Here is a 52,638-nt window from a genome sequence, read left to right as displayed (position 1 = left end):
TATGCCTGCTATAACCTTGAGCGAATCAACATCAACACCGCTGTCAGGCTCGTCAAGGATTAAGAGCTTAGGCTTCACGAGGTAAGCTTGAAGCATTTCAAGCTTCTTCCTCTCTCCACCAGAGAAGCCAACGTTAAGCTCCCTTGACAGTACTGAGCTGTCTAAGCCAAGCTCATCAACAGCATTGAAAATTATCTCATACGCCTCAACCTCATCTATGCCTCTCAGATTCTTCAGCATCCTCTGGAGGAACTGGATAACTTTAACACCCTCGACCTCTACCGGATGCTGGAAGCTGAGAAATATCCCCTTCTTTGCTCTCTCCTCTGGCTTCATCTCAGTTATATCCTCGCCTTCAAAGAGTATTCTACCTTTCACAACCTTGTATCTTGGATGGCCCGCTATAGTTAAAGCCAGCGTTGATTTTCCGCTTCCATTAGGTCCCATGACGACGTGAAGCTCGCCCTCACCAATGCTAAGCGTAATCCCTCTAAGTATTTCCTTATCCATAACTTTGACGTGTAAATCTTCCACTTTCATCATGTTCATCACCGTCCTCTATATACACGAAATTGGGTAGAAAAGTTCACTTTTAAAACCTTTCTTCACAAATATGTGTAATGAAAATGCAGAAATTAGTGGAGTCAAGTAAAGAAACCGAAAAGAGAAGAGTTAGTGGGAGTCTGTTAACACTTCCTTAGAGGTTTGAGCTGTCCATTTTTTCCAGCTCTTCAAGTATCCTCTGGAACTCCTCAGCCTTCCCTTGCGTTACAACCCTCTCAGGTCTGAAGGGGCAGTCGCAGTAGGGATATTCCAAAAAAGCTTGATACGTCCCGATTTCCCTCGCTATCTTAACTATCTCCTCCTTGTCCATTCCCAAAAGCGGTCTGTGTATTGGAAAGCGAACACTCATGGTCTCAAAGTAAAGGTTAGCCAACGTCTGCGAAGCCACTTGGCCAAGAGAATCACCAGTCACAATACCCAATGCACCTTTTTCTTTCGCTATCTCCGCTGCTCTCCTCAGCATTGCTATCTTACACACGACACACGTCCATTCTCTCATATTGAGTCTGTTTAATGCCACAACATATGGCTTCAAAACTTCAAAGTGGTTCTCCACGATGAGCTCAATGTCCCTTGGAGAGTAATCATTGAGTATTTCAACGGTCTTCTCAACAACTTTCCTCGCATTTTTTCCTTGGTCGAAGTGAACCGCTATAATCTCTGCTCCCCTTTTCATCATAAGAAATGCTGCCACTGGAGAATCAATGCCGCCGCTTAAAAGGGCAACAACTTTTCCTTGAGTGCTTACAGGAAGGCCACCAACACCTTTGATCTTTTCAAAGAAAACGTAGGCCTTCTTCTTTATAATTTCAATGCCTATTGTGAGCTCTGGATTTTCCAGATCAACTTTCCAGCCGAATTCTCTAACAATGAATGCACCGATTTCTCTGTTGACTTCAACAGAAGTCTTTAGGAAAGTCTTATCTAATCGCTGGGTTTCCACTTTGAAGCTTTTTGGATTCAGACCTTTCAAGGCTTCTCTTAAATAGTTTGGCACTTCCTCGTAGCTCATCTCCCTCGCTGGTGAAACCGAAACAACACCCGGAACTTTTGCAATGATTTTAGCCGCTTCATCGGGTGCATCAACCAAAATCCTTCCTCGAATTAGCTCTGCTTTTGCTTCAATCCCCTTTCTCCTTAAAGCAGCCAAGATATTCTCCAAGAGCTTCCTTTCAAATTCTCTCCTTCTCCCCCTCTTTACTGCTATCTCACCATAACGAACTAGTATCATCTCAACCACCTAAATAGCGTGCAAAGAAGTTTTTAGCTTCTTTTTCATCTTCTGCTCCTCTAACTACCATCCTTCCGCTCTTAAAGATTAGGATTTCGGCATAGTCATCCTCAAACTGGATGAACTGCGAAGTCTTGAGGTATTCTTTACCCAGAGCTTCAAGCCTCTTAGCCAGCTCATCAAGGTTTACAGACATCTTCTCAGGTGGGGTTACTTGGATTGAGCCGTCGCACATCCTCTCAATTCTCATCTGCTTTTCCAAGAACGTGAAGTTGTGCCTAACGCAGGCTTCACAGTCATCTCTTCTTGGGATCTCTATCTTCTCAAAATCCAAGGTCTTTGTATCAAAGAATATCATCTCGCTTTTCACTTCTTCTCCCAAGAGAATTTTCACAGCTAGAGCAACGGCTAGTGAAGCAGCCAGAGGAGGAACATAGCTCATTATTCCGGCAACGGCACAAGTGGGCATAGGCTTTGATGGCAATTTAGGCATCAGACAGCGGAAGCAGGCAGTCTTCCCCGGGATTATTGGCATTATATTGCCATAAGTGCTTAAGACTCCAACATAAATCCACGGTTTGCCGTTCTTAACGCAGTAGTCGTTTATGACTTGGCGCGTGTAGATGTTGTCTGTTCCGTCAATAATCAAGTCAGCTTCATCCAAGAGGCTTACAGTTGATGGATTTAAGTCCTCAAAATAACCCTTAACGCCGAATTTTTCCTTTAGAACTTCAACCTTTGGTTTTTCCACATCTTCTTCGTCATAGATAGTTCTCGGTAGGTCATTGTAATCCACAAAGTCCCTATCAACGACTATAATCTCACCAACGCCCACTTTTTTCAGAAAATAAACCTCCCAGCTCCCAAGAGCACCAGCACCTACTACTGCAACTTTAGATTTCATGAGCTTCTTTTGACCTTCTAAACCGATGATTGGGAAGTGCCTCGAAAATATCTCCATTCTTATCACCTGAACTCCACTCGTTTCTTTTATTTATGAAGTTATCCTCACAAATTTGTGTAATTAACTTAGATCTTAGATTCCACATTTTGGCAACTTTTATTTGAGTCAGCTTTTCAATTTATTAAAATAGGAATACTGTAATTTAGTCCATGCACAACTCATATAATCTATAAGATTAACCAAAAGAAAAGAAAAATTCAGCCTCCCACTTGAAGGAGAAGATTTGGAAGCTGCGGCTGTCTTTGGCCGAGCTCCTGGTCAAGCATGAAAAGCACTTGCGGACTGTCCTTTGCAAACTTGAGCTTATCAACAATCTTCTTGACGTTAGCCTCTTCTTCAACCTGTTCGTTTATGAACCACTCAAGGAATGCCCTCGTTGAGTAGTCCTTTTCCTCCTCTGCTAAAGCTGCTAACTCGTTTATGCACTTACTTATGAACTGCTCATGCTTGTATGCGGCCTCAAATGCTGCCAGCGGAGACTCCCACTCTTTTGGTGGCTGCTCTATTGCTTTCAGCTCTACCCTACCATTTCTGTCATAGATGTAGTTGTAGAATCTGAGTGCATGTCCGAGCTCTTCCTCAGCTTGCGCTTTCATCCAGTTAGCGAAGCCTTCTAAGTTAAGATCCTCAAAATAGGCTGCCATTGCAAAGTATAGGTATGCAGAATACAACTCCCTATTGAGCTGCTCATTTAGAGCTTTAAGCATTCTTTCGCTCAGCATTTTCATCACCATCTATAACTAAAATGCACCAAGTATTTAACATTATCCTCAACCAAGAAACAATATTGTTAATAGGAAGCTGTTAAGCATCAGTAAGAGTCTAATTTATAAGCCAAAGCACCCAAAACAATAACATGCATGAAATTGAAATCAACGGCAGAAAAATTAAATACGAGCTCATTTTGCGGCCTGTTCGCTATGTGAGAATTTATGTTCAGCCGGAGGGATACCTGCGGATAGTTTCTCCAACTCGGAATGTAAAGCCCATTCTAAAATCAAAGGAACAATGGATTTTAAAAAATCTTGAAAAAGTTGAGAAGGGTAAAATATTAGCATCTCGGGGATTTCCTCTTTTTGGAAAATTTTATGAAGTCTGGAGCTGCCCAAGAACTAAGATTTTTACTGATGTCATTTGTGTTTCAAACCTTGAAAGTCTGAAAAGAATTATCAAGAAGGAGCTTAAGAAAAAGGTCGAGGAAATAATTGGGAAAAGGGCAGAGCAGATTGGAAAGAGACCAAATAAAGTGTTTATTAGAGTCCAGCGAAATAAATGGGGTAGCTGTTCATCAAAAGGAAACCTAAGCTTGAACATAACACTTGCAGCCCTTCCAGAAGATCTTTTGGATTACGTCATAACCCATGAGCTTGCCCATCTAGTGGAGCTGAACCACTCCAAACGCTTCTGGAAGCTTGTAGCAAAAGCTCACCCCGATTATAAGAAGAAGAGGGAGGAGTTAAAGCTGTGGTGGGTAATCGTTAATAATAACGAGCTGTGGAAAAAGATTTTGGGTGAGTAAAATGAGGGTAATAATCCTGGGCTCTGGCTCATATAGTGGTACTCCCAAACCTCTATGCAACTGTGAAAACTGTGTTAGAGCAAGGAAATATCCTCAATACAAAAGGACCAGATTTTCAGTCTTCATTCCAGAGATAAAAGCGTTGATCGATCCCTCACCAGATTTGCACTATCACCTAGAGCATTTGAATATGGAAGTGAAGAAGGTTTTCATAACTCATGCCCACTTTGATCACATAGCTGGGCTTCCAGAACTGCAGATTTTCAAGGGGGTCAAGTTTTACTCCCATGAATACGCAGTAAACGTTGCAAAGCATCTGCAAGAGCTTTTCTTAGGTGAGAGAGACTGGAAGTACATACCCTTAGAATTCAACCGCTGGTATGACTTTGGATTCAACGTTTATCATTTCCCAACAGTGCACCACCCAATAGAGGTTGCTGGGGGATTTGTTATTGAAATTGGAAAGAAAAGGATTGCAATTACCGGAGACACAGGGCCAGAGATTCTAAGCGATGAGAATGCCATAGAAGTCATGAAAGGAGCGGATTTGCTCATAGCAGAGATGACCCATAAGCAATCAATTCCCAAGACACACTTGGGTGTTGAAGATGCAATAAAGCTGGCCCAAAAAGTTGAGGCTAAGAAGACAGTTTTTGCCCACATAAGCCACAGCAATTACACTCAAGAGAAGCTTGAAGATATGGTTAGAGATAATGGCTACATAATTGCAAGGGACTTTATGTATGTGGAGATTTAAGAGGAGAAAAAATCACTCCCCAATAGCTTGCAGAATTACTTTTCTCTTTCTTGGCCTTACATCAAGCTCAACGAAGAATATCTGCTGCCATATTCCTCTAACCAGCTTACCATCAATGATTGGTAGAACTAATGATGGTCCCAGCAGAGAAGCTCTCAGATGAGAGTGGGCATTGTTGTCAATCAGATCATGATTATATCCTTGTCCTCTTGGGACGAGTTCTCTCAATATTCTCTTGAAATCCTCAAGGAGTCCGCTTTCGTGTTCAATTGTGATAACTGCTCCTGTTGCTCCTGGGACAAATATTAAGACTTGCCCATTGGTTATTCCGCTTTCTTCAACGAACCTCTCAACCTCATGCGTTATGTCAACGAGGTCAATTTCTCCCCTTGTGGAAAAGTGAAGCTCCTTTCTTACCACTCTCATACCACCACCCCACAATAACTCCAACTCCAAAGCCTATTAGGTTTGCGACCATATCATAGTACGAAAAGCATCTTCCGGGGACAAAGAGCTGGAGGTATTCAAGGACAATAGGCAACGCGAGGAGAAAAGCCTTATCATACCCCAAAATTCCCAAAATAAGGAACTCCAAGAAGTGTGCAATTTTATCTCCTCCGCTTATTGGAACTGTCGGAACTCTGGGGGTTAAGTTAGCATAGAGGAGAAAAAGCAAGTATGCAAAGAGAAGCTTCTTTCTCATAGGAAACTCTCCAGCTTCTTAACCTTCTCAACAACTTCAATTGGATCTCTTCCGAAGATGTAAACACATGGCTCAATTCCAAAAGCCCCCTTGTCTATCACTGCATCTAAGGCACCTTTTTCTTTAAAAAGCTGAACTATTAACTCAACAGTTTTGTCCTCATCCCTCTTCTTTTCTTCTATGCCATCCACTTTGAATCCTGCTTTTCTGAGTGCATCTTCTATTTTTTCATCGAATTTTATATTAATGACACTTCTTATTTCTGGAGCAACCTTTGAGAGCTCAAGAAGAATCTTTGCTGTATGCCTGCTCACACCAAATTCTGGTGGCAAAGCAAAAGCCTTTCCCTTTACAACTGTTATCCTCCCCGGAACTGCTGCTACATCACTAAAATCTTTAGGCTCCGGTAAAGCGTAAGCTATGTTGCTCCTAATTTCGGGAATTAGCTGAAGGAACTTATCATCTTGCAAAAGCTCGCTCAAAGCCAAATTTAACCTTTCTAAAACTTCACTCCTTGAGGGTATCGTCATAAAAATTTCCCTGCAGATTGACTCCTCAATTCCAGCATACTCTGCATAATATTTGCAGAGAAATCCGCACTGGAAAAGCTCAAAAAACTTTCTCGCCGTGAATTTTATAATTTCCTCTTTTTTAGCACCATAAGTTATGAGCTTTGCAATTTCCTCTGCAATTTCTTCAATTTTTTCGTCTAACTCCCTCTCCAACTTTTTATATTTCCCAGCCAAATACTTGCTAACCATCGCTTGAGTTATTCCCAAGTAATCAGCTATCTTTGCTTGGGTAAATCCTTCCCTATAGAGCCTTTGAGCAACTTTAGCCCTTAAAGTGGGCATTATCTCTTCAACCCAAAAGACACATGGTGTTTTCATTTTTCCTCCCATTCTTGATTTTTAAAACTTGGTTATAAAATTATCTCCCTCACAATTATAGACAAATTTATGTCAAAAAAGCTTTAAATAGGTGTAAAAATTTACACGAGAAGGGCTTTTATGCAAGGATGGAAAGGTCGGGATGTTATTAGCATTAGGGATTTTTCTAGAGAGGATATTGAGTACGTTTTGAGCACTGCAGAAAGGCTTGAGAAGGAACTCAAGGAAAAAGGTTCTCTTGAGTACGCAAAGGGAAAAATTCTGGCAACGCTTTTCTTTGAGCCATCAACGAGGACGAGACTGAGCTTTGAGAGTGCAATGCACCGATTAGGAGGCTCAGTTATCGGATTCGCAGAGGCTTCGACGAGCAGCGTAAAGAAAGGAGAAAGCCTCAGAGATACAATCAAAACAGTTGAACAGTACAGCGATGTCATTGTGATAAGACATCCCAAGGAAGGAGCTGCAAGGCTTGCAGCAGAAGTAGCAGAGATTCCGGTTATCAATGCTGGTGATGGAAGCAATCAGCACCCAACACAAACCCTACTTGACCTCTACACAATAAAGCGTGAATTTGGGAAGATTGATGGACTCAAAATTGGTCTCCTCGGTGATCTAAAGTACGGAAGAACAGTGCACAGCTTGAGTGAAGCTCTAAGCCATTATGATGTAGAGCTCTACTTAATCTCTCCAGAGCTTTTAAGAATGCCAAGACACATAGTTGAAGAACTCAAGGAGAAAGGAGTGAAGGTTTACGAAACAAGCGACTTAGAGAGCGTAATTGGAGAGCTTGATGTTCTCTATGTAACAAGAATCCAGAAGGAGAGATTTCCAGACGAGCAAGAATATCTGAAGGTTAAAGGAAGTTATGTGATTGATTTGGAGATTCTAAAGAAAGCCAAGGAAACGCTGAAAATCATGCACCCACTTCCAAGGGTTGATGAAATACACCCAAGTGTCGACTCAACGAAGCATGCTATCTACTTTAGACAGGTCTTTTCTGGAATTCCCGTGAGAATGGCACTGCTTGGACTTACACTGGGGGTGATTGAATGAGCGAGCTTAAGGTTTCAGCAATTAAAGACGGGACCGTCATTGACCACATTCCAGCAGGAAAGGGGCTTAAAGTCATTGAGATTCTCAAGCTAAATGTATTAAACGGTGGAACGGTGCTTTTAGCTATGAACGTCCACAGCAAAAAGCTTGGGAGAAAAGATATTGTAAAAGTTGAAGGGAAGTACCTCAGCGAAGAAGAAGTTAACAAAATAGCCCTAATTGCTCCAACCGCTACTGTAAACATCATAAGAGATTATAGAGTTGCAGAGAAGTTTAACGTCGAAGTTCCAGAAAAGATAAGCGGAATTCTGAAATGTGCAAATCCGAACTGCATAAGCAACCATGAATACGTAGTCCCAAAGTTCTACGTTATATCGAAAGAACCTCTGAAGGTGAGATGCCACTACTGTGAAAGGATTATGGAAGAAGAGGAAATCTTGGCAAATCTTTGAATTTTTCAATTTTTCTCTGTGCTATGGAATTATTAGTGTACCAAAAGCTTTATATTGCCCTTAGCTCTTTTTCCTATGGGGAGTAGTATGAAACCGGCAAGGATTTTCATCATCTCGATAATTCTCATGCTGTCCCTAGGCTGCATCTCTGTCGAGACATCTTTTCATTCCCATAACCACAACTATCCAATCAAAGTTTTTGTTCAAATCGAAGAGGAAGATGCTATTTTTGAGTTTGCAAAATTTGAGCTGACAGTTGGTAATGTAACTATTGATAAGCTGAACACTCCAGTCTTTGTTGGGAGGGTAGGCGAAAATAATGGAGAAGTCCCAGTAATTTTTACTGTAAAAGGAAGCCTCACGAACTGGTATGGGAAGAAAATCAAGATAAAGGAGCTGCTCTCATCATCTTTCAAGGCAACGAGCAATGATAAAATTTTGATAACCTTAAAAATCTATAAGGAAGAGGGCACACTTAGGGTTAAAATTGATGAAAAGAAGTCCGGAATCATCGGAAGGGACGTTCCAGAAGAAGTATTCCTAAGCCCAGAGGAAGCTCTTCTGAAGAGAGCCAAAGGAACAAAGTTTTATGAAGAACTGATAAGAGAAATCGAGAAGAACAAAGTGATAAGAGATAAACTGCTAGAAGAATACGAAAGAACGGAAAATCTGACGTATTTAAAGAGCTACAGAGACTCTTTTTATGCCATCAGAGTTTTTGGGGAGCTCGCAAAGTGGAGAGAACTAAATGACATTGAATACAAAATCCTCTTGGCAGAGCTAAAGGCAAATAACGCTTACTATTCCTATTACACCTCCCCAACCAAAGATTTTTCTGCACTCGTTTTTTCTGATGACTCACCATATTATTCAACATTCAAGATCAAGGATTCATTCAATTCCTCCTTACCTTTTATATATTACACGGGCAGAGGCTTCAACCTCTACCCAGTAACAGCCATCCACTGGGCCGAAATGTACTTTCAAAGAGAACAGAATGAAAAAGCTCTCCAAATCTTAAAAGAGCTCAGCCAATATGCCCAGTACGGAGAATACAACGGAGAAGAATACGTGCTTTTCAAGAATTATTTCCACTTTGAAAATGCTTCAGTTCCATGGGTTTCTGGATATGCTCAAGGCATGGGTGCTGGGGTTTATGCAATAGCTTATAACTTAACAGGCAATGAAACCTACTTGAGAATAGCTAAGGGGTTGGTGAATTCCTTCGACTTGCCATTAAGCATGAATGGCTTTGTTTCACACACAAAATATGGAGACTGGTATCTTGAATACAACTACAACTCAAATGAGCTCGTTCTAAACGGACACATCATAGCTCTGCAGGGGCTTTACTATTACTGGCAGGTAACCCACGACGAAAAAGCTTGGCGGCTTTTCCAAAATGGAGTTCATGCTGTAAGAAATGCACTCCCAATATTTGATACCGGCTCGTGGTCGAAATATTCAAATATTCATGGAGATGCCAGCGAATTCTACCACCGTTTACATATTAGACTCTTGAAGTGGCTCTATGATGTTACTGGGGACAAATATTTCCTAGAATATGCAAGAAAATTAAATGATTACCTCACGATTAGAGGTCTAAAACCAGAAAAGATTCAGGTGAGCGGATGAGAGAGAAAGCTTTAATTTTGGTCTTTATGCTGCTGACTTCTTCTCTCTTTGCTATATATGAAAATGCAGAAAACCAAGTTTTAGCTCAAACCGAGGATCCAGAACTTATCACTCTTCTCCAAGGAAACGAGAATGTTGTGCTTGATAACTTCATAGCATTTCTCAGCACCATGAATCCTCTTTATCTAATCTCAAGCTTTGAGGCTTCTTATCCCCTTTTAGTGTTTTCAAAGGTAGAGCTAACCCCAGAGAGAAATAAAATCTTAAAAGCAACACTAAGAGCAAACAATGAATTCTATTCCCACTATTTATCACCACTTAAAAGCTTCTATGCAGTTTCATTTGCAAGCTCTGCACCATATAATAGCGTATTTCTTGCAAACTCAAGCTTTAAAAGTGCCTTGCCCTATGTACACTACAACTTTAGGGGATTAGTTCTTTATCCAGTTACAGCACTCCACTGGGCTGATGTTTATTTCCAGATAGGTAAAGAAGAGAAAGCTCTAGAAATATTAAGGGAACTCCGGCAGTACTTGGTCACAAAGAATTACCAAGGACTAGAATATGCAGTTTTTGAAAACTACTTCCACTTCGAGAACTCTTCAATCCCTTGGATTTCAGGCTATGCTCAGGGACTAGGTGCTGGCTTGTATGCAAGAGCTTACAACATTACAAAAAATGAGAGCTACCTAAAAACTGCCCAGCTCCTAATGAACTCATTCAGAGTTTCTTACAGCAAAGGAGGATTTGTTGTAAATTCAACTTATGGACTTTGGATTTTAGAGTATGCTTACAACTCAAACGAGCTTGTGCTGAATGGACATATAATAGCACTCCAAGGTGTTTATTACTATTGGGAAATTACAAACGATACCTATGCAAAATGGGTTTTTGATGAAGGTGTGAAAGCTGTTAAAAAAGCTCTCCCGGACTTCGATGAAAACGGATGGAGCTTGTACTCAAACATTCATGGCAGAGCGATGAAAAATTATCACAAACTCCATATCCAGCTTTTGGAATGGCTCTATGAAAAAACAAAAGATGAAAAATTCAAGGAATACGCAGAAAGATGGAGGAGATCACTCCAAAATGTGGGGTAGTGCCCTAATTACAGGCAGACTTATTAGGATTCCTCCGATTACATCCACGGCACTCTGAATTGCATTTGGAATTGCTATCACAAGCCAAAATGGAATGTGGAACCACTCCTCAATCTTTGGGATAACTTGCTCTCTTGGAATGCCGAGCCATATTGGAAGTGCATAATAATAGTTCAGTCCAACCATGAGAGGTATTCTAATCGCAATGCTAATCAGATAAGCAGAAACGATAAATGCAATGAGCTGCTTTTCTGTGTAGCTCTCTGGATTGAATTTTGTAAGTTTTTTTGCTATCTCAAGACCTAAGATTACGCTGAGCGTTGCAAAGAACTTCATGCTAGCACCAAGCCATGATGCTGGGGACACTATGCTGAGTCCAACGAAGAGCAACGCTAGAGATATCAAGGAACTTGTAAAGCCTAGTAAGATGTAAACAACAACTATTGGTATTGCAACTAAATCTATCGTCATCCCCCACTGAGTAGGCACCTTGAGTGGAGAAACATTTAACATTAAACTAAGAGCCAGCATTATTCCAATTAGAGCTATCTCCCTTGATTTCATTCACACCACCATTTCCAAGTTTGTTCCATAATTTATAAAATTTTGTTCCATAAATAGAACAATTGAATGGAACACATTTGAGAAGCAAATCCTTTATAGTTCCTTGAACGAGTTTTCATAGGTGGTTTGAAATGAGAATTCCAGAAGATGTTAGAAAGGACATCCCTCTTACACAAGAGGTCATTTACTTTGACAACACAGCTACAAGTTTAACCCCAATTCCAGTTGTTGAAGCCATGAACGAGTATTACCTCAAATACAGAGCAAACGTTCACAGAGGTGTTCACCGGTTATCCCAGATGGCGACACACAAATATGAGGAAGCAAGGAAAATTGTTGCAGATTTCATTGGTGCAAAGTTTGAGGAGATAGTTTTCACAAAAAACACAAGCGAGAGCTTAAACCTAGTTGCCCTTGGATTGGAGTGGAAGAAAGGCGACAAAATAGTAACAACACCTTATGAGCACCACTCTGATTTGCTCCCTTGGCAGAGGGTTGCAAAGAAGTATGGAGCAAAGCTTGAAATTATTGAAGGGGATGATGAGGGAAACCTTGATCTAGCAGATGCCGAGAAAAAGATTAAAGGTGCAAAGCTTGTTGCAGTTCAGCACGTTTCTAATGCTTTAGGAGTCATCCATGAGGTTGAAGAGATTGGAAAGATAGCAAAAGAAGAAGGAGCTATATTTGTCGTAGATGCAGCCCAAAGTGTAGGGCACATGGAAGTTGATGTGAGAAAGCTACACGCAGACTTTTTAGCTTTCTCTGGCCATAAAGGACCATTAGGACCAACAGGCATTGGAGTTCTGTATATTAATGAAGAGATGTTTGACATCTTTGAGCCCCCATTAATAGGCGGAGGAACCATTGAAGATGTTGATCTCTGCTGTTACAAGCTTACAGCTCCTCCAGAGAGATATGAAGCTGGTACTCCAAACATTGGTGGAGCAATAGGATTAGCGGCTGGAATTAAGTACATTGAAAAGATTGGGCTAGATAAAATCGAAAAGCAAGAGCATAAACTCGTCAAAAGAACAACTGAAGGTCTAACAGAGCTTGAAATTCCATGGTACGGACCGAGAAACTTGAAAAAACACGCTGGAGTTGTTAGCTTTAACGTTCCACCATTACACCCACATGATGTTGCTGCTATATTAGATGAGCACAACATAATGGTTCGCTCTGGACACCACTGTGCTCTGCCAGTGATGAAGCGCTTGGGAATTAACGGAACAGTAAGAGCTTCATTCCATGTCTACAACAGCATTGAAGAAGTCGAGACATTCTTGGGTGTCTTGGAGGAGCTCGTTAAAAGCTTGCGTTAGCTTTTTCTCTTTTAACATTAATTTGGGGAATTTAAAATGATAGAAGGAATTCCAGCACCAAGCGCTTACCTTTATAATTTCATGGTAAAGAAAAGGAGAAACTTCGACAAAAAGATAGCTGAAGGGGTAACCTCAAAAATAAAGGAAGGACGACTCTTGGACGTAGGGACTGGACCAGGAATTATTCCAATTGAAATAGCGAAAACAAACCCAAATTTGGAAGTGTGGGGAATAGATATCTCAAAAACAATGATAAAGCTTGCAAAAAAGAATGCAGAAAAAGCTGGCGTCAATAATGTGCGATTTGAAGTTATGAGCGTTTATAATTTGGAATTTCCAAACGAGCATTTTAATTTCATTATAAGTGTTGGAGCCCTTCATCATTTTAGCAACCCATTGAGAGCATTTAATGAAATGTACAGAGTTCTAAAATCGGGCGGAGAGGCATGGATTTATGACTTCATCACAGATGTTAGCAAGCAAGAACTCAGAGAGTTTTTGAAAAGCGTTAACTTCCCATACTTTCCTTGGGGAATTGGATTCAGACTTCATGGGTTGAAATACAAGGAATGGGTTGGAAGAATATTCCAAGCAGCCAAAAGAAGCAGCTTTGATGAATATGCACTGGAAAAACAAGGAGCTTTAATGAAGCTTATCCTAAAGAAAAGCTAGAGCATTTTGACATAAATCTTTTTATCGCTCCCCCCTAAATTTTATCGAGGTGATGCTCATGCTCATTGCAAAACCATGCACAAGTATGAAAGCCATAAACATAACTCCAGAGGAGAAATACAATGTTGATATGGAAGAACTCTGTGAGTGCTTAGCTGAGAAAGGATTTCAGATAAAGAGGGTTACACGATTCTTGGCTTTAGTTAAGAAAAAGTATGATATAAGTGTATTTCCAAGCGGGAAGATTATTGTAAAAGACACTGATGACAAAGATGAAGCATTAAAAATAGCAAAGGAGATTTATGAGTGCATGGAGCCATACAAGGTGGTTTAATGTTTACAAAAGAGTTCATTGCAGAAAAAATTAGGGAAATTCGAAAAAGGTATGGCTTTGAGGAGGTTCCCTTTTTTATTGATGAAGTTATCTATGACAGCGAAGGGGATAAGCTGTTCATCATAGCAAGAGATAGGAGCGACAAAAGTGCAATTATAGGCAACAGCTTTGTGATTGGAAAGCTTAGAGAAGAACTTGGAGTGAAACAAGTTACTGTATATTCCAAGCTTGACTTGCTGATTAAGAAAAAGAGGATTAAGGAAAACATTAGAAGAATTGAAAGCACGCATTTAGAGTTTCTAAAACCCATACTTGAAGCAGAGCTTAAATTTCCCCCAAGAAAATGGCCAGAGCTTAAGGATAATGGAGAAGCTTTAGTCTTCTTGAGCTTCAACGCTAAGGCCATGATTGGCTTTGCCGAAAAAGTTGGGTTAATTCCCGTGAAAGTTGGGATTAAATATGCCTTTCCGAAATGGGAGTACGAAACAATTGAAGGCTCACCAAAAGAAGTTCTATTTCCAGATGATGAAAAGTTGATAGAAATTGCAAAGGAAAAAGGTCTGAGGATTATAATTTCTGACTTTCCTTTTGATTTGAAGTTTAAAGAGGATATTGCACTTTTAAATCCTCTCCGATTTTTGCACATGGGGTTCTTTGAGGCGAAATATTTCTTTGGTTTTGAAAAGCCAGTAAATTTTGACAAAAATGCTTTAGTGAATTTTGTAATCAGCTATGTTTACGAAGGTCTTATGGAGTCAACTGATGGTGCGAACTTAATCTGGAGAGGCTGGAAAAGGTGAAATATCCAAACGGCAAAACTCTTTTAAGCCATTATTAATAAAGTTGTTAGGTGTTAAATAAATGATTGGTATATATGACGAGATAACGTTTGTCTCTGATGTCGTGAATTTCATATTCGTGCTGATAGTTTTTGTAGTCACATTTAGGTATCGACACGCTTTCGTGAACAAATTCCCATCCCTAAAGGGATTTTATTACACAATTCTAGTAAGCCTTGGGATAGCAGTCGTGGGTAATGTAATTGACGTTTTTGATAACTTAATAATCCAAGGACGTTATTTAGGGAGCCAATTTACAGATCAGCTAACAAGTTGGATATATGCAATAACAATAGCTTTCATAGGAATTGGTTGGATAAATGTTATAGTGAATATAGTAGAGAAATACAACCCGGTTCCAGTAGTCAGGGAGGATCTTGAAAAAACAGTGAAAGTTCATCTTGATTCAGGACTCTATATTTGCACCGATGAAAATAAATGCTATACCTATTTCAAGGCATTACTAGCTGAGCGTCCTGGGCTTGTAATTTCAAGAAATCCTCCAGAAATTGTCAGAAAAGCCTTGGGACTTAGAGAAACACCAATACTGTGGCTGACAAAGGTTGAAAGAAAAGACACTGTATACCCTACAAATCTCCCCTACCTAATGCAAACTCTTGTCAACTTTATGAAAAAAGAGGGAAAACCAAAGGTCATACTTCTAGAAGGTCTCGAATACCTTACTACTGAAAACGGCTTCAAAAGCATTTTTAAATTCCTAACGACTCTCAAAGATTACGCACTGGTAAACAACTCAATAATCATAATACCAATTGAAAGCAAAGCCTACGATGATAGAGATATCCATCTATTGCTAAGGGAATTCAAAGTTATAAGCTGAGGTGATAAAATGATTATCGGCGTCGTTGGAAAGATAGCAGCTGGAAAAACTACAATAGCAAAGTTTCTTGAAGAAAAAGGCTTTTGCAGAATTTCCTGCAGCGATCCCCTCATAGATTTGCTGACTCACAATGTTGATGCCTACTCCTGGATTCCCGAGTTGCCAGAAAAAGCCGAGCCGACGAGAGATAGGCTGATTGAATATGGGAGATATCTAAAGGAAACCTATGGAGAAGACATCTTAATCCGACTCGCTTTAGATAAGATGAGGCACTGCAGAAATGTTGTCATTGATGGAGTTCGTTCAAGGGGAGAGATTGAAGCTATAAAGCAGAGAGGAGGCGTTATTATTTACGTCGAAGCAAAGCCCAGGCTTAGATATGAAAGAGTAGTTAAAAGAAAAGCTAGAAAAGACAAAGCCATTAAGAGCTTTGAGGACTTTAAGAGAATGGACGACGAAGAGGAGAAGCTTTATCACACGAGCAAACTAAAAGATCTAGCAGATTTTGTGATTGTGAATGAAGGAACTTTGGAGGATTTAAGAAAGGAAGTTAAGAAGATTCTTGAATTTCTGAATACACTTATTGTTATTGCTCCCTGCCTCCTTAGTCCGTTCATCGTTTATAGGGGTCCAAAAGAAAAGGAATACAGGACAGCGTCAACTCTGATGGAGCTCTTTGGGAAGTATCATTATCTCAAGATTTTGGCTTATCCGTGTCCAGAGTTCTTACTGCTGGGCTTTCCAAGGGCACCTGCAAGCAAAGAGGTTTATGAAAAGCTCGGCATGAGAGAATACGCCAAGAGAGTTGCTGAGTTCATAGCTAAGAGCATCGAAGAAGAACAGCCCTCAAGGGTGATCTTTATCGGAGTCAAAGGTTCTCCAACATGCGGGGTATTTCACACAACTTCAAGCGACTCAGAAAAGTATCCCTATGAGAGAATAGAAGAGTTCAAAAAGCTCCCACGAGAGGAGAGGTTCAAAATTGCAGAGGAAATAGCTAAAGACTTCAAACTTGTTAAAGGCGATGGGATTTTGTTTGAGATTTTAAAAGCTAAAGTTGAGGGCATCTACTTGGAAATTGACAAAGATAATCTTGAAAAAAGTCTAAGCAAGCTGGACAATCTTCTCAAAAACCCATAGCCTTTCTTAAATTTTATAGTAAAGTTTAATATACCAAAAAACTCTATTTTTTTACATAATACTAACGCTGGTGAAAGATGTGAATATTGTTGTCATAAATGCCCTGTTTATAGTGGGGGCTATTTAGTTGCAGTTGCAATGTTCTTTTTTCTCAGAATGTATCTGAAGACTAAAAGGAAGTCGGTGCTTTTTATGGCCCTTGGGACGGCTCTCTGTGCTGTGAACATATACTTTGACTATACAGAGAATTGGGTTAGTGTTATTATCTTCAAAGCACTGTTCGTTTCTCTCTTTGCATATGGAGCTCTGAGGCTTGTTCAAGAGGAGAGCCTTCTTCCGGATTGTACTGTTCTGAAAATCCTTCCCGCTACACCCATAGCTGTTTCCCTATATTGGATAGCTTACCACCTATGGAGAGGTCTGCCTTTCACCCAGGATTCAATCTCAATCCCATATGCAATATCCGGCATCTTTCTCTTTTTAGCCAGCCTTTTCATGTATACAGCCAAAGAGATCTACCCCTCAGCCGCGCGAAAGCTGGCAATTATCATTGGAGGAATTGGCGTCAATGAGATAGTACATCCATTCATCAGAAGCTCAGACATAGGCAATCTGCTCCAATTTACAATTTTAATGTTAATCGCCCTCGGAGTTTACTACCTCAACAAACTCGGTAAAGAAGTTAGATTCAGAGGAATTCCCGAGGAAAAGCATCAAACTGAGATACTCATTGTGGACAGCAAAGAGTATTCTCAGCTGAAAAAGAGACTTGAAAATTCCGAAATTTTAATATTCACAAGAGAATACAAAGAGTTTCCGAAATTGTGGAAGAACTACTTTATATCCACGATAAACGGCGATAACGTAATCTCTCCTGTAAATCTGCCCAAGATTCTCGACCTATCAAAGAGGCATTTTGAAAATGCCCAAAAGAAAGGAGAAAGTGGAGTTGTGATAATTGACTGCATAGAATATCTCAACGAGTATAATGGCTTCAACACGGTTGTGAAGTTCCTAACGAGACTGAGAGATTTCTCTTTTCTGTATGGAGGGAATGTTTTCGTAAGCACGAGCAGAGATGTGTGGGAGAAAAAGGAATTTGCACTGCTTGAGACTCTGCTTAGATGAGAAGGCACAGCTTTTGCTTTTTCTCAAAATTGAAAAGACGAAACCTCAAACATATCTTTAAGCTTCCCTTATTGCTCTCTCCACAAGCTCTCTTGCTTTTCTCATTAGATCCTCTGCTTTCTCTTTTGTGCGAGCTTCAAGTGTAATCCTCATTATTGGCTCTGTTCCGCTCGGTCTAAAGAGGATCCACCAGTTAGAGTTTTCGATCCTCACTCCGTCTATGTCAATTAACTTTTCATATTCAAAGCTCTTCAGAGCTTCCCTTTCAATTATCTCCATAGCTTTTCTCTTTTTCTCGTTTGGACATGGTATCTTGGCTCTAAGCGTTACATATCTCGGCACATCTTTAGCCAATTCGCTCAAAGGCCCAAGCTTGTCAATCATCTCTAAGACCAAAGCCCCGGCAAAGATTCCATCTGGAGTGAGGTTCCATTGGGGCATTATCCAAGTCCCACTTGGCTCACCGCCAAAGACTGCATTTTCCCTAACTATGCCTTCCGCAACAGCAACGTCTCCAACTTTGACCCTAACGACTTCTCCCCCCAAGGGCTTAACGTAATCATCTAAAGCGAAGCCAGCATCAACCGTCGTAACTATCTTTCCTTTTCCAAACTTCCTCAGCATGTAGCCTGAGATTAAGCTCAGCATAATTTCATATTCAACAAAGTTGCCCTGATCATCAACGACGCCAATTCTGTCAGCATCTCCGTCATGAGCTATGCCCACATCAGCTTTCATGACTCTCACAGTTTTGGCAAGCCACTCAAGGCTTTTCGCATTCGGCTCCAGCTCACGGACAAAGTATCCGGAAGGATGAGCATTGAGGCTTATAACTTTGTTGCCGAGCTCCCTCTGAAGATACGGACTAACGAGAGAGCCTGCACCGTTTCCAGTATCAACAACAACAGTGTAGGAATTTTCAAGCTCAATTATATCCAAAATCCTTTTGATGTATTCCTCTTTTGGATCTGCATAGCTCAGCTTTCCAATTTCATTCCAAGCGACTTTCCTAAAGTTTTCACTCTCAAGGATTTTCTCAAGCTCATTCTCCATCTCACTCGTGTATGCCATTCCATTGGGCTGCCAGACCTTAATTCCATTGTATTCTGGGGGATTGTGTGAGGCCGTGATTGTTACTCCAGCATCAGCCTCATAGAGCTTTATCGCAAAGCCCGTTAAGGGAGTAGGAGAGAGACCAATATCAATAACATCAACACCAGTGCTTAGAAGACCAGAAATTAGAGCATTCTTGAGCATCTCTCCAGAAGTTCTGGTGTCCATACCAACAACAACTTTTCCTCCGCCGAGATAAGTTCCTAAAGCCTTTCCAACTTTTAAAGCAAGCTCTGGAGTCAGTTTTTCATTGACCACTTCTCTAATCCCGCTTGTTCCGAAGTATTTTCCCATCTCAATCACCCGATGAATGTAATTACAATTACAGAAAATCATAAAAGTTTATAAATAAAAAGGAGTGGAGTAGAATTACCAGTTTCTCAGCTCATTCGCAAGCTCCACTAGCTTCTTAGCCCTTCTCAGGTCAATATCATTCTTTGTTTTCCCATCTTTCTTAATCCATGTCCCTACTATGAAGCCATCAGCATATTTCCACAGCTTTGGAAGGTTGTCGTAGGTTGTCCCTGAGCCTACAATAACTGGAACTGGCGAAATTTCCTTTGCTTTTTTAAGTTTCTCCAAATTAACTTCACTACCCGTAGCCTTTCCGCTGATAATTACAGCGTCAGCCAAGCCTCTCTCAACTGTATCTCTCAATGCATCTTCAAATTCTCCGAAATGGTAGGCATGTTTAACATGAACATCTGCAAAAACCTTTATTTTACTTGGCAAGAGCTTCCTCAGCTTTGCCAGCTCATAGGCTATGCCTTCTATTATTCCCTGGTCAGTGTATGCAACCCCGCTTAAAACATTCACCCTTATGAAGTCCGCTTTCACAGCGTAGGCTATTGAGTAAGCTGCTATCCCATCGTTCCTCAAGACGTTTATGCCCAAAGGAAGAGAAACTTCCTCACGAATTGCTTTTGCAATGACACTCATCGCTGCTACCGTTATTTTTTCAACAGTCTTTGGAAAAGGCACATCATTGAAGTTCTCAACCATTACTGCATCAAAGCCCGCTTTTTCAAGCTTTTTAGCTTCATCAATTGCATGTTCCAATATTCCGTCAAAGTTTCCATCATAAAGATAAGAGCCTGGTAAAGGTTTGAGATGGACCATCCCAATGAGGACTTTTCGCTCGAAATTCATTATAATCACCGAAATTAGAAAGGGTTTAGGAGTAATTAAGCTTTACTAGATAAAGAAAAAAGGAAAAAGCACTAACATTTATCCATGAGCCTGTATATCCTAACAGAAACTGTGTAATCTTCGTTGGGATTTGGAGCATTGTACTGAGAGGCGCATCTTCAAGAATGAGGAAGCTTAAGAAGTTAAAAGAGCTCTACGATATGGGTGTTATAATCCAAGAGGAGTACGAAGAAAAGAGGACAAAGCTCTTAAGGAAGATTTAAGCTTTTCTTTTTAATCCAGAGTCATTTCTACTTTTTAGGCTTCTCAGCTATCACCATTATTTCGATATCGTCAAAATCTACTTTCCTCTTTCCCCATCTTCCAGCAGTGCCTCCCCAAATGGCTTTTACTTCAAACCCAACCATTTTGAACATTAAGTAAAGCTCTGTAGGGACGTAAACGCGTTCTCTAATCGGGATTTTTGTGCCATCAGGTGCCTCAATTTCTTCAAAGAACGTCATGGTGTTTGGGTCGAAAGTTCCTTTGGTTATGTCCTTGTTTGATGCCCCTTTAATTCTTGAAAGGGCACTTAGGGCAGTCAAAATAAATTTTCCACCAGGCTTTAGGGATTCATAAATATTCTTGAGTATCGCTAAGTCGTGCTCTATTGGGTCGTCACTTGAACCGATTAACGAAAAAGCACCTTCGCAGAGGCATATGGCAGCGTCAAATTCCTCCTCACGCTTAAACTTCGTAGCGTCTGCTTTTATGAACTCCACTTCAACACCTTCCTTTTGAGCTCGTTTTCTTGCTTCTTCAAGCATTCCTTGAGAAATATCTATTCCGGTTACTCTGTATCCTCTTTTTGCGAGTTCTATCGAATGCCTTCCGACACCGCAGCCAACATCCAATATTTTAGCTCCTTTTGGTAGCTGAAACTCATTTAATAAAAACTCCACTTCCTCTTTTGTGTATTTAGTAAACGGCTCTTTCAAGTAGTGACGTGCCTCTCTATCAAAAAAGTCTTCCCATTCATGTTTTTTCATTGTTATCACATCCGGAAGATTTCTTTTTTCGATAATTAAAAAGGTTTGTGGCATTTTAACATGGCCTGAAGCTTAATATACTTGTGAGGTCAAAGCAAAGATATGAACGAGAAACAGAAAAAGATCATTATCTTTCTAATGTTGTTCATCCTCACCGGGCCGTTCGCTTTTCTCTGGTTAGCAGCCCTTATGCATAAGGAAAAACCCAAAATTGAGATTGAACAACCCAAAGAAGAAACAAGAAAAGGGAAAGATCCATTTGAATGGAAGAGCATTTGGGACGAAGAATCAGCGCTTTTTGAAGAGGACTATTAGGGATAACATCAAAATTAAGCCCGTTCCACAGATGGATGTTGAGGGAGATTGAATTGTAGATCTTGTGATTGTTTGGGTGTAATTTGGAGTCGGTTCTGTCTTCGTTAGAATTATCGTTTTGTTGATTGATTTTCCGTAAAGAGTTACGTTTAAAGGCTCAAGCTTTTCCCAAGGTAAACCAGAGTATAAATCCACGCTAAAGCTTGTATTTACGGGAAGGCTGACAACTTGGAAATAATAGTCAGTTTTAGACCTCATCAGTGGAATTGGTTCGGCCAATTCGGAGATGTTGCCTTTAATCCATATCTGACCCGTCAAATTAGATGCATTTAAAACAAGCAAAAACGCTTCTTCGTTTCCACTTAAATATCGAAGCTTAACGCTGTTGCTTCTCTTTCCATTTGTTTCAACGTAAACATCAACCCAAGCTTTTTGAGTGTCCAGCTTGGGCATCCTAAAAACTATCATCTCATCGCTCCATTCAAGGACTTCTGCTCTTACTCCTTCAATAAACACCTTTCCACTTTTTCCAAATCCGGCTCCACCAAGAATAAGTTTCTGACCTGGTTGAGCGATATATGGAGTTATAGATCCAATTAAAGGTTTCTCTTGCTCACCCTCATAACTGAACACAAGCACTTTGTTTTTAGGGGCTGAAATTTCAGCTTTTCCATCTTTAACTTGCATCTTAACTCCATAAAGAACATCTCTGTAAATTCCGTCGCTCCAGTTTAAGCTGAGGGTTAAGTTTTTGCTGTCCACTTTGTTCACAACAACCAAAACCTTCTCGCTACCAAATTTTCTCTCAAAGATCCAAGTGTTGTAATCAGCATAAATCGTCTCAAAATCCCCATAAGCGAGAGCGTTGTTTTCTTTTCTGAGCTCTGCAAGAGTTCTGATTATTCTTGCAGCCTCTGTTTGGTTGTTAAATTCCATCATTGGCCTGTTATATGGATCACCCTTCCCCTCTTTGCTAACCAAGTAGCTTTCATCACCATAATAAATCACTGGAATTCCCGGCAACGTCATTACTAAGCTCAATGTCATGTGGTACCTATCGAGATTTTTACTTTCGCTTAGATATCTGGGCAAATCATGATTGTCGAGGAAGTTAACTGCCTTATTTGGATAAACGAAGTGAGAGTAATATTCCTCAAGCTCTCTTGCAAGAGTCTTAAGGCTTCCACCAAAGGCAAACGTCCTCACAATGTCGTTCCTTATTGGAATACTGAGCTGGGAAGAAACATTAGAATATTGATAAAAGTAGAACATGTCATCGTCTTTTTCAAAGTTAAGCTTGTAGTACTCACCAAAGATAAAGAGGGGCTCTTGCATGTACAAATGAGCATAGAACTGAGTCAACCAGCCTAAGTCAATGTGTTTGACTGCATCAATTCTAAATCCACAAACACCGCTCTGAACAAACAAACTCGCACCATCTTTGAGATACTCATCAACCCAAGGATTTAGCTGATTAAAGTCTGCCAGACCGAAAAGATTTCCATATTTAAGCTCAAATCCCTCCCACACCTTAATGTCACCATTGTGATGATAAACATCCTCTAGGCTTCCCGTATAGGGATTCAACGTTGCATTTTTGCCGTCATAATAGTAGTTTGTGATAAAAGTGCCATTGTCATAGAGGGAACCAAATTCACCATCAGTTGCTGGATTTGAATGATTCGGAACAAAATCAACGATTATGCAAATCCCTCTTTTCTCTGCTTCTTTAACTAGTGTTTTGAAAAGTTTCCAGTCTCCGAAATGCTCCTCTATTCTCTTATAATCTCTCGTCCAATAGCCGTGATAGGGAGCAGAGCCCGATGCCATACGATCTATATTGTCATTGATCGGGGATAACCATATCATTGACACTCCCAAGCTTTGGATGTAGTCAAGATTCTCAATTATTCCTTGTAAATCCCCACCCCAGTAAAGGCGATAATTCTTATGAGCTGGATCGTAAAAAGGCTGATTATTGCTCTTATTCCCATCGTAAAAGCGGTCAACCATTATCTGATAAATGACGCCTTTCTCTGGAATTCGATAGGCATAATTACTTGGCAATAGGAGAGCTAAGATTAACAAAATAATCAGCTTCCTCATTATATCACCAGAAGTGATAAGAAAAAAGAGCTTAAAAACTTTCACATCTTCTTAATCTCTTCAAAATCTATTGTCGCAATTTTCTCAAGAATGTCATTGTTTGCAGATTTGATAACCTTCAACTTATAGGTACTACCACTCCTTTCCCATTGCATAACCGATGTTGCAATCTCCTCAAATAGATAGAAAAGCTCTGGAAATTTGGCCTGCATTAGCTCTTTATTAACGAAATAAAATGCTATCCTAGTTTTGTTTCCAACGTATTTTGAGATGTTTTTGAGTAGCCTGATACCTCCCCCATATTCCTTTATTGAGTTTATCAAAAAGAGCTTGTAAATTCCCAATACAGGGTTATAGATCATCTTAGAGGGATGAACTTTTTCATAAACGTTTTCATAAACAGAGTTATAGTACTGAAAGTCTAAAGAATACCTTTCAATATCTATCTTTCCAATGATATTCCCCTCATTTCTATGGCCCCCTATCTTTATAATAGGAATGTCACTAAACTCGTCTATGGGGAGCCCTATAAGCTCTAACCGAGTCAGAAATTCTGGTAATGTATCAGCCGCATCATCAATAATCATTGGAATATCATTTTGTCTGCAATACTTCTCCATCACATATAGCAAGATTTCGGGGGATGATACGGAGGTATATTCAACAAGCACAGTCTCGCCAGCCCTCATTTTAGAAAAGATGAACCCAAATCCTTGCTCAGCCATCCGCTTACCACCGGAATTAATTTTTGAATTTGTAGTATAAATAGTTTACTCAAATTAACATAGCTTTATACAATTCTGCCAAAGGAGAGAATCCTTGGAGATATGAAACTGCCAATTTCCTCTTTCTCTTTCCCAACACTTATAATTGAGTTTATCAACTCGAAAATATTGCCCGCAAACATATTGTCTTTAAATGGCTTAACCTCACCATTTTCAATTATGTAGCCGAGCTCAACTGTCAGGGAAAAATCTCCGCTTACTGGATTCGCAGTGTGCTCCCCAAAAACGCGCTTTATAATAATGGCTTTCTCTAACTCCTCCAAATTTTCCCTTTTTCCATCAACAATCACATTGCTGTTTCCAATGTGCGGCGTTGTCCTAAAATCCCTCACAGCATTTCCCGTGCTCTCCGTGTTCATAAGCTTAGCATAAGTTTCATCAAAAAGAAAGCCCTTTAAAATACCGTTCTCAATTAGCACGGTTCTTTGAGATGGGTTCCCTTCGCCATCAAAGGAATAACTGCCAAGCTTTCCTTCAAGGGTTGCATCGTCTATCAGTGTAAAGCTTTCACTAGCAATCCTATCCTCCACCTTTGAAAATCTCGAGCGTCTGTGATAGACGTTGTCTCCATAGAGATTGACCATTAAAATGCTCATGAGAGAAGCTACTGCATGCGGCTCTAGGATAAGCTCTCCTTCGTATCCATCAATCTTTTTGGCATTATAGCTCAGCTCCACCTCTTCTAAAGCTTTTTCAAGTCCTACTGAAAATTCTCTCTCAAAGTCTGGCATCAGTCTAAATCCCTTATAGTAGCTTCCAATCCCGTTTTTTTCAGCTCTTTTGACGATGTGAATGCTGATGCTCAGTCCTGTTGTTTTTTCGCTTTTTTCTATCCCGTTGGAATTTGCTATTCCATCCGTGGACACTCCAAAAGCTAAACCCCCAGAAAAAGTGTACTCTTTTCCAAACTTTTCTTTGAGCTCTTTCTCCTTTTCAGTTAGGGAGAGAGCAGTTGCATAAGCATCATCAAAGCTCAGCTCTTCAATTCTCTTGTCATAGAGAGCTTTAACTTTGTTCTTCCCATTATCATCAGAAAATCCATGAAAAGGAACTTCACTAACCTTTGCAAGCTTTATTGTTCTGTTCACAAACCTTTCCAAAGTCGCTCTGTCGTGGTTTATCCCAGTGATGTATGAGAAGCCAATTTTCCCTTTATATCCAACCCTCAGTCCAATGCCTGAGTGGTATTTACGCTGAGCCCTCACCAGCTCACATCTCTCAATCTTAAAGGAGCTTCCTCTCCCTATTTCCCAGTAAATCTCCCACTCAACGTCCTTGTGATTGAGGATTTTAATTAATTCATCTATCATAGCAATCCACCCACCAAAGCTCTCGTCAATACATGAGGGCCGCCGTCATCAACAGGTACCCACTGGCCTTTTCCACAATAGCCTGGGAACTCAACTTTTAAGTCCTTACCAATAGCTCTGATATTTCTAAGAACGTCAAGGATTTTTCCTGATAATGCAACGTCCCTTATATGCGCTTTAATTTCACCATTTTCAATTAGATAGCCCTCTTTTGCTCCAAACATGAATGTTCCATTAGCGATGTCCACTTCTCCACCTTTATCTCCGATTAAATATAAACCACGCTTCACTTCACTGAGCATCTCCTCAAAGCTCCAATCACGAGGTTCAATGTACGTGTTGCTCATCCTAACTAAAGGCTGATAGTTGTAGCTTTGAGCCCTGCTGTGTCCATTTGGTTCCATATTGAGGTAGGCAGCTGTTTCCCTATCGAGGAGATATTCATTAAGAACTCCATTTTTGATTATTTCAACTCTTCTCGCTTTTATCCCTTCATCATCATAAATGTATGAGCCGAATTTTCCTTCTAAAGTTGGGTCATCAACAACCGTAAGCTCTTCAACAGCTATTTTCTCTCCAAGCTTGCCCTCTAAAATGCTCTCCCCATTCTTTATTGCATCACCTTCGCTTGCATGCCCTAAAGCTTCATGAATAAATACACCTGCAAGCTCTGGATCCATTATTACATCAAACTCTCCAGAAGGGGGCAGTTGAGCATTCAGCAGAGACTTTGCTTTTTCTTTCACAAAGATAGCCCAATGTTCCAAATCAACATTCTCAATTATTTCCCATCCTCCAGTCCCACCGAAGATTTTCCAATAACTCTGCATGTCGTTTCCCTTTTTAGCTGTTGCAGAGAAGCTGAGTCTTATTCTTGGAATTATGGTTTCAATTTCGCTTCCCAGCGAGTTAAAGTAGAACTGCCACTTTAAGCCATCGCCATAAGCTATCTTTCTGTTTACAATCTCTTCATCTGCTAACAGCTTATCCACAGTTTTTACGAGCTCAAGCTTCTCCTCTAAATCCACATCCATAAAGGACTTTTTCGTCTTAATTTCAGCTCGATCTTTTATTGGATCATCGAGATAAACTTTTGAGCTCCCTTTCATTAACTTTGCTATTTTCATTGCAGTCTCTACTGCCTTTTCTGCCCTCCTCATGTCGTTAGCCGAAGAGAACTCCCAAGCTCCAGAAAACGCTCTCACTCCAATTCCAATTTCCATATTTGAAGAAAGCTCCTCAAGGTGAGAATTCTGCATTTCTAAATGAGTGGCATTTATCTTCGCTATTCTCACTTCATAGTATTTGATCCCATATCTTCTCGCAAGTTCTTCTGCTTTTTTCATCAATCTCTCGACTTCCATGCATCTCACCTCACAAAAACGACACTCATCATAAACCCAAAATCAATTTATATTTCTTTTTATTCATAGAAAACTGTACCAAAAGTAGGATAAGGTAAGTGGTAGCATGACTCATAGGGAAGAGATACTGCAGTATATTCGCCAGAACCCGGGGATAACCTTTCGAAGGCTTGCAGATGAGCTCGGAATAGGCATAGGGAATCTGCAGTATCACCTCCATCAGCTGGAAAAGGAGGGCTTGATATTTTCAAAAAAGCTCGGAGGGAAAAGGTACATTTTCCCAAAAGAGTTTGAGAAAAAATACGAACCCTTACTGATAGCAATTTCAAATGAAACCCAGCGTAAAATACTGCTCTTGCTGGCTGAAAGAGACATGAATCAGCGGGAAATTGCCAAAAGATTAAAGCTGACGCAAGCAACGATAAACTACCACATGAACACTCTCAGCAAATTGGGACTGATCGAGAAAAGGAAAGAAGGTCGAAATGTAGTTTACAGCCTGAAATGTGATATTGAGGTCATAATAAGAGTGATTAGCGAGTACAGGCCAAAGCTATGGGATAAGCTGGCGGATAGACTTATCGATCTCATGCTGACTCTGAAAGGTGGTGAGGTGAATGATTGACATAATACTTGATGCTGTCATAGTAGGGTTTGCGCTGTTCCTATCCTTCATCTCATGGATAGCTTACAAAAAAAGCGGCATGAAAAGCATACTCTTTTTGTTACTCGCTTTCCTGCTGTTTGGAATCAAAAAGGCTTTAGAAAATCTCCACATAATAACTGAAGTGAATGAGGGAACTCTTGAAATTGCCGCAACGCTCCTTGAGTTAATAATACTGCTCTTGTTCTTCATAGCTGTGATGAAAAAAGATTAGCGGACTATCATCAGTGGCGGCTTTATTACCCCAGCGAGCTCCTCCAATAGACTTCCAATTCTAGTCTTCCCACTTTTTCCATAAGCCCCCATAACAACTAAAGTGTACTCTCCACTATTTGCTTCCTTAAGGATTTCATCCTTTGCAATGCCTTCTACTATTTTCATAGAGCAGTTAACGTTCTCTTCGTGGCAGAGTTCAAGCAAGCCAATCATTATCTCCTTAACGCTCCTCTTCATATCATGCCATATCTGCTCCTCGAAGTTCTTTATCTCTTCAAGTTTGTCGCTCCTCATGCTTAGGTTAAACGCAACGGCTCTTGCTTCTCTTTTATCAAGAACTGAAAACAAAATAATTTTGGCATTCTTTTTCTTTGCTATTGATATAGCGTGCAGAGCTGCCTTTTGGCTCCATTTTGAACCATCTATGAGTACTAGTATTTTCATCTTTACCACCCAATATATCTAATCCAGAGTATTCCAACACCTATAGCAACGGTTACGACCATTATGACCATGCCCACCTTTAAAAATTCTCCAAACGTTATCTTAATACCCTCTCTTTCAGCAATCCCAATGACAACGACGTTTGCAGATGCTCCAATTGCAGTTCCATTACCGCCCAAACAAGCTCCTAAGCTGAGAGCCCACCAAAGAGGATAAACATTCATTGAAGCTCCCATATGCTTTATCAGGGGTATCATTGCAGCTGTTAAGGGAATGTTATCCACGATAGCCGAGGAAAAAGCGGAAAACCATGTAATGACAAGCAGAGCTTGGCCTTGAGTATGAATATGAGTCAAAACCCATTCTGCAACTTTAGCTATCGTTCCCGTCTCTTCTAATGCACCAACTATTATGAACAGCCCTCCGAAGAAGAACAAAGCCGGCCATTCAATTTTTTCAAAAATGCCCTCCGGATCTTCCCGTGTCCATAACAATATGAGAGAAGCCCCAAGGAGAGCCACAACAGCAGGCTCTATGCCCAGCTTATCGTGGAAGAAGAACAAAGCGACAACAAATATAATTATAGCAACAGATTTCCTGAAAAGTCTTATGTCCCTAATTGCAGCTTTTTCGTTTAAGCCCCGGAGAGTTTGCTTTATCATGACCTTCTTCTTTGGTGTCACCTTAAGAGCATTGTTATATGCGAGGTATATTATCAAGACAGTTGCAATCAAATCAACCGCCGCTATAGGTCCCATATTAATCAAAAACTCATTGAAGCTCAGCTTTGCTGCAGAGCCTATCATTATGTTTGGAGGATCACCTATTAGAGTTGCAGTTCCGCCAATGTTGGAGGCAAAAATCTCGGAGAGCAAGAAGGGAACTGGATTCAAATCCATTAGGCGAGAAATGTAGAGAAGCATTGGAGTTAGCAATAGAACAGTTGTAACGTTATCAAGTACAGAGCTAACTATTGCAGTGACAACAGAGAACAGCAATAAAACCCTAATTGGACTTCCGTGTGCAAGCTTTGCAGTTTTTATTGCAACATACTCAAAAAGTCCGCTGTTTCTGGCGGTGTTTACAATAATCATCATCCCCATGAGAAGGAATAGAGTGTTTAAATCCAAATATTTGGGAACTTCCTCCCAAGGCACAATTTTCAAAAACAAAATTACCGATGCGCCAAGCATAGCAGCAACCGCTCTATGAATCCTTTCGCTAACTACAAGCGCATAGGTAAAGAGAAATACTGCAATTGCTATTGCCTCTTGATTCATTTCGGCCACCTCAATATATTATGACCGGAATACCAACATGCTGAACTATCTTTAAAACCACAGGGCTTAGGGGATGTGTTTTTGTGATTTCAGAGCCATAAGCTTTTGACAGTACGAGCATATCGTGCTTCTCGGCTAGCTTTATAACATCCTCACTTTTGTCACCAAAAAACAATCTGAGCTGCGTGCTTATGCTCAATTCCTCAAAATTGCCAGCAATCTTTTCAAGTAACGCCTTTCCATAGCTCTCTTCTTTTTTTCTGAATTCTTCGCTTGCTCTTCTTCCAAGTGTCTGCTCAATCATGTGGAACACCTGAGCATCAATGATATAGACCAGAAGTATTTTCGCTTCTTTATAAGCCGATAGGGTATCATAAACCCCAGTTGGAACTTCACTTATGAATCTGTCAAGGGGCATTAGAATAGACTTAATTTCTGGAAGCACCATTTCTTCTTCGGTTAACAAAAACTCTTTGTATTCTCTGAGAATACGCTCATACCTTTTTTCGGCAATGTTCTTGAACTTTCTCTGAATCAGCGATGAAAACAACTCCATCTATATCCCCTCAGCATTTCATTACAACAATTTAGGGATATTAAATTTATTTGGTGCACGTCTCTAAATTAGATTCATGAACCACAAGAGCTATTAAATTAAAAACCTTTTTGGATTTTGGAGGTGAGTAAATGAGAAAGCTATTCCCAATTTTGGCGTTAATACTCTTGCTTTCGCCTCTAGCTCTTGCTCAGTGTCCTGTAGAGGGACATACAGTGATCTTAAAGGCACCAGCAGTTTCAAAAACTGCCAACGGGGATTTGATAGGAGTAGCAACTGAGTTCGTAATTACAGTTGCCCCAGGAAGCGGTCATGTGTACGTTGAGACATGGCCATTAGCAGAGGTTGACATGCAGGCAAGCGCAAGATTAGCTGCTCAAGTTGCTGGCAGAGTTCTCGGAGTGGATATGAGCAAATATGATGTTTTTATCCAAGTTAAAGCAGATTCTCCAATTATTGGTGGTCCTTCTGCTGGAGGAACAATGACTGTTGGAATAATTGCTGCATTAAAAGGCTGGAAACTCAGGGACGATGTTATGATGACTGGAATGATAAACCCAGACGGAACAATTGGGCCTGTTGGTGGGATTTTGGAGAAAGCTTCAGCCGCTCACAGCGTCGGAGCTAAGCTTTTCTTAATTCCAGAAGGGCAAAGAATACAAGTTGTCCAAAAAACTGAACAAAAACAGATTGGACCTCTCGTTCAAATCACGACAAAAGAGGAAAAGGTAGATGTCGTTGAATATGCAAAAGAGAGATGGGGATTAGAAGTAAGGGAGATTAAGGACATCTATGAAGCAGTCTATTATTTCACGGGACATAAAATAGAGAAGCCCCAAGCCCCAGCAAACGTTAAGATTGACACGTCCTTCCTCAAAGAAGATGCAGAAAAGGATTACGAGAATACCACAAAATACTACAAACAAGTGGAGAAAAAGCTCAAAGAAAGTGATGTGAGCTACACAACTTATTCCTACCTCAAAGCAGCACTCGATGATGCAAGCAAAACCCTAAAAGATGCCAAAGAGGCTTTGGATTCAGGGATGTACTACACAGCTTTAAGCAAAGACTTTCAAGCGAGGATTATCATCAGACATGTTGATTGGTATTTAGATGTGCAGGATGAGAAGGATATTGAAAAGTTGCTCAACATGGTTAATGAGGATATAAAGGACACTGAAAATTACGTTTCTAACTTAACGATTAGAGGAACAACAATGCTCCAGGCAGTTGCCGCGAGTGAAGAGAGAATAGAGCAGGCAAAATCTCTTCTTAAGGATGCATGGAGCGATTACTACAAAGGGGATTATTGGAATGCAGTGAGTAATGCAGCATTTGCGTATGAAAGAGTTCAGACAGCAAAGTTCTGGGCAAAATTAGGCGAGAGATATGCAAAAGGCGATGTAATCAGCAGAGATGTTATCAAGGACACAGCGAGAGAATACTTAGACAACGCCCGCCTAGTAGTCACATACATAACCTCAATGTTTGGAGAAACCTTAATGCAAGGACTCGTTGATAAACTCAACCAAGGAGAGCAGTACTATGAAGATGGAAAGTACTCAGCTGCTTTATTCTCAGCAATGGAGGCAAGAATTAGAGCAGAGGTCATACTTGATACACTAGGAATAGACAATGAAACAGTACTAATGGACAAGCTTCAGCAGATGAAGGAAGATGCAAAAACTGCGATAGCAATAGCACAGAGCCAAGGAGTCTATCCAATTCTAGGAATGGCATATTATGAATTTGCCCAAAGCTATGAGAAGCAAGGAGGAATTGAGAACATCCAAACGGCCATGATCTTCTACCAATATGCAAAAGAAACTGCAATGATGTTCCTTCCAAAGACAACGCCAAAAATAACTGAGGAAACAACAACACCGCAGATAGCTCACCCAACACCAAGCTCAACCGCTACGCAAACTGATACACAAACTCAAACAACCGACACAGTCACAACGTCCACAATCCCTGTAAAAAGCGTTCCAACATCACTGCTGGGAGGAATTGGGGCATTAGGTGTTATTTTAGGTCTGATAATTGGAATTGTTGTTGGAAGGAGAGTTTGAGCTTTTTCTTACTCTTCTTCCTTTTGTCCAAAAATAAATCTCTTGAAAAATTCCGGCAATTCATTTCTCTTATCAAGCAGTTTTATCTCCCAATCAGCCAAGCTGGGGCAGATTGTGCAGCCTAAACGGTAGAATCCCTCATAATAGAGAGGATGCAAATCAAAGCCATTCATCAAGATGTAGAGCTGCACCATCATACCTGACCAGAACTTAATGGGCATTATTTCCAAGAAAGTGCCGAGGATTTCATTTTCCCTCTCAATCACAGGTGGCTTTAGCCTCCTCCTTGCACTTTCACCATCTCTATCACCTACAACCAAAATTGGATTTTCAAATTCTCCTATAGCTTTATAGAGAGCTTCAACTTTCATCTTTGTGCACCAGCGGTTATAATGGGTGGGGATTCCATACTTATCAATGGGCATTGAGACAAAGGTTTCGACGACATCAATGCCGAGCTTTTTAGCAAGCTCTTCAACATATTCATCAGTCTGAGGCATCTCGTATTCCATTTTAACATAAACGGCTGTAACGTTTTTGAATACTTTGCTTGCCAGAATTAAAGTTGCTGTTGAATCTTTTCCACCGCTCCAAGGCACTATTATGTCATAATCCTTAAATTGCTCAAGAAAACTCTTGCTTGCATCTTCAAAAGCCTTAATGTAATTCTCATTTGCCCTAATAATGTCTTCTAAGCTAATCTCTTCAGTGTGAGAGATTCTCCAAAGCACTTCAGTTTCTTCTCCGATGCGCTTGCTGACTTCAGCTATCTTTGTGCTTCCTGAGTAATACACTTCCTGGTTCATTAGCTTCCTCAAAACAAGTGAAACACTCCCAATATCTATCCCCAAAAGCTCTTTCATGTTTTCTCTAAAGGCATCGCCAAAGGCTAAGTAGATGTCATAGTCTGGATTAATTTCAATGCCGAGAGGATTTTCTGGGTTAAGTTTGTAAGTTCCATCCCACTCAATCCCAAGCCTAAATCTAGCTTTAATTTCCTCCAAGTGAGCATAAAGCTCGTCAACACGCATGTTTCTAACCTTCTTCGTCCTCAGGATTCGGGAGTAGAAAGGTTTTCCTAACTCCAGGAAATACTCATTAATATCCCCAGCTAGCTCTTTTTCTTTTTCTCCGAACAGTAAAATCGGAATGTATGGATCTTCCTTCAGCTCCTCAAGAGTATCTTCAACTTCATTAAACTTTCTACCTCCACCAAGACTCGAAACTTTCAAAAAACCACCATAGTTGCGCTCATTTATGTACTGCAGTGCTTTGGCATCTTTTCTTGCTCTCACGATTACATGGAACATGTTAGACAATTGAGAGAAGGGATTAATAAGATTAGCGAATTGAAAGTGCGCAAAATATTTAATTAAAACAAAGAAGCAAGGTATGAAAATGATGAAAACTCCCTGGACTGATGGGATGATGAAGACCGGTCTGCTGATGCGAAGCTCTAAAATACTTGAAATGCATATTTACTAACATGGATTATCGAAAAATTAGCTATCTCGTTATTGCAATGGTATTCATTTCTCTCTTCCTAGTTCTCTTCAAACCCTATTTGTACTCTTTTAGAGGAGAAAGCACAGAATATAAGGGGGAGGAGATTATGCTGCCCGAACCTAAGCTTAAAGGTGATATGAGCGTTGAGGAGGCAATAGCAAAGAGGAGGAGCATACGCTATTACAAGGATAAACCATTAACACTTGAGGAGGTTTCCCAATTATTGTGGGCTGCTCAAGGAATAACCGAAGAAAAGAGGAAATTTAGGGCTGCCCCAAGTGCTGGAGCGACTTACCCTTTCGAGATTTATGTGGTTGTGGGAAATGTTGAAGGATTGGAGCCAGGAATTTATCACTATAACCCATTTAAGCACAGCCTAACGTTGATTAAAGAGGGGGATTACAGAAAACAGCTGCAAGCAGCTGCACTAAACCAGCAGTGGGTTGGAAAAGCTGCCATTGATATAGTACTCGTAGCATTTTATGAAAGAACAACAAAATATTACGGTGAAAGGGGTTATAGATACGTTTACATGGAGGCTGGACATATAGGGCAGAACATATACCTCCAAGCAACAGCATTAGGACTTGGAACAGTTGCAGTTGGAGCTTTCTCTGATGAAGAGGTTGCTAAGATACTTGAAACCGAGGGAGATCCTGTGTATATCTTCCCAGTGGGTGTTCCATAATGGGATTCTTGGATCATAATACTCTCGGCTATCTTACTTTTGCTTTTATGAGTTTTACAATGCTCAGCGGAGCTTTCATATTCCTAAGCAAAAAGAAGAGCGACCTTTGGATAAAAATTCACATAATTCTGAGCATAACAACTTACATACTAATGGTTCTCACAATTTTGCTAGTAAGGTAAATAAGTTTAAAATTCGGAAGTATAAGGGTGGCTTTAAGATGGGAGAAATTACCCTTGAAAATTTAGACATTGAAGAGTTCATTGAAAAGCTTGAGAAACTAAGTGATAGAGAAATCCTAAGTTACTGGATTGAAGGCGAGCTTAAAGAGGCAGAGCTTTACAAAGACCTTGCTATAAGAGCAAGGGAACTGGGACTCAATGAAAGAGTCGTGGAGACGTTTATTGTCCTTTCAAAGGAATCAAAAGGACATGCAACTCGTTTATGGGAGATATACAAGCGATTGTTCAAAACAGAAAAACTTGAAAATGTAGACTTGCCCCTAGTTGAAGTTGCGCCTCTCATAGATAAATTCAAAGATGCAAAAAGCATTCTAGAGGTGTTAAATCTAGCTATGGAGTCAGAACTTCTTGCAAAGAGAATTTATGAAATTCTCGCCAAGAGAGCAAGGGAAGACAATATGAAGAAAATTTACGAATACCTGGCAGCCATGGAGAACGAACACTACTATAAGCTTAAAGTTGAGTATGAATATTGCAAGAAAAAGTATGGAAAATGTGAATAACGACTCAAAAACTCCTCTTTTATTAAAACCTCTTTTAAAAATGTTGATTTCCATAAAAAGAAGCTGAAAAAAGAAAAACTAAACCCCCATCTCTTTAGCCTCAGGAGGTTCTTCAATCAAATTATCACTGTATTTATTGTAGTCAGCTAAAAGGAACTCGTCACTCATGCTTAAAGCCTTGACAGGTTTATCTTCTCCCGGAAGTTTTTTACCCGGACAGACATCAACACACAACGCACAGAACATGCATCTCGAAACATAGTGCCTAATTTTCTTAAGCTCTGGAATCCACTCCATAGCATCTGCTGGACAGACTGTTATGCAAAGCCTACATCCAATACATCTCTCTGGATTGTACTTCAGCTTTCCTCTAAAGCCCTCTGGAATTGGAACTGGAGGATTTATCTTAGCCTCTCCTTTCTGAACTTTTTCAATCAATGCAGTAACATTTTTAGGAGCGTGCTTTACTGGGAATGGATTAGTAAAGGGCTTTTCAACAAGTTGTTTCAAGAAGAGAAACATTGCTTTCGTTGGCATTCATCACACCCCCACCCACACGAGTGCCAAGCCAAGCAGGGCAATTAAGTTCACATGCACCCAGAAAATCCTTGATGCTTGCTCGATTCTGAATCTTCCGAATGATGTTCTCACAACTGTTACCGCCGCTATGTAAATTATCAGCACCTTAAAGAGGAACCACAAGCCCTCAACGATATAAAGTGTAGCCCCGCTCAAGCTAACTCCGAATACATAGCTGAATGTGAATGGTATGAAAAGAACCACTTCAATTGCAGCCATGGCGAAACTTCTGACGGCATCCGAGAGGTAAAAGAGTGCCAAGTTCCTTCCACTGTATTCAGCGAGCATACCTTCCGCTATCTCTGTCTCTGCCTCGGCTATATCAAAGGGCAACTTAGCTAATTCTGCCGGGGTAACAGCTAGCAATGCAACAAACAATAGAAGAACTCCTATGCCAGCGAGGGGGGAAACAATTGTCCAGACAGGAGTTGATGCAATTGTTGTCAACGAAAAGCTCTTGTAAAGCAGCGCAAAGCCAACAATTACAGTGGCTAAGGGCATTTCATAGCTCATCATGAGAACCATTTCTCTCTGGGCACCAACAGATGAGAATGGACTTCCCGAGGCAAACCCTCCAACCGCCATAGCTAAGGACTGAAGCGTGAGTAGGTAGAGGATTACGATCAAATCACCGTATCCCTCGAGAGGAGCTCTTAAGACACCAAATGGAATGTAAAGCAGCAGAGTCATTGAAGATGCAAATGCTAAGATGGGCATTGCATTGAAGATCCACTTCACGGCATTTTCCGGCACAACAGTCTCTTTGAGCAATAGTTTACCAACATCCCAGAAAGGCTGCCTTATTGGTGGACCAATCCTTGATGTCATTCTTGCTGATATTCTTCTGTCAATACCTTTGTAAGTTAACCCTAGGAAAATTCCGAGTACTGGGAACGCAACTGCATAGAATATCGTTTCGGGAGTCATTTTCTCACCTCCCTCTCAATCCTCTTTGTTTTTTCAACGGCCTTTCTGTGAATGTATTCATAGCCAAGAACCTTGCCTTCCGGTGTTTTCAGCAAAGCAACTCTGTCATTACAGCACATACACGGGTCAATGTACGCAACAACTATCGGAATGTCCGCAACCTCTGCTCCAAGCAAAAGCGGAGCCCAGCTGTTGATATTGTTATAACTCGGAGCAATGACTTTCCAAACGCTTGGCCCATCTCTGCCGTCAAATTTGAGGTAGTGAACCACTTCTCCTCTCGGTGCTTCATGAGCTCCTATTGCTTCACCTTTAGTCCTTCTAATCTTCGCAAGCAAAGCTACATAGTTGGGAATCGCAAGGATTTTACCCTCTGGGAGGTTGTCAACACAGTATTCAATGATGTCCAAGCTCTGCTCTATCTCATAAATTCTAACCATAGTAATGTCATAGGCATCTCCTCTAGCTTCTCCAACTATATCTTGAGGAACAACGGCTCTAACGTCAATATCTGCATAAGCATCGTAGGGCATGTCTTGTCTGATGTCCATCCTTAAACCAGCGGCTCTTGCAGTGGGTCCGACAACATTGAGCTTGAGTGCCAGCTCTTTTGAAAGCTGAGCAACTCCCCTCGTTCTCGCCTTATAAACTGGGTCTGAGAGTATTATCTCCTTCATCTTTTCAGTAAACTCCCAGTAGTAAGTTATCATATCCTTTAGGGCTTTTATGTGGCTCTCTTTGAGATCCCTCCTCACACCGCCAATCATAAAAACTGAATAGTTAATTCTGTTTCCAGTCAAAAGCTCCAGTAAATCGAGGACTTTTTCCCTTCCTTTCCATATCCAGAACAAAAGTGAGTCAAATCCCATCTCGTGAGCTATTACCCCCAACCAAAGCAAGTGACTGTGAATCCTCTCAAGCTCCGCTATGATTGGCCTTATGTATTGAGCTCTTGGAGGAGCTTCAATCCCTAACGCTTTTTCCGCTGTAATCACGAATGCATACGGATGGGATATTGAACAGATTCCGCAGATTCTTTCTGAGAGATAAAGAGTCTGTATGGCATTTCTCTTCATTCCCATATACTCAATTCCTCTGTGGGCAAATCCCCTCTTGACATCAACTTTAACAATTTTCTCGCCTTCCACTTCAGCTTCAACTCTAATCGGCTCTTTTAAAGCCGGGTGAATTGGGCCTATAGGAATGTAGTAGGCAGTTTTAGGCATTCCTCTCACCTTTTTTTCTTAATTCCTTAACGCTCTTGTGCATATGTTTAACCATGTCATCAACACCATACTCATCCCTTCTCCACGGATACTTTCCTTCGGGCCAGTCGTCAGGCAAGAAGAGATGTCTCTTGTTCTTTAGACCTTCAAATTCGACGCCAAGCATTTCTCTTATTTCTCTCTCATTTGTTTCTGCTCCAATCATGAGGTCTGTAATTGTTGGAAGGACTAATTCACTCTTTGGAAGGTCAAACTTCAGCGTTATGCTTATTTCTCCCCAAGGGCGTCCATGATAAACTCCAAAGGAGTAAATCATCTTTATAGCATCTCCCCCAGTATCTTCACCAGTTATGAAGTGTAAATGTGGATAATCAATGTCAAAAATTGTTTCAACAGCTTTTCTGAATGCAGATTTGTCAATTTCAGCCCAGATTTCATAAAGAGTTCTCTTCCTCTTGACTCCCATTGTATACTCCTTTATTTCATAGCTCAGCAGTGCATCTCCAAGAGATTCCTTGAGCTTCTCAAGGATTTGTTCCACATTCATTCTTTCTTCCCCTCCAACTCCTTTTCCAACTTCTCCAGCTTGAGCCATGCCTTAACGACGGCGTCAATGATAGCCTCTGGTCTTGGTGGGCAACCAGGAACGTAGACATCAACTGGAATTATCTCATCTATTGGTCCAACTAGATTGTAGGAGTCGTAAAAGACTCCACCACTTGTTCCACAGTTCCCAACTACAATGACTGCTTTTGGGTCTGGCATCTGCTCATATATTCTCTTCAGCTTGTCAGCAAAGTCTCTTGGAATCGCCCCAGTGACCAAAAGAACATCTGCATGTCTTGGCGAACCCACTAATTTAATTCCAAATCTTTCAGCGTCATATCTTGGCGTGAGTGCAGCAATGATTTCAATGTCACAGCCGTTACATGAACCCCCCGAAGCATGAAAAACCCAAAGAGAGCGTTTAAAATTCGTAAGCTTCCCCATATCAAGCACCTCCTACAAGGAGGAAAAGAATTATCGTTCCCACTCCAAGGTACCAGAGTATGTAGTCTCTAAGGTCACCTGTATGAATAGCCTGGAGAACATTGTAGTAGTCCTTCAAGGCCTCAACGAGGCCCCAGTAAATATCGCCAGCTTTAACTTGGATTTTCTCCTTTGACGGCTCAACGTTACCACTTAAGTATGGCTTTACTTGCTCTGTATCTTTCCTATATCTTGGGTTTCCTCTGGAATAAATGAGGTAACCTATTAGTGTGAAGAGTATAAGGAATGCTAACCATAGCAACGGACTCCAATATCCCGCACCTGTTACTAGCCTTGGTATCATGCCAAACCACCCCATGTCTGATATTGAGCCACCTTAATTAGCGCATCAACGGCTGGATACACTAACTTGTCAAGCACTACATCTGGGAACAGACCGAAGAGTATACAGAGCAACGCTAGAATCACCATTGCCACAATCATTGGCTTTGGAACTTCTTTCGCCTCTTCGAACTTCTCCAATGGTGGTCCTAAGAATGCCGAGGCAAATACTTTAACGAAGGATGCGAGCGTTAATATGCTCGTAACCATTGCAAATACTGCCAAGAGTGGGTTTAATCTGTAAGAACTTTCATAAATTAGAAACTTGCTCGCAAATCCGTTGAATGGCGGCAGACCAGATATGGCAGCAGCACCAACGATGAAGCACAAAGTCGTGATAGGCATTTTTCTCGCTAATCCTCCCATTTCGTTGAGGTTTCTTGTTCCTGTTACGTAGAATAGAGCACCAGCAGCCATTAAGAGCAAGCTCTTGTAGATGATGTGATTTATTATGTGGAAAATTCCTCCAGCCATTGCTGTTTTACCAAACTCTGCTAATGCCTTAGGATCATGGAGAACCGTTAAGCCAACACCGACACCAAGGAGCATGTAACCTGTCTGTGAGATAGCGTGATAGCTCATAAGCCTCTTCACGTCTTTCTGAACCAAAGCCATTGTAACTCCAATGAACATAGTCAAAACCCCAAGCACTGACATTATCCAGCCGACTCTAGCTAAGCTGATTGATATGTTTGCAAAGAGTGTGAAGCTGACTCTAAAGAGAGCATATAGACTTGCATAAGTTGACACCAATAAGATGGGATTTATGCCAGCTGGAACCTCTGTATAAGCATCGGGAACCCAGTAGTGCATTGGCACTGAACCGCACTTCATTGCAAATGACGTGAAGAGCAAGCCAAATGCTATCATGTCAAGGGTGTTGAAGGAAATGTGTTTGCTTATGTATGCCAAGTTCAAGTTGCCGTATTCCCCATAGAGAATTCCAACGGCAAAGAGAACCATTAGCGAAGCAACGGCACTAACGATGAGATACTTGATTCCAGCCTCGCTTGCTTCACCACGATAGTTCCTAAAGCCAACCAAAGCTGAACCCGCTATACCAGCTATTTCAAGGAACACGAAGAGATTAAACAAATCTCCAGTGAGAACCATGCCCAAAATACCAACCTCTAATAGGAGCAGTAAGGCATAATATTTCTCTAAGCCGCTTTCCGCTTTAACATGGCTGTAAGAGTAGAGGGCACCAATAAAGCTCATTAACGTCGCTGAGATTGCCATGAAAGCTCCAATACCATCAATTTCAAACATAATTCTTATCGGCACTTTATAGCCTGATGGAAGCACGAGAGTTGGCCTATCAGCGCCAAAGACATACACTATTACTCCATTAAGCCTAACCTGATACATTAATAGGAGGGAAAGACCAACAGTGACAGCTGTTATCAATATGGCCCATACAGCTGCAATGTTCTGCTTTTTCTTGAATAAAGGTGCGACGAATGCCCCAAAGAGCGGAATTGCTATCATTACTGCTGGTAAGTGCTCAATCATCCTCTCAACCTCCTGATTTTTGTAACATCAAGGGTTCCGTAGTGCTTGTAGATGTTCACAGCGAAGGCTAGCATTAAAGCTGAGACAGCAACACCGATGACGATGCTCGTAAGTGTCAATGCCTGTGGAGTTGGCAGAACCATATTCTGTGGATTTGCAGCCTCTTGAGGTGCTAGAGTATAGATTGGAGCATAGCCACCCCTCACATAGCCTAATGCAACCAAGAATAAGTTTACAGCTCCTTCGAGGATCTCAATACCAATGACCACCTTGATTAAATTCCTCTTGAACCCTATGGTGTAAAATCCTATTGCTAAGAGAAGCGCGACTATTATGAAAGGAAAGTTCATAAAAACTTCACCATTCATCCCTCTCCCTCCTCATGATTAGGAAGAATATTAGCACGATACTAGTCAGTGCAGCGAGAACCTTCATTCCGACGAATATGTTCATGTAGGACAGTGTTCCACCAGTGTTTAGGTAACCCGGGTTTATCCCAACTGGTGTCTTCTCTCCAAAGATTGGAAATCCGCTGTTTGCGATTACGTTTTTGAAGAAAGTATATCCAGCAAACCCCAAACATGCCATTCCCAAGAAACCCAACGCCCCTATACTTTCAAACACATTGAGGGGAACTTTTTCAAGCATTGCTTTTACAGTTTCATATTTGTTGGCAACTATCAACAACGCTAGTCCACTCGCAAACACTGCTCCTCCCTGAAAACCGCCTCCCGGTGTAAGGTGACCGTGGAGGATTATGTAGCTTCCAAAGATGAGTATCAAGGGTGCTAATATCTTGGTTGTAGTCTTTATGATAGTCGTTGTCATCCTTTCACCTCCCTTCTACGCAGCACCATTAAAACTCCAGAAACTGCTGTAAACAGAACAGTTGCCTCACCAAGAGTATCGAAACCTCTGTAATCAAAGACTATGCTCGTAACGACGTTGTTAGCTGAGGCTTCAATTTGAGCATGGGTTATGAACCAATCATCCATCTCTCTGTGAGGAGGCTCTCCAAAGGGCCTGAGGCTAATCATTGCTGCAAGTAGGAAGAGCGTGAAGCCGAGGAAAGCCAGTAATCCAAGAGAAGTCCTCATTCTATCACCTCCTCATCAGTGGTGTTCTTTATTGCCAGCAGATACATTGCCGTTGTTAGACACGCACCAACGCCAGCTTCAGCTATAGCTACATCAGGAGCTTGGAGAACATAGAACTCAAGTGATAGAATTAAGCTGAACACTGCCATGGCAATTACAGCCATAATAAGGTTCTTGAATCTAATAGCAACTATTGCGCTAACGAGAAGCCCTATTCCAATTAATACTTGCAAAATCCAGAAAAACTCCATAAAGTTCATAGCCTCCCCTCCAGCTCATCTATTACAGCCCCATATGGTCTAATTCCCGATTTTCTCGCAGCTCTTCCAATTGCATGGGCACCAACTGGGTTTGTTAGTACTAGAAAGATTACAACGAGGGCTGAGTGAATTCCTATTGTTACCCATCTTGGGTCATGTGTTGGGAGCCAGTTGTAAATCGAATACACTACTGTTGCAAGAACTATGAAAATAGTCCCAAATGTGGTACATTTTGTTGCCGCATGAATTCTTGTGTAAACGTCTGGAAATCTGAGGATTCCAACGCTTGCAAGGAAGTTAAAAATTACTCCAATTGCCAAGAAAATTGTGATTATATACTCAATCATGCTATCCCCACCTTCTTCTTTACTAAATAACGGGCTATGTAGAGCGTGGCTATGTAACTCAGAATTGCATACACCAATGCAACATCAATGAACACCGCTTGCTTTGTAATCACCCCATAGAGAACCATTGCACCAGCCGTTGTTGTAGTCATTGAATCCAGAGCAACTGCCCTGTCCGGGATTGTAGGACCAAGAAGAAGTCTAATTAGTGTTAACATTGCTGAAAACAGAAGCAAAACCAATGCAACCATAAATGCAGTATCAACATTCATTCCGCAATCCTCCTTGCCCATTTTGGAAGATAACCACAAAGTTCTTCAGGAGTTGGTTTTTCCTTTCCGGGCGGGACATAAATCCAGTGTACATACAAATTGCCCTCTTCGTCAATTTCAAGCGTAAACGTTCCTGGGGTTAGGGTAATTGAATTTGCCAAAAGAGTCCTGCTTTCATCTCTTGTAAGTCCAGGTGATATTTTAACAATGCCAGGTCTTATTTTTCCTGTTATGACTCTATAAGCTACATCAAGATTAGCCTTTGCCATTGCAAAGAAAAATGGTCCTATCACATATACTACAAAAAGAACCCATCTCCTTGGGCTGAAGAAGTAACTGGGCTTCTCGTCCATTATGTTCCGTGTTAAATATCCTATTATCGACGCAATGATGAATCCAGCGATTAATTCTTCTTTGCTCCATGCGATTATATCCCCAGAACCTGCCGTAAGCAGTAAGTATACAATAAACGACCATAGGAAGGATGCCACAAACGCCATTCTTTCACCTCAACTTTAAGTTTTAAACCTATACAGAGCGTTTTTTAAGATAATATCATTTAAAATTTGCCAAAAATTCTTAAATAAATTTCTAAAACGAAAGGTTATAAACCATATATTTTGACAAATGAAAAGGCAATCAAACTTTACAAATTATCTAACAAAAAAGATCATCAATGAACAAAAATTTTCACTATAGTTTATGTAAGTTCAGAAAAAATGTTGAAAATAGTCATATCTTTGTAAAGGTTTATAAAAGTCAAAGAAAATATAGTACTTAATAAAACATCAATGCCAACAAATAAGAAAAATTGGGAGAGCACGCTACTCTTCATATTCCTCAATAGCTCCGAATCTACAAACGCTTGCACATATGCCACAGCCAACACATTTGTTGGGATCAATTTTGTGCACTTTTCCTGGAGCTCCAGTTATAGCGTTCTGTGGACACTTCCTTGCACATAACGTACATCCTTTACATTTATCTGGAATTATGCGGTATTTCTTGACTTTTTTGCTCTTTTGTGCCTCTATCATTTCCTCAATTTCCTCATCCTTGAGCCATCTCAAGTTGTCGTCGTATTTATCGTAAGTTGCAAGGAGAAACTCGTTGCTCATCTCCAAAGCATTTACCGGACATACATCCACACATTGAGCGCAGAATACACATCTGCCGAGCCAGAAGGTCACTTTTTTGATTTCTGGTATGAATTCGATGACGCCAGCTGGACAAACTGTTACACAAAGCTTACAGCCAACACACTTGTCAACGTGATAAACAAGCTTTCCTCTAAAACCTTCTGGGGTTGGAACAGGTTCAGTCTTTGGAAACATATTTGTTGCTGGCTTTTTGAAAAGATTTGAAAGGACAGTGGAAAGAGTTGGAGGTATCTTCATGCTATCACCCCCAAGAGATCAATTGCAAGTATCAATGAGCCAATTATTGCAGCGGGGAGCAGCTTAAGCCAGAATACTTGAACTGCTTGTGTAATTCTCAATCTTCCAGTTATTGCTCTAAAGACGCTCATGCTGATGAACAAGACAGCGAAGACCTTGAATGTGTGGAAGAGTAAGTCAATAATGAGAGCCGTTACTCCGCTAAGTCCAAAGTAAGCACTTATTCCCCACGGGAAGAATATTGCAACCACTAAGCTTGCACTCACAAACATCTTTAGAGCATTGCTAAGCTCAAATAATGCCAAATGTCTTCCGCTGTATTCAGCCATTGGACCCTCAGCAACCTCAGTCTCAGCCTCTGGGATGTCGAAGAAGCCAACCTCAATTTCACTTGCCAGCCAAGCTAGGAACACAGCGAGCAGTATGAGGGTCCCAATAAATCCCAGTGGCGTTCCAAGCTCCCATATATTGCGCTGATAAAATGTTGCCAAGCTGAAAGGCGTTTCAACTCCGAGATGGTTCAATCTCCAGAGAATTGTGAAAAGTCCAAGCATCATTGGGACTTCCCTTGAAACCAATATTATCATCTCTCTCTGGGCACCTATTTGAGCATAAGGCGAGCCTGAACTTATTGCACCTAAAACTCTGATGAAGCCAATGAGAGTCAGCAAGTAGATGAATACAATTACGTCACCCTTTGTGGCAAAGAGCGGTGGGAAGCCCATTGGAGTGTAAGCCAATAATGCTATTGATACAGCTAAAGCAAAAACTGGAGCAAGCTCATAGAACTTGTTTGCATGCTTTGGAATTATTGACTCCTTGCTCATGAGCTTGAGGAAGTCATAGAACGGCTGGAGTATCGGTGGCCCTACTCTGCGCTGCATTCTGGCAACTAATTTTCTGTCAATTCCTTCCCAGAGCAGTGAAGCAAATGAAACGTAAAGATAAAGGGCAATTAACCCAAGAGTGGCATATAGAATGTTCATAGCACACACCTCCCTATACCAATCCTCTCAGGCTTCGCTTTGATGTTCGGATTGATTTCCTTGGTCTTCTTTATTGACTCTTTAAGCAGGTCAACCTCAGTAAGGATTCTCATCTTTCCAGTTTCGGCATCAATGACTACCACTCTATCAGTACAGCTCAAACACGGGTCAATTGAGGCTATAGCAACCGGAACGTCAGCCAATTGCTCACCAACTAAAGCCCTTGCAACTGCAAACAAGTTCGGGAACGTTGGCTCTCTCATCTTCCACTTTGCTGGACCATCTCTTCCAGGTTCAGCTCTTACGTAGTGGATAACTTCTCCTCTTGGTGCCTCGTATCTTCCAATTCCCTCTCCCTCTGCTTTCTTAAGCTTGAAGATTATCATGTTGTCCTTTGGAAATGCCTTGATCTTTCCTTCTGGCATCTGGTCTAATGCCCTCTCAATAATCTCCATGCTCTGCCAGAGCTCACCAACTCTCACAACCATTCTATCAAAAACGTCTCCTTTGATTACACCTGTGAATTCCTTGGGTGTTACTGGTTTAACTCCCAAATCTGGATAAACTCCAAGCTTTTCGTTGTATCTAACATCCTTCTTAATGCCACTTCCTCTCGCTGTTGGACCTTGAGCGCTGTACTCGATTGCTATCCTCTTTGGTATAACCCCAGAATCCCTCAAACGTGCTTCAACCGTTGGATCATAGAGGAATACCTCCTCAACTTTGGGCATAACCTCTTGGCGGTAGTAGTAAATCATGTCAAGTATTGCCCTCTTGTGCCTCTCCTTTATGTCTCTCCTGACACCACCAATCATGTTTCCAGCGTAGTTAACTCTATTGCCCCCAATGTCCTCAAGAATGTCCATTACTTTCTCTCTCGCCAGCCAGCTCAAGTGCAGAACTGTGTCGTAACCTATTGTGTGAGCAACTACACCCAAGTTGAGCAAGTGGGAGTGTATCCTCTCAAGCTCTCCGATGATTACTCTTATGTATTCGGCCCTCTCTGGAACTTTAATACCGGCCATTTCTTCAACAGCCCTTGCGTAAGTGTGGTTATGTGAGAATGAACAGATTCCACAGATTCTCTCTGCCAAATAGAGTACCTGAATCCAGTTCCTTCTCATTGCAATCCATTCGAGGCCTCTCAAGTTATAACCGAGTTTAACATCAACGTTGATTATTCTTTCTCCGTCAAGGGTAATTATGAACTTTTCAGGCTCCTCCAATGCTGGATGAATTGGTCCGATAGGGATTTTAACCCAGTATTCTACCTTATTGTTCATTTTTTCACCCCCTTCTTCTCCTTCCATATTCTGTATGGATGTCCTGCGTTCTTGACCATCTCAGGTGTAATCCCTGTCTCATCAAGCCTCAGAGGATAGATTCCCTCTGGGAAGTCATCTGGCAAGAACAGCCTCCTTGGGTCTGGAATTCCTTCGTATTTGATACCAAGGAACTCTTGAATTTCTCTCTCATATGGCAGAGTGCTCGGAAAGATATCGGATATTGTCGGCAATACTGGATCATCCTTTGGGCATGAGGTTCCAACTACCACAGACAGGCTTTCTCCTTGCTCCCAAAACATCTCCCAGTGATACTTAGCAGTGAGTTTATCTCCTCTGTCCTCAGCTATTATGATAGAGAACTGCGCAGTTGGATCAATTTCTTTGAGGACCTTGACAAGGTCTTTAAACTTCTCCCTACTGACTTCAATCCAAATTCTCCTTCTTGGGTGAGGAAGTTTATTTTCGGTTATCTTAATCTCTGCATCTTCAAACTTTGCCTTTATTCTCTCAGCAAATTCTTCAGGAGTCATTCTTTCTCACCTTCAATCTTTTTGATTAACTTTTCTAATGCCAGAACAACTCCATAGAGGATTGCTTCTGGTCTTGGTGGACAACCAGGAACGAAGACGTCAACTGGAATGTGCTTGTCGAGCGGAGCATTTGTGAAGGGACTTTCATAGAAAACGCTTCCTCCAGTGGGGCAAGCACCTACTGCAATCACAACCTTCGGGTCTGGTGTCTGCTCATAGATCAGCTTAACCCTCTCGAGGCTCTGGTCTGTTATTGGGCCTGTTACGAGCAAAATATCAGCATGCCTTGGTGTTCCAACGAGTTTTACTCCAAATCTTTCAGCGTCATATCTAGGAGTTAATGCAGCGATAATTTCAATGTCACAGCCGTTGCATGAACCACTGTTAACGTGGAACACCCAAGGTGACCTTCCAATGTATTTACAGAGCTTTGCAATCCTCCTCTCAAGCATTTCCCTCTCACTGACTTGTGATTGACCAGTAGTTTTGACTTCCTCCATTCATTTCACCCCCAAATTATCAAGACTCCAAGGATTATTGCCACAGTTACGAGGAGATATGCAACATAATCCGTAAGCAGACCAGTGTGTTCCCTTCTGAATGCAATGAACATTCTGTTGATTCCCCTAATCAGTCCCCACATGACGTGCCTTCCCGTGAAGTACCCCTGAATGTGCTCGAACTGTGGAATTATTTCGTCCTCATCTTCACCGCTTAAGTAGATCTTAGTACCAGCCCCCACTCTCCTTGTACCCATGCTCGCTTTCTCTCCCCACTTCATGAGGATGTAGCTGATGATTAGACCAATGATGAAAACATAAATGAAGTAAAGGGCATCCCAATAACCAAACATTTTTCATCCCCCCAACACCGCTAACACATACTTCCCTGACTCCTCAAGCATCTTTGCTGTTGGTACCATAATGCTCTCGTTTATCTGCCATGGTAAAAGACCCATGATGATTATTGCGAGGATTAGGATCATCATTGGAATTATCATAGCCTTTCCGGGATCTTTTGCCGCTTTAACTTTCTCACTCTCCTTTCCAAAGAAGGTGAAGAGCACTCTTATGTACGCTGCAGTACAGAATGCTGTTCCGAGTATAGCCACTGCTGCTAAGAATGGGTTGTAAAGTGCCGAGCTTTCATAGATGAGCCATTTGCTTGCAAATCCGTTCAGTGGAGGCAGACCTATTATAGCTGCAGCACCAACTAGGAAGGCAAAGCTTGTCAGTGGCATTTTTCTTGCTAATCCGCTAAGCTCATTGAGGTTCTTTGTGCCGACTTCATGCAGAACTGCACCAGCGACAAGGAAGAGAAGAGCCTTCATTAGTGCGTGGTTCACTGTGTGGTATATTGCTCCAGCCAATGCTATTTCTCCAACGTTGGTTCCATATGCTGCAAGCCCAATGCCTATGCCGAGAAGGATGTATCCTATCTGGCCAACACTCGAGAATGCAAACAATCTCTTCATATCAGTCTGTATTACAGCCATGGCGTTTCCAACAATTAATGTCAGGCATGCAAAGAATATAATTATCCAACCAAGGGTTCTGATGTTGAGGCTTATTCCATAGATGCTGAAGAGTATTCTTGCTATTGCGTAAACACCACCGGCCTTAATTACTAATCCAGAAAGCATTGCTGAAATTGAGCTTGGTGCTGCTGGGTGGGCATCTGCAAGCCACATGTGTACTGGAACTGCACCGCTCTTGAAGAGCAATCCACCGAGGATAAAAGCTAAGGCAACTTTGCTTACAAATGTTGGCTCCCTTGTGATGTACTGGCCTAGATAAGCCATTGTTAGAGTTCCATACTGGCCATAAAGCAGAGCAATGCCGAGAAGAATGAATGAACTTGCCAGTGAACCAACAAACATGTACTTGATTCCAGCTTCAATGCCTTCCCATGTGTCATTTCTGAATGCAACCAAAGCATAGCTAGCTATGCTCATTATCTCAAGGAAGACATAGAAGTTGAATATATCCCCCGTAATCACTATACCGAGCATTCCAAGCTCTAAGATTAAGATTAATGTATAGTACTTATCTAATCCCGTGTCATGCTTCATATATTCAAGTGAGTAGATTATTGCTAGCAGTGAGACAAATGCTATTGTTACTGCTATCAACGCTCCTAGGAGGTCAACTTCCCAAACAATTCTGATTGGGAATCCCACGCCTTTTCCTAGTGGCGTTGTGTCTCCAAGTGTGTATACTATTATTTGATTGGTCTTCCAGATTGTATAAAACACGTCAGCAGCTACACCTAGGGTTATTGCACTAATTATCACTGCCCAAATGTCCCTAACTTTCTCACTGATGAGCTTGATTAGAGGCATTGAAAATGCTCCAAAGAGAGGAACGATGATTAGGAATGGCAACACATTCATCCTCTCAACCTCCTTAACTTGTTGATGTCTAAGCTTCCGTAATGTCTGTAGGCGTTAATCGTCAATGCCATTGCTAAAGCTAGAACACAAACTCCAATGACGATGCTCGTAAGCACTAAAGCCTGAGGAATTGGACCAACCATTGGAGTTCCTTCTAGCGTTTCATATCCCGTGTAAATCGGTGCCGTTGGAAGAACTCCGTTCTCCAAGCGATAGCCAAGGCTTATTAGAAGCAAGTGAATTCCAGAGTCAATGATGTTCAAGGCTAAGACTAACTTGATTAAGTTCCTCTTGTAGAGGAATGCATAGATCCCCATGAAGATTAGGAGGAATGCAGTTACAAATTGAAACGGAATCATTTCTTCCACCTCCTAAAGAGGGCTATTGCCATCATCGCACTTATTAATCCTGTGAAGACCTTTAATCCGACAGCTAAGTTCATTATTGGGAGAAATCCAGCGGAGAGCAGAGTTCCCGGCTGACCAGAAAAGGCTATCTTATTACGCCAGAGTATGTTGTAGAAGAACGCGACGCTTAATCCAAGCATTGCAGCTCCTAAGAAAGCCAAGCCACCAAGTCCTTCGAGAGCTGAGTATAAGTTCTTGTCATATCTCTTCTTAGCTTCATTTAACCCGAATGCAACAAGGAATAATATCCCAGCACCAGCTATCGTAGCTCCTCCCTGGAAACCACCACCGGGTGTGAGGTGACCGTGTGAGATGACATAAGCTCCAAATATTCCAATGAGAGGGATTGTAGCTCTCGCCATAGTCTTAACGATTAATCCCATGTCATTCTTCATCTTCATCCCTCCTCCAAGGTCTGAGCAGTGCAACAGCACCAGCTATAGCTGTAAAGAGAACAGTGGCCTCTCCAAGGGTATCGTAACCTCTGTAGTCAAACACTATGTCAGTGACTATGTTTGTTCCACCAACTTCCTCAATACCATGTTCAATATAATACTGGTCAGTATAGCGGTACTTTTGCCAGTCACTCCCACCAAGACCAAATTTAAGCCCATATTGCGGGTTAGCTACTATCAAGAGCACGCCGAGGATGAACAGCAAACCCAAAGCCCCAAAAGTCCTGTTCATGGCCCCTCACGCTCCCATCTATCTGTCTTGGCTATTCCATACACTACTATTGCAGTAACGACACCAGCACCAACTGCTGCCTCAGCTATTGCAACGTCTGGAGCGTGAAGCATGTAAAATTCTAAGCTCAACAGAAGGCTCATCGCAGCTGAAGCCAAAGCTGCTGAAAGTAAATCCCTAAAGCTGATTGTGAGGTAGGCTGCTATGAGTATTCCAATCAAAATTCCAAACTGAATGACCATGTCAACCGTGAGAACGTTCATTCTTCTCCACCTCTCTCCCTTTTGAGTTTGACCTCATAAGCATCAATAACGGCTCTTACAGGCTTTACACCGCTCAAGTGAGCAGCTTTTGCAATTGCGTGAGCACCTGTTGGGTTAGTAAGCAATAAGGCTACCAATGCAACCAGGCTGTGAAGTGCCATCTGGAGGTATTTCGGATCTCCAGTTATGTGGAGCTGGTTTGCTGCATGGACGATAACGGCTAGAACTGCAAAGATTGTCCCGAAAGTTGTACACTTAGTCGCTCCGTGTAGTCTTGTATAAACATCTGGAAATCTGTGAAGAGCAAAGCTACCAAGTAAGTTGAAGACTATGTTAATCCCGAGGAAAGCATAAATGACGTACTCAATAACAGTCACCTCAATCCCCCCGGAAGGTATTTTGCTATAACAAGTGTCCCTATGTAGCTCAGCAGAGCATAGACAATCGCAATGTCAATGTAAATCACTCTGTCATATGCTGCCCCGAGAAGAATCATTCCCGCAACGATTAAGGTGTTCAGTGTATCAACACCAACCACTCTGTCAGGAATAGTCGGGCCGAGAAGAACCCTAATCACGGAGAGAAATGCTCCAATCATGATTATTAGTGCTGAGTAAAAGAACTCTGGCGCAATCATCTTCCCAACCTCCTTGCCCATTTTTCAAATGAGCCAGAAACTGGCTCTGAACTCTTTGGCTCCTCCTCCCTTACATAAATCCAGTGGACATAGAGGGCTTTTTCTTCTGGACAGGCATCTACTGTAAGCGTTCCCGGAGTTAAGGTTATTGAATTGCTCAAGATTGTATATTGAGCATCATTCTCAAGCTCAACAGGAACTCTAACGATTCCTGGCTTTATCTTTCCAGTTATCACCCTATAGGCAACGTCAAAGTTTGCCTTAACAATTCCCCAGAACAACGGACCGATTGAGTAAATCACAAATTCAAACCACCTTATCGGGTTCAAAAACCTCTTAGATTTCTCTCCTATGATGTTCCTCGTTGAATATGCCACTATTGCAGAGAACACTATGCCAGCAATTATTTCCTCTGGACTCCACAGCATTCCCTTGGTGCCTGCTGTAAGTACCAACCAGAGCATAAATGACCATACAAATGCAGCAATGAAACTCATTTTTCCCACCCCAACTTTTAGTTTAAAACTCTATACCCAGAGTTTTCACCTAATCCCGATATTCAATTCTCTTATTGCTTTTAAAAGAGTTTTGGAAAGCTCAGAATTGACAACAAAGGTATAAAACAGCTTTTTTAGAACTAAAGATTCTCAACAAAAAGTTTGTAAAAATAGAGGAGGGAAGGTATACAAATTTGTTAACGTAAGTTTTTCGCTAATTCTAAGATAACACCGATGTATTTTTGATAATCTATAGCCTGTGCTGTTGCTGGTTCAATAAGTTTGTCTATGACGACTGGTGCCGTTAGTCCAATGACAATCACTGTTAAGGCCAGTAGCAGACAGACTAGGCTCATGCTGAGTGGTTCTTTGGTTTCTAAGCCTTCTTTGGGTTTTCCTAGCCAGATGACGTAGAATACGCGCATGTAAGCAATTAAGGCAGTCGCTGAGCTAATGACGAGAACTAACGCTAAAACTAAACTCCTATCAAGGAAAGCATTAAAGAGCAACAATTTACTGAAGAATATGTTGAGTGGTGGAATTCCAACCAAGCTTAATGTTGCAATTGCAAGGCTGAATGTTGCAATCGGCATTCTTCTTCCAAGTCCAGACAAATCCTCAATGTTTCTAGAACCAACAGCATGAATGAAAATTCCAGCCGCAAGGAATAAGAGTGCTTTTGCAATCGCGTGATTAACCAAGTGGAATAAGGCAGCTTGTAAGCCTAATTCTGTCCCCAAGCCAACGGCCATGAACAAGTAACCCATGTGCATGATTGTTGAATACGCTATGAGCTTCTTAACATCCCTCTGAACATTCATCATCAAGGCACCAAAGAGTGCAGACACTGCTCCCAAAACTATTACAATCGTGCTTAACATGCTGACTACATGAGCAAGCTCTGGAGTTAACTGGC

Annotated in this window: 68 protein-coding genes and 1 pseudogene (1 of these 69 only partly in view); 21 read left to right on the top strand and 48 right to left on the bottom strand. The window is 41.2% G+C overall.

What is annotated here, in order from left to right; all coding sequences use genetic code 11:
• The 4 genes from sufC to E3E24_RS09555 form a co-directional block, all read right to left on the bottom strand.
• Positions 1–543, bottom strand: partial view of a Fe-S cluster assembly ATPase SufC gene (gene sufC / locus E3E24_RS09570; protein WP_167887072.1) — the 5' portion only. It extends 192 nt beyond the left edge of the window; 543 of the gene's 735 nt are visible here — the first part of the coding sequence; the start codon lies at positions 541–543; its stop codon lies off the left edge, out of view.
• 154 nt (positions 544–697) lie between these two features.
• Positions 698–1,795, bottom strand: a complete 1,098-nt coding sequence (gene thiI, locus E3E24_RS09565) for a tRNA uracil 4-sulfurtransferase ThiI (protein WP_167887073.1) — start codon at positions 1,793–1,795, stop codon at positions 698–700.
• Position 1,796: 1 nt separating this feature from the next.
• Entirely contained in the window at positions 1,797–2,756 is a 960-nt protein-coding gene (locus E3E24_RS09560; RefSeq protein WP_167887130.1) for a ThiF family adenylyltransferase, read from the bottom strand.
• A gap of 200 nt (positions 2,757–2,956) precedes the next feature.
• Complete coding sequence (locus tag E3E24_RS09555; RefSeq protein WP_167887131.1) at positions 2,957–3,481, bottom strand: ferritin; 525 nt, start codon at positions 3,479–3,481, stop codon at positions 2,957–2,959.
• A gap of 134 nt (positions 3,482–3,615) precedes the next feature.
• Here E3E24_RS09555 and E3E24_RS09550 point away from each other — a divergent pair, with 134 nt between their 5' ends.
• Positions 3,616–4,278, top strand: a complete 663-nt coding sequence (locus tag E3E24_RS09550; protein ID WP_206205025.1) for a M48 family metallopeptidase — start codon at positions 3,616–3,618, stop codon at positions 4,276–4,278.
• A 1-nt stretch (position 4,279) separates the two neighbouring features.
• The gene (locus tag E3E24_RS09545; RefSeq protein WP_167887074.1) at positions 4,280–5,035 is read left to right on the top strand and encodes an MBL fold metallo-hydrolase; all 756 of its coding nucleotides are present in this window, start codon (positions 4,280–4,282) and stop codon (positions 5,033–5,035) included.
• Between the two features lie 12 nt (positions 5,036–5,047).
• Here the strand turns inward: E3E24_RS09545 and E3E24_RS09540 are convergent, their stop codons facing one another.
• Genes E3E24_RS09540 through E3E24_RS09530 form a run of 3 tightly spaced genes read right to left on the bottom strand, consistent with a single transcriptional unit; the run spans position 5,048 to position 6,640 of the window.
• Positions 5,048–5,461 carry a secondary thiamine-phosphate synthase enzyme YjbQ gene (locus E3E24_RS09540; RefSeq protein ID WP_167887075.1) on the bottom strand — a complete coding sequence of 138 codons (414 nt, stop codon included), beginning with the start codon at positions 5,459–5,461 and terminating at the stop codon, positions 5,048–5,050.
• Positions 5,412–5,738 (bottom strand): VanZ family protein, encoded by a 327-nt coding sequence (locus E3E24_RS09535; RefSeq protein ID WP_167887076.1) that lies wholly within the window; start codon positions 5,736–5,738, stop codon positions 5,412–5,414. The genes E3E24_RS09540 and E3E24_RS09535 overlap by 50 nt, the downstream gene beginning before the upstream one ends.
• Entirely contained in the window at positions 5,735–6,640 is a 906-nt protein-coding gene (locus E3E24_RS09530) for a thiamine-phosphate synthase family protein (RefSeq protein ID WP_240912212.1), read from the bottom strand. The genes E3E24_RS09535 and E3E24_RS09530 overlap by 4 nt, the downstream gene beginning before the upstream one ends.
• 108 nt (positions 6,641–6,748) lie before the next feature.
• Here E3E24_RS09530 and pyrB point away from each other — a divergent pair, with 108 nt between their 5' ends.
• The 4 genes from pyrB to E3E24_RS09510 all read left to right on the top strand — a co-directional run bounded on the left by pyrB (position 6,749) and on the right by E3E24_RS09510 (position 10,868).
• Entirely contained in the window at positions 6,749–7,681 is a 933-nt protein-coding gene (gene pyrB / locus E3E24_RS09525; RefSeq protein ID WP_167887077.1) for an aspartate carbamoyltransferase, read from the top strand.
• Positions 7,678–8,133, top strand: a complete 456-nt coding sequence (gene pyrI, locus E3E24_RS09520) for an aspartate carbamoyltransferase regulatory subunit (RefSeq protein ID WP_167887078.1) — start codon at positions 7,678–7,680, stop codon at positions 8,131–8,133. The genes pyrB and pyrI overlap by 4 nt, the downstream gene beginning before the upstream one ends.
• A 75-nt stretch (positions 8,134–8,208) precedes the next feature.
• Positions 8,209–9,768: a D-glucuronyl C5-epimerase family protein gene (locus E3E24_RS09515; RefSeq protein WP_240912213.1), complete on the top strand. Its 1,560-nt coding sequence runs from the start codon at positions 8,209–8,211 to the stop codon at positions 9,766–9,768.
• Positions 9,765–10,868: a D-glucuronyl C5-epimerase family protein gene (locus E3E24_RS09510; protein WP_167887079.1), complete on the top strand. Its 1,104-nt coding sequence runs from the start codon at positions 9,765–9,767 to the stop codon at positions 10,866–10,868. The genes E3E24_RS09515 and E3E24_RS09510 overlap by 4 nt, the downstream gene beginning before the upstream one ends.
• Here E3E24_RS09510 and E3E24_RS09505 read toward each other — a convergent pair.
• Positions 10,848–11,432, bottom strand: coding sequence for a hypothetical protein (locus E3E24_RS09505; protein WP_167887080.1), 585 nt, complete (start codon positions 11,430–11,432; stop codon positions 10,848–10,850). The two genes, E3E24_RS09510 and E3E24_RS09505, sit on opposite strands and share 21 nt — an antisense overlap.
• A gap of 131 nt (positions 11,433–11,563) precedes the next feature.
• Between E3E24_RS09505 and E3E24_RS09500 the strand changes: the two genes are divergently transcribed.
• The 7 genes and pseudogenes from E3E24_RS09500 (at position 11,564) to E3E24_RS09470 (ending at position 17,708) form a co-directional block, all read left to right on the top strand.
• The gene (locus E3E24_RS09500; RefSeq protein WP_167887081.1) at positions 11,564–12,754 is read left to right on the top strand and encodes a cysteine desulfurase; all 1,191 of its coding nucleotides are present in this window, start codon (positions 11,564–11,566) and stop codon (positions 12,752–12,754) included.
• Positions 12,755–12,790: 36 nt separating this feature from the next.
• The gene (locus tag E3E24_RS09495) at positions 12,791–13,426 is read left to right on the top strand and encodes a class I SAM-dependent methyltransferase (RefSeq protein ID WP_167887082.1); all 636 of its coding nucleotides are present in this window, start codon (positions 12,791–12,793) and stop codon (positions 13,424–13,426) included.
• 58 nt (positions 13,427–13,484) lie between these two features.
• Positions 13,485–13,760, top strand: a complete 276-nt coding sequence (locus E3E24_RS09490; protein WP_167887083.1) for a hypothetical protein — start codon at positions 13,485–13,487, stop codon at positions 13,758–13,760.
• Positions 13,760–14,560, top strand: coding sequence for a hypothetical protein (locus E3E24_RS09485; RefSeq protein ID WP_167887084.1), 801 nt, complete (start codon positions 13,760–13,762; stop codon positions 14,558–14,560). The genes E3E24_RS09490 and E3E24_RS09485 overlap by 1 nt, the downstream gene beginning before the upstream one ends.
• 61 nt (positions 14,561–14,621) lie before the next feature.
• Positions 14,622–15,440, top strand: coding sequence for a DUF835 domain-containing protein (locus E3E24_RS09480; protein WP_167887085.1), 819 nt, complete (start codon positions 14,622–14,624; stop codon positions 15,438–15,440).
• 9 nt (positions 15,441–15,449) lie between these two features.
• A pseudogene (locus E3E24_RS12695) lies at positions 15,450–16,013 on the top strand (AAA family ATPase); the annotation flags it as partial.
• Between the two features lie 759 nt (positions 16,014–16,772).
• Positions 16,773–17,708: a DUF835 domain-containing protein gene (locus E3E24_RS09470; protein ID WP_167887086.1), complete on the top strand. Its 936-nt coding sequence runs from the start codon at positions 16,773–16,775 to the stop codon at positions 17,706–17,708.
• A gap of 57 nt (positions 17,709–17,765) precedes the next feature.
• Here E3E24_RS09470 and glmM read toward each other — a convergent pair whose 3' ends face one another.
• Positions 17,766–19,115: a phosphoglucosamine mutase gene (gene glmM, locus E3E24_RS09465; RefSeq protein WP_167887087.1), complete on the bottom strand. Its 1,350-nt coding sequence runs from the start codon at positions 19,113–19,115 to the stop codon at positions 17,766–17,768.
• Positions 19,116–19,190: 75 nt separating this feature from the next.
• Positions 19,191–19,970, bottom strand: a complete 780-nt coding sequence (locus E3E24_RS09460) for a BtpA/SgcQ family protein (RefSeq protein ID WP_167887136.1) — start codon at positions 19,968–19,970, stop codon at positions 19,191–19,193.
• Between the two features lie 164 nt (positions 19,971–20,134).
• On the opposite strand from E3E24_RS09460, the gene E3E24_RS09455 reads away from it, so the two are divergent.
• Positions 20,135–20,233 carry an SHOCT domain-containing protein gene (locus tag E3E24_RS09455; RefSeq protein ID WP_277346929.1) on the top strand — a complete coding sequence of 33 codons (99 nt, stop codon included), beginning with the start codon at positions 20,135–20,137 and terminating at the stop codon, positions 20,231–20,233.
• A 27-nt stretch (positions 20,234–20,260) separates the two neighbouring features.
• On the opposite strand, the gene E3E24_RS09450 is transcribed toward E3E24_RS09455, so the two are convergent.
• Positions 20,261–20,998: a class I SAM-dependent methyltransferase gene (locus tag E3E24_RS09450; protein ID WP_167887137.1), complete on the bottom strand. Its 738-nt coding sequence runs from the start codon at positions 20,996–20,998 to the stop codon at positions 20,261–20,263.
• Between the two features lie 102 nt (positions 20,999–21,100).
• Here E3E24_RS09450 and E3E24_RS09445 point away from each other — a divergent pair, with 102 nt between their 5' ends.
• Positions 21,101–21,313 (top strand): hypothetical protein, encoded by a 213-nt coding sequence (locus E3E24_RS09445; protein ID WP_167887088.1) that lies wholly within the window; start codon positions 21,101–21,103, stop codon positions 21,311–21,313.
• On the opposite strand, the gene E3E24_RS09440 is transcribed toward E3E24_RS09445, so the two are convergent.
• From E3E24_RS09440 to E3E24_RS09425, 4 genes are all read right to left on the bottom strand, one after another.
• Entirely contained in the window at positions 21,287–23,419 is a 2,133-nt protein-coding gene (locus E3E24_RS09440; protein ID WP_167887089.1) for an alpha-amylase family glycosyl hydrolase, read from the bottom strand. The genes E3E24_RS09445 and E3E24_RS09440 overlap by 27 nt on opposite strands.
• A gap of 41 nt (positions 23,420–23,460) precedes the next feature.
• Positions 23,461–24,144, bottom strand: a complete 684-nt coding sequence (locus E3E24_RS09435) for a DUF257 family protein (protein WP_167887090.1) — start codon at positions 24,142–24,144, stop codon at positions 23,461–23,463.
• Positions 24,145–24,209: 65 nt separating this feature from the next.
• A complete protein-coding gene (locus tag E3E24_RS09430; RefSeq protein WP_167887091.1) occupies positions 24,210–25,514 on the bottom strand; it encodes a TldD/PmbA family protein in 1,305 nt (434 codons plus the stop codon).
• Entirely contained in the window at positions 25,511–26,878 is a 1,368-nt protein-coding gene (locus tag E3E24_RS09425) for a TldD/PmbA family protein (RefSeq protein WP_167915937.1), read from the bottom strand. Before E3E24_RS09425 ends, E3E24_RS09430 begins: the two co-directional genes overlap by 4 nt.
• A 106-nt stretch (positions 26,879–26,984) precedes the next feature.
• Here E3E24_RS09425 and E3E24_RS09420 point away from each other — a divergent pair, with 106 nt between their 5' ends.
• Positions 26,985–27,503: a metalloregulator ArsR/SmtB family transcription factor gene (locus tag E3E24_RS09420; RefSeq protein ID WP_167887093.1), complete on the top strand. Its 519-nt coding sequence runs from the start codon at positions 26,985–26,987 to the stop codon at positions 27,501–27,503.
• A complete protein-coding gene (locus E3E24_RS09415) occupies positions 27,496–27,756 on the top strand; it encodes a hypothetical protein (RefSeq protein WP_167887094.1) in 261 nt (86 codons plus the stop codon). The genes E3E24_RS09420 and E3E24_RS09415 overlap by 8 nt, the downstream gene beginning before the upstream one ends.
• Here E3E24_RS09415 and E3E24_RS09410 read toward each other — a convergent pair.
• The 3 genes from E3E24_RS09410 to E3E24_RS09400 are packed head-to-tail and all read right to left on the bottom strand — an operon-like array spanning position 27,753 to position 30,038.
• The gene (locus E3E24_RS09410) at positions 27,753–28,202 is read right to left on the bottom strand and encodes a universal stress protein (protein WP_167887095.1); all 450 of its coding nucleotides are present in this window, start codon (positions 28,200–28,202) and stop codon (positions 27,753–27,755) included. The two genes, E3E24_RS09415 and E3E24_RS09410, sit on opposite strands and share 4 nt — an antisense overlap.
• Positions 28,203–28,204: 2 nt before the next feature.
• Positions 28,205–29,482: an SLC13 family permease gene (locus tag E3E24_RS09405; RefSeq protein WP_167887096.1), complete on the bottom strand. Its 1,278-nt coding sequence runs from the start codon at positions 29,480–29,482 to the stop codon at positions 28,205–28,207.
• 10 nt (positions 29,483–29,492) lie between these two features.
• Positions 29,493–30,038, bottom strand: a complete 546-nt coding sequence (locus E3E24_RS09400; protein ID WP_167887097.1) for a universal stress protein — start codon at positions 30,036–30,038, stop codon at positions 29,493–29,495.
• A gap of 131 nt (positions 30,039–30,169) precedes the next feature.
• On the opposite strand from E3E24_RS09400, the gene E3E24_RS09395 reads away from it, so the two are divergent.
• Positions 30,170–32,110 (top strand): S16 family serine protease, encoded by a 1,941-nt coding sequence (locus E3E24_RS09395; protein ID WP_167887098.1) that lies wholly within the window; start codon positions 30,170–30,172, stop codon positions 32,108–32,110.
• 8 nt (positions 32,111–32,118) lie between these two features.
• On the opposite strand, the gene E3E24_RS09390 is transcribed toward E3E24_RS09395, so the two are convergent.
• Positions 32,119–33,420 (bottom strand): phosphoadenosine phosphosulfate reductase family protein, encoded by a 1,302-nt coding sequence (locus E3E24_RS09390; RefSeq protein WP_167887099.1) that lies wholly within the window; start codon positions 33,418–33,420, stop codon positions 32,119–32,121.
• 176 nt (positions 33,421–33,596) lie between these two features.
• On the opposite strand from E3E24_RS09390, the gene E3E24_RS09385 reads away from it, so the two are divergent.
• The 3 genes from E3E24_RS09385 to E3E24_RS09375 are packed head-to-tail and all read left to right on the top strand — an operon-like array spanning position 33,597 to position 35,049.
• The gene (locus E3E24_RS09385; protein ID WP_167887100.1) at positions 33,597–34,304 is read left to right on the top strand and encodes a SagB/ThcOx family dehydrogenase; all 708 of its coding nucleotides are present in this window, start codon (positions 33,597–33,599) and stop codon (positions 34,302–34,304) included.
• Positions 34,304–34,486, top strand: coding sequence for a hypothetical protein (locus tag E3E24_RS09380; protein WP_167887101.1), 183 nt, complete (start codon positions 34,304–34,306; stop codon positions 34,484–34,486). Before E3E24_RS09385 ends, E3E24_RS09380 begins: the two co-directional genes overlap by 1 nt.
• A gap of 38 nt (positions 34,487–34,524) precedes the next feature.
• Positions 34,525–35,049 (top strand): ferritin family protein, encoded by a 525-nt coding sequence (locus E3E24_RS09375; RefSeq protein WP_206205026.1) that lies wholly within the window; start codon positions 34,525–34,527, stop codon positions 35,047–35,049.
• Positions 35,050–35,127: 78 nt separating this feature from the next.
• Here E3E24_RS09375 and E3E24_RS09370 read toward each other — a convergent pair whose 3' ends face one another.
• From E3E24_RS09370 to E3E24_RS09230, 29 genes are all read right to left on the bottom strand, one after another.
• Positions 35,128–35,586 (bottom strand): 4Fe-4S dicluster domain-containing protein, encoded by a 459-nt coding sequence (locus tag E3E24_RS09370; RefSeq protein ID WP_167887102.1) that lies wholly within the window; start codon positions 35,584–35,586, stop codon positions 35,128–35,130.
• 3 nt (positions 35,587–35,589) lie between these two features.
• Positions 35,590–36,555 carry a respiratory chain complex I subunit 1 family protein gene (locus tag E3E24_RS09365; RefSeq protein WP_167887103.1) on the bottom strand — a complete coding sequence of 322 codons (966 nt, stop codon included), beginning with the start codon at positions 36,553–36,555 and terminating at the stop codon, positions 35,590–35,592.
• Complete coding sequence (locus E3E24_RS09360; RefSeq protein ID WP_167887104.1) at positions 36,552–37,781, bottom strand: nickel-dependent hydrogenase large subunit; 1,230 nt, start codon at positions 37,779–37,781, stop codon at positions 36,552–36,554. The genes E3E24_RS09365 and E3E24_RS09360 overlap by 4 nt, the downstream gene beginning before the upstream one ends.
• Positions 37,774–38,328 (bottom strand): NADH-quinone oxidoreductase subunit C, encoded by a 555-nt coding sequence (locus E3E24_RS09355; protein ID WP_167887105.1) that lies wholly within the window; start codon positions 38,326–38,328, stop codon positions 37,774–37,776. Before E3E24_RS09355 ends, E3E24_RS09360 begins: the two co-directional genes overlap by 8 nt.
• Positions 38,325–38,771, bottom strand: coding sequence for an NADH-quinone oxidoreductase subunit B family protein (locus tag E3E24_RS09350; RefSeq protein WP_167887106.1), 447 nt, complete (start codon positions 38,769–38,771; stop codon positions 38,325–38,327). The genes E3E24_RS09355 and E3E24_RS09350 overlap by 4 nt, the downstream gene beginning before the upstream one ends.
• Position 38,772: 1 nt before the next feature.
• Positions 38,773–39,114 carry a hydrogenase gene (locus E3E24_RS09345; protein ID WP_167887107.1) on the bottom strand — a complete coding sequence of 114 codons (342 nt, stop codon included), beginning with the start codon at positions 39,112–39,114 and terminating at the stop codon, positions 38,773–38,775.
• Positions 39,111–40,664 (bottom strand): proton-conducting transporter membrane subunit, encoded by a 1,554-nt coding sequence (locus tag E3E24_RS09340; protein ID WP_167887108.1) that lies wholly within the window; start codon positions 40,662–40,664, stop codon positions 39,111–39,113. Before E3E24_RS09340 ends, E3E24_RS09345 begins: the two co-directional genes overlap by 4 nt.
• Entirely contained in the window at positions 40,661–41,032 is a 372-nt protein-coding gene (locus E3E24_RS09335; RefSeq protein ID WP_167887109.1) for a sodium:proton antiporter, read from the bottom strand. The genes E3E24_RS09340 and E3E24_RS09335 overlap by 4 nt, the downstream gene beginning before the upstream one ends.
• A complete protein-coding gene (locus E3E24_RS09330) occupies positions 41,022–41,492 on the bottom strand; it encodes an MnhB domain-containing protein (protein ID WP_167887110.1) in 471 nt (156 codons plus the stop codon). The genes E3E24_RS09335 and E3E24_RS09330 overlap by 11 nt, the downstream gene beginning before the upstream one ends.
• Positions 41,489–41,761, bottom strand: a complete 273-nt coding sequence (gene mbhE, locus E3E24_RS09325; protein WP_167717400.1) for a hydrogen gas-evolving membrane-bound hydrogenase subunit E — start codon at positions 41,759–41,761, stop codon at positions 41,489–41,491. The genes E3E24_RS09330 and mbhE (E3E24_RS09325) overlap by 4 nt, the downstream gene beginning before the upstream one ends.
• Complete coding sequence (locus E3E24_RS09320) at positions 41,758–42,021, bottom strand: hydrogenase subunit MbhD domain-containing protein (RefSeq protein WP_206205027.1); 264 nt, start codon at positions 42,019–42,021, stop codon at positions 41,758–41,760. Before E3E24_RS09320 ends, mbhE (E3E24_RS09325) begins: the two co-directional genes overlap by 4 nt.
• Positions 42,018–42,368, bottom strand: a complete 351-nt coding sequence (gene mnhG / locus E3E24_RS09315; protein WP_167887111.1) for a monovalent cation/H(+) antiporter subunit G — start codon at positions 42,366–42,368, stop codon at positions 42,018–42,020. Before mnhG (E3E24_RS09315) ends, E3E24_RS09320 begins: the two co-directional genes overlap by 4 nt.
• On the bottom strand, positions 42,365–42,640 hold the full coding sequence (locus E3E24_RS09310) for a cation:proton antiporter (protein ID WP_167887112.1): 276 nt from the start codon (positions 42,638–42,640) through the stop codon (positions 42,365–42,367). The genes mnhG (E3E24_RS09315) and E3E24_RS09310 overlap by 4 nt, the downstream gene beginning before the upstream one ends.
• Positions 42,637–43,140, bottom strand: a complete 504-nt coding sequence (locus E3E24_RS09305; protein WP_167887113.1) for a Na+/H+ antiporter subunit E — start codon at positions 43,138–43,140, stop codon at positions 42,637–42,639. Before E3E24_RS09305 ends, E3E24_RS09310 begins: the two co-directional genes overlap by 4 nt.
• A 324-nt stretch (positions 43,141–43,464) precedes the next feature.
• Positions 43,465–44,037: a 4Fe-4S binding protein gene (locus E3E24_RS09300; RefSeq protein WP_167887114.1), complete on the bottom strand. Its 573-nt coding sequence runs from the start codon at positions 44,035–44,037 to the stop codon at positions 43,465–43,467.
• Positions 44,034–45,023, bottom strand: a complete 990-nt coding sequence (locus E3E24_RS09295) for a respiratory chain complex I subunit 1 family protein (protein WP_167887115.1) — start codon at positions 45,021–45,023, stop codon at positions 44,034–44,036. Before E3E24_RS09295 ends, E3E24_RS09300 begins: the two co-directional genes overlap by 4 nt.
• The gene (locus E3E24_RS09290) at positions 45,020–46,306 is read right to left on the bottom strand and encodes a nickel-dependent hydrogenase large subunit (protein ID WP_167887116.1); all 1,287 of its coding nucleotides are present in this window, start codon (positions 46,304–46,306) and stop codon (positions 45,020–45,022) included. The genes E3E24_RS09295 and E3E24_RS09290 overlap by 4 nt, the downstream gene beginning before the upstream one ends.
• Positions 46,303–46,839: an NADH-quinone oxidoreductase subunit C gene (locus tag E3E24_RS09285; protein WP_167915936.1), complete on the bottom strand. Its 537-nt coding sequence runs from the start codon at positions 46,837–46,839 to the stop codon at positions 46,303–46,305. Before E3E24_RS09285 ends, E3E24_RS09290 begins: the two co-directional genes overlap by 4 nt.
• Entirely contained in the window at positions 46,836–47,339 is a 504-nt protein-coding gene (locus E3E24_RS09280) for an NADH-quinone oxidoreductase subunit B family protein (RefSeq protein WP_167887118.1), read from the bottom strand. The genes E3E24_RS09285 and E3E24_RS09280 overlap by 4 nt, the downstream gene beginning before the upstream one ends.
• A gap of 5 nt (positions 47,340–47,344) precedes the next feature.
• Positions 47,345–47,692: a hydrogenase gene (locus tag E3E24_RS09275; RefSeq protein ID WP_167887119.1), complete on the bottom strand. Its 348-nt coding sequence runs from the start codon at positions 47,690–47,692 to the stop codon at positions 47,345–47,347.
• 3 nt (positions 47,693–47,695) lie between these two features.
• Positions 47,696–49,231 carry a proton-conducting transporter membrane subunit gene (locus E3E24_RS09270; RefSeq protein ID WP_167915935.1) on the bottom strand — a complete coding sequence of 512 codons (1,536 nt, stop codon included), beginning with the start codon at positions 49,229–49,231 and terminating at the stop codon, positions 47,696–47,698.
• The gene (locus tag E3E24_RS09265) at positions 49,228–49,590 is read right to left on the bottom strand and encodes an NADH-quinone oxidoreductase subunit K (protein ID WP_167887121.1); all 363 of its coding nucleotides are present in this window, start codon (positions 49,588–49,590) and stop codon (positions 49,228–49,230) included. Before E3E24_RS09265 ends, E3E24_RS09270 begins: the two co-directional genes overlap by 4 nt.
• Positions 49,587–50,033, bottom strand: coding sequence for a Na(+)/H(+) antiporter subunit B (locus tag E3E24_RS09260; RefSeq protein WP_167887140.1), 447 nt, complete (start codon positions 50,031–50,033; stop codon positions 49,587–49,589). Before E3E24_RS09260 ends, E3E24_RS09265 begins: the two co-directional genes overlap by 4 nt.
• Positions 50,023–50,325 (bottom strand): hydrogen gas-evolving membrane-bound hydrogenase subunit E, encoded by a 303-nt coding sequence (mbhE, locus tag E3E24_RS09255; RefSeq protein WP_167887122.1) that lies wholly within the window; start codon positions 50,323–50,325, stop codon positions 50,023–50,025. The genes E3E24_RS09260 and mbhE (E3E24_RS09255) overlap by 11 nt, the downstream gene beginning before the upstream one ends.
• Complete coding sequence (locus E3E24_RS09250; RefSeq protein WP_167887123.1) at positions 50,322–50,588, bottom strand: DUF4040 domain-containing protein; 267 nt, start codon at positions 50,586–50,588, stop codon at positions 50,322–50,324. Before E3E24_RS09250 ends, mbhE (E3E24_RS09255) begins: the two co-directional genes overlap by 4 nt.
• The gene (mnhG, locus tag E3E24_RS09245) at positions 50,585–50,965 is read right to left on the bottom strand and encodes a monovalent cation/H(+) antiporter subunit G (RefSeq protein ID WP_167887124.1); all 381 of its coding nucleotides are present in this window, start codon (positions 50,963–50,965) and stop codon (positions 50,585–50,587) included. Before mnhG (E3E24_RS09245) ends, E3E24_RS09250 begins: the two co-directional genes overlap by 4 nt.
• Entirely contained in the window at positions 50,962–51,225 is a 264-nt protein-coding gene (locus tag E3E24_RS09240; RefSeq protein ID WP_167887125.1) for a cation:proton antiporter, read from the bottom strand. The genes mnhG (E3E24_RS09245) and E3E24_RS09240 overlap by 4 nt, the downstream gene beginning before the upstream one ends.
• On the bottom strand, positions 51,222–51,722 hold the full coding sequence (locus E3E24_RS09235) for a monovalent cation/H+ antiporter subunit E (RefSeq protein WP_167915934.1): 501 nt from the start codon (positions 51,720–51,722) through the stop codon (positions 51,222–51,224). The genes E3E24_RS09240 and E3E24_RS09235 overlap by 4 nt, the downstream gene beginning before the upstream one ends.
• Positions 51,723–51,919: 197 nt before the next feature.
• Positions 51,920–52,638 (bottom strand): proton-conducting transporter membrane subunit (locus E3E24_RS09230; RefSeq protein WP_304940803.1); only part of this gene is annotated, 719 nt, incomplete at its 5' end.

The organism is Thermococcus sp. LS2 (assembly GCF_012027375.1).
Classification (GTDB): Archaea; Methanobacteriota_B; Thermococci; order Thermococcales; family Thermococcaceae; genus Thermococcus_B.
Note: the sequence above shows the minus strand (reverse complement) of the source record. Positions and strands in the feature narration are given on the sequence as shown.

What these genes read in the sequence shown, in the direction of transcription:
- E3E24_RS09555 (WP_167887131.1), bottom strand. Translation starts at nt 3,481, where the DNA reads ATGCTGAGCGAAAGAATGCTTAAAGCTCTAAATGAGCAGCTCAATAGG.
- E3E24_RS09480 (WP_167887085.1), top strand. Translation starts at nt 14,622, where the DNA reads ATGATTGGTATATATGACGAGATAACGTTTGTCTCTGATGTCGTGAAT.
- mbhE (WP_167887122.1), bottom strand. Translation starts at nt 50,325, where the DNA reads ATGAACAGGACTTTTGGGGCTTTGGGTTTGCTGTTCATCCTCGGCGTG.
- E3E24_RS09505 (WP_167887080.1), bottom strand. Translation starts at nt 11,432, where the DNA reads ATGAAATCAAGGGAGATAGCTCTAATTGGAATAATGCTGGCTCTTAGT.
- E3E24_RS09280 (WP_167887118.1), bottom strand. Translation starts at nt 47,339, where the DNA reads ATGGAGGAAGTCAAAACTACTGGTCAATCACAAGTCAGTGAGAGGGAA.
- E3E24_RS09560 (WP_167887130.1), bottom strand. Translation starts at nt 2,756, where the DNA reads ATGGAGATATTTTCGAGGCACTTCCCAATCATCGGTTTAGAAGGTCAA.
- E3E24_RS09545 (WP_167887074.1), top strand. Translation starts at nt 4,280, where the DNA reads ATGAGGGTAATAATCCTGGGCTCTGGCTCATATAGTGGTACTCCCAAA.
- E3E24_RS09330 (WP_167887110.1), bottom strand. Translation starts at nt 41,492, where the DNA reads ATGACAACGACTATCATAAAGACTACAACCAAGATATTAGCACCCTTG.
- mnhG (WP_167887111.1), bottom strand. Translation starts at nt 42,368, where the DNA reads ATGATTGAGTATATAATCACAATTTTCTTGGCAATTGGAGTAATTTTT.
- E3E24_RS09240 (WP_167887125.1), bottom strand. Translation starts at nt 51,225, where the DNA reads ATGATTGCGCCAGAGTTCTTTTACTCAGCACTAATAATCATGATTGGA.
- E3E24_RS09300 (WP_167887114.1), bottom strand. Translation starts at nt 44,037, where the DNA reads ATGAAGATACCTCCAACTCTTTCCACTGTCCTTTCAAATCTTTTCAAA.
- E3E24_RS09290 (WP_167887116.1), bottom strand. Translation starts at nt 46,306, where the DNA reads ATGAACAATAAGGTAGAATACTGGGTTAAAATCCCTATCGGACCAATT.
- E3E24_RS09395 (WP_167887098.1), top strand. Translation starts at nt 30,170, where the DNA reads ATGAGAAAGCTATTCCCAATTTTGGCGTTAATACTCTTGCTTTCGCCT.
- E3E24_RS09500 (WP_167887081.1), top strand. Translation starts at nt 11,564, where the DNA reads ATGAGAATTCCAGAAGATGTTAGAAAGGACATCCCTCTTACACAAGAG.
- E3E24_RS09375 (WP_206205026.1), top strand. Translation starts at nt 34,525, where the DNA reads ATGGGAGAAATTACCCTTGAAAATTTAGACATTGAAGAGTTCATTGAA.
- pyrI (WP_167887078.1), top strand. Translation starts at nt 7,678, where the DNA reads ATGAGCGAGCTTAAGGTTTCAGCAATTAAAGACGGGACCGTCATTGAC.
- E3E24_RS09345 (WP_167887107.1), bottom strand. Translation starts at nt 39,114, where the DNA reads ATGATACCAAGGCTAGTAACAGGTGCGGGATATTGGAGTCCGTTGCTA.
- E3E24_RS09250 (WP_167887123.1), bottom strand. Translation starts at nt 50,588, where the DNA reads ATGAACGTTCTCACGGTTGACATGGTCATTCAGTTTGGAATTTTGATT.
- E3E24_RS09450 (WP_167887137.1), bottom strand. Translation starts at nt 20,998, where the DNA reads ATGAAAAAACATGAATGGGAAGACTTTTTTGATAGAGAGGCACGTCAC.
- E3E24_RS09415 (WP_167887094.1), top strand. Translation starts at nt 27,496, where the DNA reads ATGATTGACATAATACTTGATGCTGTCATAGTAGGGTTTGCGCTGTTC.
- pyrB (WP_167887077.1), top strand. Translation starts at nt 6,749, where the DNA reads ATGCAAGGATGGAAAGGTCGGGATGTTATTAGCATTAGGGATTTTTCT.
- E3E24_RS09340 (WP_167887108.1), bottom strand. Translation starts at nt 40,664, where the DNA reads ATGATTGAGCACTTACCAGCAGTAATGATAGCAATTCCGCTCTTTGGG.
- E3E24_RS09470 (WP_167887086.1), top strand. Translation starts at nt 16,773, where the DNA reads ATGGCCCTTGGGACGGCTCTCTGTGCTGTGAACATATACTTTGACTAT.
- E3E24_RS09550 (WP_206205025.1), top strand. Translation starts at nt 3,616, where the DNA reads ATGCATGAAATTGAAATCAACGGCAGAAAAATTAAATACGAGCTCATT.
- E3E24_RS09420 (WP_167887093.1), top strand. Translation starts at nt 26,985, where the DNA reads ATGACTCATAGGGAAGAGATACTGCAGTATATTCGCCAGAACCCGGGG.
- E3E24_RS09390 (WP_167887099.1), bottom strand. Translation starts at nt 33,420, where the DNA reads ATGTTCCATGTAATCGTGAGAGCAAGAAAAGATGCCAAAGCACTGCAG.
- E3E24_RS09495 (WP_167887082.1), top strand. Translation starts at nt 12,791, where the DNA reads ATGATAGAAGGAATTCCAGCACCAAGCGCTTACCTTTATAATTTCATG.
- E3E24_RS09435 (WP_167887090.1), bottom strand. Translation starts at nt 24,144, where the DNA reads ATGGCTGAGCAAGGATTTGGGTTCATCTTTTCTAAAATGAGGGCTGGC.
- E3E24_RS09370 (WP_167887102.1), bottom strand. Translation starts at nt 35,586, where the DNA reads ATGCCAACGAAAGCAATGTTTCTCTTCTTGAAACAACTTGTTGAAAAG.
- E3E24_RS09460 (WP_167887136.1), bottom strand. Translation starts at nt 19,970, where the DNA reads ATGAATTTCGAGCGAAAAGTCCTCATTGGGATGGTCCATCTCAAACCT.
- E3E24_RS09270 (WP_167915935.1), bottom strand. Translation starts at nt 49,231, where the DNA reads ATGAATGTGTTGCCATTCCTAATCATCGTTCCTCTCTTTGGAGCATTT.
- E3E24_RS09380 (WP_167887101.1), top strand. Translation starts at nt 34,304, where the DNA reads ATGGGATTCTTGGATCATAATACTCTCGGCTATCTTACTTTTGCTTTT.
- E3E24_RS09510 (WP_167887079.1), top strand. Translation starts at nt 9,765, where the DNA reads ATGAGAGAGAAAGCTTTAATTTTGGTCTTTATGCTGCTGACTTCTTCT.
- E3E24_RS09455 (WP_277346929.1), top strand. Translation starts at nt 20,135, where the DNA reads ATGAGGAAGCTTAAGAAGTTAAAAGAGCTCTACGATATGGGTGTTATA.
- E3E24_RS09425 (WP_167915937.1), bottom strand. Translation starts at nt 26,878, where the DNA reads ATGGAAGTCGAGAGATTGATGAAAAAAGCAGAAGAACTTGCGAGAAGA.
- thiI (WP_167887073.1), bottom strand. Translation starts at nt 1,795, where the DNA reads ATGATACTAGTTCGTTATGGTGAGATAGCAGTAAAGAGGGGGAGAAGG.
- E3E24_RS09295 (WP_167887115.1), bottom strand. Translation starts at nt 45,023, where the DNA reads ATGAACATTCTATATGCCACTCTTGGGTTAATTGCCCTTTATCTTTAC.
- E3E24_RS09410 (WP_167887095.1), bottom strand. Translation starts at nt 28,202, where the DNA reads ATGAAAATACTAGTACTCATAGATGGTTCAAAATGGAGCCAAAAGGCA.
- glmM (WP_167887087.1), bottom strand. Translation starts at nt 19,115, where the DNA reads ATGGGAAAATACTTCGGAACAAGCGGGATTAGAGAAGTGGTCAATGAA.
- E3E24_RS09265 (WP_167887121.1), bottom strand. Translation starts at nt 49,590, where the DNA reads ATGATTCCGTTTCAATTTGTAACTGCATTCCTCCTAATCTTCATGGGG.
- E3E24_RS09440 (WP_167887089.1), bottom strand. Translation starts at nt 23,419, where the DNA reads ATGAGGAAGCTGATTATTTTGTTAATCTTAGCTCTCCTATTGCCAAGT.
- E3E24_RS09540 (WP_167887075.1), bottom strand. Translation starts at nt 5,461, where the DNA reads ATGAGAGTGGTAAGAAAGGAGCTTCACTTTTCCACAAGGGGAGAAATT.
- E3E24_RS09515 (WP_240912213.1), top strand. Translation starts at nt 8,209, where the DNA reads ATGGGGAGTAGTATGAAACCGGCAAGGATTTTCATCATCTCGATAATT.
- mbhE (WP_167717400.1), bottom strand. Translation starts at nt 41,761, where the DNA reads ATGAGGACTTCTCTTGGATTACTGGCTTTCCTCGGCTTCACGCTCTTC.
- E3E24_RS09365 (WP_167887103.1), bottom strand. Translation starts at nt 36,555, where the DNA reads ATGACTCCCGAAACGATATTCTATGCAGTTGCGTTCCCAGTACTCGGA.
- E3E24_RS09430 (WP_167887091.1), bottom strand. Translation starts at nt 25,514, where the DNA reads ATGATAGATGAATTAATTAAAATCCTCAATCACAAGGACGTTGAGTGG.
- E3E24_RS09360 (WP_167887104.1), bottom strand. Translation starts at nt 37,781, where the DNA reads ATGCCTAAAACTGCCTACTACATTCCTATAGGCCCAATTCACCCGGCT.
- E3E24_RS09275 (WP_167887119.1), bottom strand. Translation starts at nt 47,692, where the DNA reads ATGTTTGGTTATTGGGATGCCCTTTACTTCATTTATGTTTTCATCATT.
- E3E24_RS09320 (WP_206205027.1), bottom strand. Translation starts at nt 42,021, where the DNA reads ATGAACTTTATGGAGTTTTTCTGGATTTTGCAAGTATTAATTGGAATA.
- E3E24_RS09400 (WP_167887097.1), bottom strand. Translation starts at nt 30,038, where the DNA reads ATGGAGTTGTTTTCATCGCTGATTCAGAGAAAGTTCAAGAACATTGCC.
- E3E24_RS09355 (WP_167887105.1), bottom strand. Translation starts at nt 38,328, where the DNA reads ATGAATGTGGAACAAATCCTTGAGAAGCTCAAGGAATCTCTTGGAGAT.
- E3E24_RS09485 (WP_167887084.1), top strand. Translation starts at nt 13,760, where the DNA reads ATGTTTACAAAAGAGTTCATTGCAGAAAAAATTAGGGAAATTCGAAAA.
- E3E24_RS09535 (WP_167887076.1), bottom strand. Translation starts at nt 5,738, where the DNA reads ATGAGAAAGAAGCTTCTCTTTGCATACTTGCTTTTTCTCCTCTATGCT.
- E3E24_RS09305 (WP_167887113.1), bottom strand. Translation starts at nt 43,140, where the DNA reads ATGGCGTTTGTGGCATCCTTCCTATGGTCGTTTATTGTATACTTACTG.
- E3E24_RS09385 (WP_167887100.1), top strand. Translation starts at nt 33,597, where the DNA reads ATGGATTATCGAAAAATTAGCTATCTCGTTATTGCAATGGTATTCATT.
- E3E24_RS09235 (WP_167915934.1), bottom strand. Translation starts at nt 51,722, where the DNA reads ATGAGTTTCATTGCTGCATTTGTATGGTCATTTATGCTCTGGTTGGTA.
- E3E24_RS09260 (WP_167887140.1), bottom strand. Translation starts at nt 50,033, where the DNA reads ATGAAGAATGACATGGGATTAATCGTTAAGACTATGGCGAGAGCTACA.
- E3E24_RS09490 (WP_167887083.1), top strand. Translation starts at nt 13,485, where the DNA reads ATGCTCATTGCAAAACCATGCACAAGTATGAAAGCCATAAACATAACT.
- E3E24_RS09350 (WP_167887106.1), bottom strand. Translation starts at nt 38,771, where the DNA reads ATGGGGAAGCTTACGAATTTTAAACGCTCTCTTTGGGTTTTTCATGCT.
- E3E24_RS09445 (WP_167887088.1), top strand. Translation starts at nt 21,101, where the DNA reads ATGAACGAGAAACAGAAAAAGATCATTATCTTTCTAATGTTGTTCATC.
- E3E24_RS09335 (WP_167887109.1), bottom strand. Translation starts at nt 41,032, where the DNA reads ATGAATGGTGAAGTTTTTATGAACTTTCCTTTCATAATAGTCGCGCTT.
- E3E24_RS09530 (WP_240912212.1), bottom strand. Translation starts at nt 6,640, where the DNA reads ATGGGAGGAAAAATGAAAACACCATGTGTCTTTTGGGTTGAAGAGATA.
- E3E24_RS09310 (WP_167887112.1), bottom strand. Translation starts at nt 42,640, where the DNA reads ATGAATGTTGATACTGCATTTATGGTTGCATTGGTTTTGCTTCTGTTT.
- E3E24_RS09285 (WP_167915936.1), bottom strand. Translation starts at nt 46,839, where the DNA reads ATGACTCCTGAAGAATTTGCTGAGAGAATAAAGGCAAAGTTTGAAGAT.
- E3E24_RS09405 (WP_167887096.1), bottom strand. Translation starts at nt 29,482, where the DNA reads ATGAATCAAGAGGCAATAGCAATTGCAGTATTTCTCTTTACCTATGCG.